This window comes from Actinoplanes awajinensis subsp. mycoplanecinus (assembly GCF_001509495.1).
Classification (GTDB): domain Bacteria; phylum Actinomycetota; class Actinomycetes; order Mycobacteriales; family Micromonosporaceae; genus Actinoplanes; species Actinoplanes palleronii.
Window position 1 is genome coordinate 55,981 of sequence record NZ_LLZH01000122.1, and the last position, 54,826, is coordinate 110,806.

Annotated in this window: 57 protein-coding genes (2 of these 57 running past the window's edge); 28 read left to right on the forward strand and 29 right to left on the reverse strand. The window is 70.8% G+C overall.

Annotated elements, in window-relative coordinates:
* Positions 1-517: the 5' portion of an ABC transporter substrate-binding protein gene (locus ADL15_RS16650; protein ID WP_067691414.1), read on the reverse strand. Its footprint begins 1,160 nt before the window's first position; 517 of the gene's 1,677 nt are visible here — the first part of the coding sequence; the start codon lies at positions 515-517; the stop codon falls past the left edge of the window.
* Between the two features lie 225 nt (positions 518-742).
* On the reverse strand, positions 743-2,176 hold the full coding sequence (locus tag ADL15_RS16655) for an aromatic amino acid lyase (protein WP_067691162.1): 1,434 nt from the start codon (positions 2,174-2,176) through the stop codon (positions 743-745).
* Between the two features lie 124 nt (positions 2,177-2,300).
* Here ADL15_RS16655 and ADL15_RS16660 point away from each other — a divergent pair, with 124 nt between their 5' ends.
* The 5 genes from ADL15_RS16660 to ADL15_RS16680 all read left to right on the forward strand — a co-directional run bounded on the left by ADL15_RS16660 (position 2,301) and on the right by ADL15_RS16680 (position 6,885).
* Positions 2,301-3,347: an ABC transporter ATP-binding protein gene (locus ADL15_RS16660; RefSeq protein WP_067691165.1), complete on the forward strand. Its 1,047-nt coding sequence runs from the start codon at positions 2,301-2,303 to the stop codon at positions 3,345-3,347.
* Positions 3,344-4,000: an ABC transporter permease gene (locus ADL15_RS16665; RefSeq protein WP_067691168.1), complete on the forward strand. Its 657-nt coding sequence runs from the start codon at positions 3,344-3,346 to the stop codon at positions 3,998-4,000. Before ADL15_RS16660 ends, ADL15_RS16665 begins: the two co-directional genes overlap by 4 nt.
* Positions 3,997-4,683 carry an ABC transporter permease gene (locus ADL15_RS16670; RefSeq protein ID WP_067691170.1) on the forward strand — a complete coding sequence of 229 codons (687 nt, stop codon included), beginning with the start codon at positions 3,997-3,999 and terminating at the stop codon, positions 4,681-4,683. Before ADL15_RS16665 ends, ADL15_RS16670 begins: the two co-directional genes overlap by 4 nt.
* A 19-nt stretch (positions 4,684-4,702) precedes the next feature.
* Entirely contained in the window at positions 4,703-5,629 is a 927-nt protein-coding gene (locus ADL15_RS16675) for an ABC transporter substrate-binding protein (protein WP_067691172.1), read from the forward strand.
* A gap of 335 nt (positions 5,630-5,964) precedes the next feature.
* Positions 5,965-6,885 (forward strand): CPBP family intramembrane glutamic endopeptidase, encoded by a 921-nt coding sequence (locus ADL15_RS16680; RefSeq protein WP_067691175.1) that lies wholly within the window; start codon positions 5,965-5,967, stop codon positions 6,883-6,885.
* Here the strand turns inward: ADL15_RS16680 and ADL15_RS16685 are convergent.
* Positions 6,851-7,207: a hypothetical protein gene (locus ADL15_RS16685; protein WP_157441403.1), complete on the reverse strand. Its 357-nt coding sequence runs from the start codon at positions 7,205-7,207 to the stop codon at positions 6,851-6,853. The two genes, ADL15_RS16680 and ADL15_RS16685, sit on opposite strands and share 35 nt — an antisense overlap.
* 118 nt (positions 7,208-7,325) lie before the next feature.
* On the opposite strand from ADL15_RS16685, the gene ADL15_RS16690 reads away from it, so the two are divergent.
* Complete coding sequence (locus ADL15_RS16690) at positions 7,326-7,757, forward strand: DUF6196 family protein (RefSeq protein ID WP_067691181.1); 432 nt, start codon at positions 7,326-7,328, stop codon at positions 7,755-7,757.
* On the opposite strand, the gene ADL15_RS16695 is transcribed toward ADL15_RS16690, so the two are convergent.
* From ADL15_RS16695 to ADL15_RS16705, 3 genes are read right to left on the reverse strand one after another with little or no spacing between them, the layout of a single operon-like run.
* A complete protein-coding gene (locus ADL15_RS16695; RefSeq protein ID WP_067691184.1) occupies positions 7,754-8,218 on the reverse strand; it encodes a MepB family protein in 465 nt (154 codons plus the stop codon). The genes ADL15_RS16690 and ADL15_RS16695 overlap by 4 nt on opposite strands.
* A 32-nt stretch (positions 8,219-8,250) precedes the next feature.
* On the reverse strand, positions 8,251-8,676 hold the full coding sequence (locus ADL15_RS16700) for a GNAT family N-acetyltransferase (RefSeq protein ID WP_067691189.1): 426 nt from the start codon (positions 8,674-8,676) through the stop codon (positions 8,251-8,253).
* A 24-nt stretch (positions 8,677-8,700) separates the two neighbouring features.
* On the reverse strand, positions 8,701-9,102 hold the full coding sequence (locus ADL15_RS16705) for a hypothetical protein (RefSeq protein ID WP_067691192.1): 402 nt from the start codon (positions 9,100-9,102) through the stop codon (positions 8,701-8,703).
* A 558-nt stretch (positions 9,103-9,660) separates the two neighbouring features.
* Between ADL15_RS16705 and ADL15_RS16710 the strand changes: the two genes are divergently transcribed.
* On the forward strand, positions 9,661-10,659 hold the full coding sequence (locus ADL15_RS16710) for a lipoprotein (RefSeq protein ID WP_157441404.1): 999 nt from the start codon (positions 9,661-9,663) through the stop codon (positions 10,657-10,659).
* Positions 10,660-10,674: 15 nt separating this feature from the next.
* Here ADL15_RS16710 and ADL15_RS16715 read toward each other — a convergent pair whose 3' ends face one another.
* The 9 genes from ADL15_RS16715 to ADL15_RS16755 form a co-directional block, all read right to left on the reverse strand.
* A complete protein-coding gene (locus ADL15_RS16715; protein ID WP_067691194.1) occupies positions 10,675-11,379 on the reverse strand; it encodes an ABC transporter ATP-binding protein in 705 nt (234 codons plus the stop codon).
* On the reverse strand, positions 11,372-12,106 hold the full coding sequence (locus tag ADL15_RS16720) for an ABC transporter ATP-binding protein (protein WP_067691197.1): 735 nt from the start codon (positions 12,104-12,106) through the stop codon (positions 11,372-11,374). The genes ADL15_RS16715 and ADL15_RS16720 overlap by 8 nt, the downstream gene beginning before the upstream one ends.
* Positions 12,103-13,065, reverse strand: coding sequence for a branched-chain amino acid ABC transporter permease (locus ADL15_RS16725; RefSeq protein ID WP_067691201.1), 963 nt, complete (start codon positions 13,063-13,065; stop codon positions 12,103-12,105). Before ADL15_RS16725 ends, ADL15_RS16720 begins: the two co-directional genes overlap by 4 nt.
* Complete coding sequence (locus ADL15_RS16730) at positions 13,062-13,937, reverse strand: branched-chain amino acid ABC transporter permease (protein WP_067691204.1); 876 nt, start codon at positions 13,935-13,937, stop codon at positions 13,062-13,064. The genes ADL15_RS16725 and ADL15_RS16730 overlap by 4 nt, the downstream gene beginning before the upstream one ends.
* A 7-nt stretch (positions 13,938-13,944) precedes the next feature.
* On the reverse strand, positions 13,945-15,213 hold the full coding sequence (locus tag ADL15_RS16735) for an amino acid ABC transporter substrate-binding protein (protein ID WP_067691209.1): 1,269 nt from the start codon (positions 15,211-15,213) through the stop codon (positions 13,945-13,947).
* Positions 15,214-15,378: 165 nt separating this feature from the next.
* Complete coding sequence (locus tag ADL15_RS16740) at positions 15,379-16,599, reverse strand: hypothetical protein (protein ID WP_067691212.1); 1,221 nt, start codon at positions 16,597-16,599, stop codon at positions 15,379-15,381.
* A gap of 77 nt (positions 16,600-16,676) precedes the next feature.
* Positions 16,677-19,172 (reverse strand): BTAD domain-containing putative transcriptional regulator, encoded by a 2,496-nt coding sequence (locus tag ADL15_RS16745; protein WP_067691218.1) that lies wholly within the window; start codon positions 19,170-19,172, stop codon positions 16,677-16,679.
* A gap of 60 nt (positions 19,173-19,232) precedes the next feature.
* Complete coding sequence (locus tag ADL15_RS56445; protein ID WP_067691221.1) at positions 19,233-20,141, reverse strand: calcium-binding protein; 909 nt, start codon at positions 20,139-20,141, stop codon at positions 19,233-19,235.
* 86 nt (positions 20,142-20,227) lie between these two features.
* Positions 20,228-20,746, reverse strand: a complete 519-nt coding sequence (locus tag ADL15_RS16755; protein WP_067691227.1) for a hypothetical protein — start codon at positions 20,744-20,746, stop codon at positions 20,228-20,230.
* A 960-nt stretch (positions 20,747-21,706) separates the two neighbouring features.
* Here ADL15_RS16755 and ADL15_RS52965 point away from each other — a divergent pair.
* The gene (locus tag ADL15_RS52965) at positions 21,707-21,877 is read left to right on the forward strand and encodes a hypothetical protein (RefSeq protein ID WP_157441405.1); all 171 of its coding nucleotides are present in this window, start codon (positions 21,707-21,709) and stop codon (positions 21,875-21,877) included.
* Positions 21,878-21,881: 4 nt separating this feature from the next.
* On the opposite strand, the gene ADL15_RS16760 is transcribed toward ADL15_RS52965, so the two are convergent.
* Positions 21,882-22,757, reverse strand: a complete 876-nt coding sequence (locus ADL15_RS16760) for an alpha/beta fold hydrolase (RefSeq protein WP_067691229.1) — start codon at positions 22,755-22,757, stop codon at positions 21,882-21,884.
* Positions 22,758-22,969: 212 nt separating this feature from the next.
* On the opposite strand from ADL15_RS16760, the gene ADL15_RS52970 reads away from it, so the two are divergent.
* The 5 genes from ADL15_RS52970 to ADL15_RS16780 all read left to right on the forward strand — a co-directional run bounded on the left by ADL15_RS52970 (position 22,970) and on the right by ADL15_RS16780 (position 26,910).
* Positions 22,970-23,260, forward strand: coding sequence for a hypothetical protein (locus tag ADL15_RS52970; RefSeq protein ID WP_157441406.1), 291 nt, complete (start codon positions 22,970-22,972; stop codon positions 23,258-23,260).
* Between the two features lie 234 nt (positions 23,261-23,494).
* Positions 23,495-25,270, forward strand: coding sequence for a hypothetical protein (locus ADL15_RS16765; protein ID WP_157441407.1), 1,776 nt, complete (start codon positions 23,495-23,497; stop codon positions 25,268-25,270).
* A 23-nt stretch (positions 25,271-25,293) separates the two neighbouring features.
* On the forward strand, positions 25,294-25,788 hold the full coding sequence (locus ADL15_RS16770) for a hypothetical protein (protein WP_232344163.1): 495 nt from the start codon (positions 25,294-25,296) through the stop codon (positions 25,786-25,788).
* Positions 25,789-25,796: 8 nt separating this feature from the next.
* Positions 25,797-26,201: a hypothetical protein gene (locus ADL15_RS16775; RefSeq protein ID WP_157441409.1), complete on the forward strand. Its 405-nt coding sequence runs from the start codon at positions 25,797-25,799 to the stop codon at positions 26,199-26,201.
* Positions 26,202-26,307: 106 nt separating this feature from the next.
* Positions 26,308-26,910 (forward strand): hypothetical protein, encoded by a 603-nt coding sequence (locus ADL15_RS16780; RefSeq protein ID WP_067691240.1) that lies wholly within the window; start codon positions 26,308-26,310, stop codon positions 26,908-26,910.
* Here ADL15_RS16780 and ADL15_RS16785 read toward each other — a convergent pair.
* Positions 26,898-28,151 (reverse strand): glycosyltransferase family 39 protein, encoded by a 1,254-nt coding sequence (locus ADL15_RS16785; RefSeq protein ID WP_232344164.1) that lies wholly within the window; start codon positions 28,149-28,151, stop codon positions 26,898-26,900. The genes ADL15_RS16780 and ADL15_RS16785 overlap by 13 nt on opposite strands.
* A gap of 464 nt (positions 28,152-28,615) precedes the next feature.
* Here ADL15_RS16785 and ADL15_RS16790 point away from each other — a divergent pair, with 464 nt between their 5' ends.
* The 3 genes from ADL15_RS16790 to ADL15_RS56450 all read left to right on the forward strand — a co-directional run bounded on the left by ADL15_RS16790 (position 28,616) and on the right by ADL15_RS56450 (position 30,478).
* A complete protein-coding gene (locus ADL15_RS16790) occupies positions 28,616-29,395 on the forward strand; it encodes an endonuclease/exonuclease/phosphatase family protein (RefSeq protein WP_198170818.1) in 780 nt (259 codons plus the stop codon).
* Positions 29,392-30,213: a hypothetical protein gene (locus ADL15_RS16795; protein WP_067691250.1), complete on the forward strand. Its 822-nt coding sequence runs from the start codon at positions 29,392-29,394 to the stop codon at positions 30,211-30,213. The genes ADL15_RS16790 and ADL15_RS16795 overlap by 4 nt, the downstream gene beginning before the upstream one ends.
* 139 nt (positions 30,214-30,352) lie before the next feature.
* Positions 30,353-30,478, forward strand: coding sequence for a hypothetical protein (locus tag ADL15_RS56450; protein WP_269748349.1), 126 nt, complete (start codon positions 30,353-30,355; stop codon positions 30,476-30,478).
* A 74-nt stretch (positions 30,479-30,552) separates the two neighbouring features.
* Here the strand turns inward: ADL15_RS56450 and ADL15_RS16800 are convergent, their stop codons facing one another.
* Entirely contained in the window at positions 30,553-32,484 is a 1,932-nt protein-coding gene (locus tag ADL15_RS16800; RefSeq protein ID WP_157441411.1) for a diguanylate cyclase domain-containing protein, read from the reverse strand.
* Positions 32,485-32,542: 58 nt separating this feature from the next.
* A complete protein-coding gene (eno, locus tag ADL15_RS16805) occupies positions 32,543-33,811 on the reverse strand; it encodes a phosphopyruvate hydratase (RefSeq protein WP_067691262.1) in 1,269 nt (422 codons plus the stop codon).
* Positions 33,812-34,000: 189 nt separating this feature from the next.
* Between eno and ADL15_RS16810 the strand changes: the two genes are divergently transcribed.
* On the forward strand, positions 34,001-35,389 hold the full coding sequence (locus ADL15_RS16810; protein WP_067691268.1) for an alpha,alpha-trehalose-phosphate synthase (UDP-forming): 1,389 nt from the start codon (positions 34,001-34,003) through the stop codon (positions 35,387-35,389).
* Here ADL15_RS16810 and ADL15_RS16815 read toward each other — a convergent pair.
* Together ADL15_RS16815 and ADL15_RS16820 are read right to left on the reverse strand one after the other, a co-directional pair.
* Complete coding sequence (locus ADL15_RS16815; RefSeq protein WP_157441412.1) at positions 35,386-35,562, reverse strand: hypothetical protein; 177 nt, start codon at positions 35,560-35,562, stop codon at positions 35,386-35,388. The two genes, ADL15_RS16810 and ADL15_RS16815, sit on opposite strands and share 4 nt — an antisense overlap.
* Positions 35,563-35,622: 60 nt before the next feature.
* Positions 35,623-38,373 carry a TIM-barrel domain-containing protein gene (locus tag ADL15_RS16820; RefSeq protein WP_232344166.1) on the reverse strand — a complete coding sequence of 917 codons (2,751 nt, stop codon included), beginning with the start codon at positions 38,371-38,373 and terminating at the stop codon, positions 35,623-35,625.
* 221 nt (positions 38,374-38,594) lie between these two features.
* Here ADL15_RS16820 and ADL15_RS16825 point away from each other — a divergent pair, with 221 nt between their 5' ends.
* From ADL15_RS16825 to ADL15_RS16845, 5 genes are all read left to right on the forward strand, one after another.
* A complete protein-coding gene (locus ADL15_RS16825) occupies positions 38,595-39,638 on the forward strand; it encodes a glycoside hydrolase family 43 protein (RefSeq protein WP_067691290.1) in 1,044 nt (347 codons plus the stop codon).
* Between the two features lie 144 nt (positions 39,639-39,782).
* Positions 39,783-40,931 carry an RCC1 domain-containing protein gene (locus ADL15_RS16830; RefSeq protein WP_067691300.1) on the forward strand — a complete coding sequence of 383 codons (1,149 nt, stop codon included), beginning with the start codon at positions 39,783-39,785 and terminating at the stop codon, positions 40,929-40,931.
* 142 nt (positions 40,932-41,073) lie between these two features.
* Positions 41,074-41,538 (forward strand): hypothetical protein, encoded by a 465-nt coding sequence (locus tag ADL15_RS16835; RefSeq protein WP_067691302.1) that lies wholly within the window; start codon positions 41,074-41,076, stop codon positions 41,536-41,538.
* Positions 41,539-41,585: 47 nt separating this feature from the next.
* Positions 41,586-43,436 carry a M48 family metalloprotease gene (locus ADL15_RS52975; protein ID WP_067691307.1) on the forward strand — a complete coding sequence of 617 codons (1,851 nt, stop codon included), beginning with the start codon at positions 41,586-41,588 and terminating at the stop codon, positions 43,434-43,436.
* Between the two features lie 2 nt (positions 43,437-43,438).
* A complete protein-coding gene (locus ADL15_RS16845) occupies positions 43,439-44,047 on the forward strand; it encodes a sensor domain-containing protein (RefSeq protein ID WP_067691311.1) in 609 nt (202 codons plus the stop codon).
* 116 nt (positions 44,048-44,163) lie between these two features.
* On the opposite strand, the gene ADL15_RS16850 is transcribed toward ADL15_RS16845, so the two are convergent.
* From ADL15_RS16850 to ADL15_RS16860, 3 genes are read right to left on the reverse strand one after another with little or no spacing between them, the layout of a single operon-like run.
* Positions 44,164-45,912 (reverse strand): thiamine pyrophosphate-dependent enzyme, encoded by a 1,749-nt coding sequence (locus tag ADL15_RS16850; RefSeq protein ID WP_067691313.1) that lies wholly within the window; start codon positions 45,910-45,912, stop codon positions 44,164-44,166.
* Between the two features lie 31 nt (positions 45,913-45,943).
* Entirely contained in the window at positions 45,944-46,867 is a 924-nt protein-coding gene (locus ADL15_RS16855; RefSeq protein ID WP_198170820.1) for an HpcH/HpaI aldolase family protein, read from the reverse strand.
* Positions 46,864-47,832, reverse strand: a complete 969-nt coding sequence (locus ADL15_RS16860) for a 2-hydroxy-3-oxopropionate reductase (RefSeq protein ID WP_083971343.1) — start codon at positions 47,830-47,832, stop codon at positions 46,864-46,866. The genes ADL15_RS16855 and ADL15_RS16860 overlap by 4 nt, the downstream gene beginning before the upstream one ends.
* Before the next feature lie 56 nt (positions 47,833-47,888).
* Here ADL15_RS16860 and ADL15_RS16865 point away from each other — a divergent pair, with 56 nt between their 5' ends.
* On the forward strand, positions 47,889-48,716 hold the full coding sequence (locus ADL15_RS16865; RefSeq protein ID WP_067691319.1) for an NAD-dependent epimerase/dehydratase family protein: 828 nt from the start codon (positions 47,889-47,891) through the stop codon (positions 48,714-48,716).
* A gap of 17 nt (positions 48,717-48,733) precedes the next feature.
* Here ADL15_RS16865 and ADL15_RS16870 read toward each other — a convergent pair whose 3' ends face one another.
* Together ADL15_RS16870 and ADL15_RS16875 are read right to left on the reverse strand one after the other, a co-directional pair.
* Positions 48,734-48,931, reverse strand: a complete 198-nt coding sequence (locus ADL15_RS16870; RefSeq protein ID WP_067691322.1) for a DUF397 domain-containing protein — start codon at positions 48,929-48,931, stop codon at positions 48,734-48,736.
* A 16-nt stretch (positions 48,932-48,947) separates the two neighbouring features.
* Positions 48,948-49,823, reverse strand: coding sequence for a helix-turn-helix domain-containing protein (locus tag ADL15_RS16875; RefSeq protein ID WP_232344169.1), 876 nt, complete (start codon positions 49,821-49,823; stop codon positions 48,948-48,950).
* A gap of 370 nt (positions 49,824-50,193) precedes the next feature.
* Here ADL15_RS16875 and ADL15_RS16880 point away from each other — a divergent pair, with 370 nt between their 5' ends.
* The 3 genes from ADL15_RS16880 to ADL15_RS16890 are packed head-to-tail and all read left to right on the forward strand — an operon-like array spanning position 50,194 to position 51,021.
* Positions 50,194-50,430 (forward strand): hypothetical protein, encoded by a 237-nt coding sequence (locus ADL15_RS16880; protein WP_067691330.1) that lies wholly within the window; start codon positions 50,194-50,196, stop codon positions 50,428-50,430.
* A 58-nt stretch (positions 50,431-50,488) separates the two neighbouring features.
* Positions 50,489-50,722 (forward strand): hypothetical protein, encoded by a 234-nt coding sequence (locus ADL15_RS16885; RefSeq protein ID WP_067691333.1) that lies wholly within the window; start codon positions 50,489-50,491, stop codon positions 50,720-50,722.
* Positions 50,719-51,021, forward strand: a complete 303-nt coding sequence (locus ADL15_RS16890; protein ID WP_067691336.1) for a type II toxin-antitoxin system PemK/MazF family toxin — start codon at positions 50,719-50,721, stop codon at positions 51,019-51,021. The genes ADL15_RS16885 and ADL15_RS16890 overlap by 4 nt, the downstream gene beginning before the upstream one ends.
* Before the next feature lie 374 nt (positions 51,022-51,395).
* Here ADL15_RS16890 and ADL15_RS16895 read toward each other — a convergent pair whose 3' ends face one another.
* A complete protein-coding gene (locus ADL15_RS16895; protein ID WP_067691345.1) occupies positions 51,396-52,001 on the reverse strand; it encodes a TetR/AcrR family transcriptional regulator in 606 nt (201 codons plus the stop codon).
* A gap of 127 nt (positions 52,002-52,128) precedes the next feature.
* Between ADL15_RS16895 and ADL15_RS16900 the strand changes: the two genes are divergently transcribed.
* Positions 52,129-53,127 (forward strand): alpha/beta hydrolase, encoded by a 999-nt coding sequence (locus ADL15_RS16900; protein WP_067691349.1) that lies wholly within the window; start codon positions 52,129-52,131, stop codon positions 53,125-53,127.
* An 87-nt stretch (positions 53,128-53,214) separates the two neighbouring features.
* A complete protein-coding gene (locus ADL15_RS52980) occupies positions 53,215-53,970 on the forward strand; it encodes a hypothetical protein (RefSeq protein WP_157441414.1) in 756 nt (251 codons plus the stop codon).
* 48 nt (positions 53,971-54,018) lie between these two features.
* Here the strand turns inward: ADL15_RS52980 and ADL15_RS16905 are convergent, their stop codons facing one another.
* Entirely contained in the window at positions 54,019-54,531 is a 513-nt protein-coding gene (locus ADL15_RS16905; protein ID WP_067691353.1) for a hypothetical protein, read from the reverse strand.
* Positions 54,532-54,669: 138 nt separating this feature from the next.
* Positions 54,670-54,826, reverse strand: partial view of an IclR family transcriptional regulator gene (locus ADL15_RS16910; RefSeq protein WP_232344170.1) — the 3' end only. Its footprint extends 593 nt past the window's final position; only the last 157 of its 750 coding nucleotides appear in the window; the start codon falls outside the window, past its right edge; it ends in the stop codon at positions 54,670-54,672.

Consider the following 54,826-nt stretch of genomic DNA (forward strand, 5'->3'; position numbering starts at 1 on the left):
CGTCGGGCGCCTTGCAGTTGTCGTAGACGGCGTCCGGGCTGCCGGCGAACCCGCCGAAGACGTCGGCGTAGTAGATCATCTGGGACTGGGCGGCCTCGCCCTTCATGGCGGACCAGCGGTCGAAGTTCGCGCAGACGGCCGCGGCGTCGAACGCGGTGCCGTCGTGGAACGTGACACCCTGGCGCAGCTTGAACGTCCAGATCTTGCCGGTCGGGTCGTTGGACCAGCTCTCGGCGAGGCCACCGACCAACTCGGCGGTGCCGGGCTTGTGGGTGATGAGCGTGTCGTACATCTGCCGGATCGGCCGGAACGACTCACCGTCATCGTTGAAGATCGGGTCGAAGTTCTTCGGGTCGCCGGCGCCCGCGAGGATGAAGGTGCCGCCGCCGGCGCCCTTGTCGGCGCCGTTGTCCCGGTCGCTCTCCGCGCAGCCGGCCGCGCCGATCGTCATGACCGCCAGAACGCCGGCGGCGATGAGGGCCCGGAGCCGGTCCGGCTGCCTTCCTGGTGCGCGCATCGTGTTCACTCCGTCCTATTAGTACGGACAAACGCGATGACCGCTGGTCACCGCTGGCGCGACCCTAACCATTCACGATGATCAACGTCTTGAGTTGGTATCGGATTGTGTCCTTTCAATTTTTCGGGGCAGGCAGTCTCCCGTGGCAGACGATCTTTACGGGGCGGTCCGCTCTTTCGCGGCGGTCCGCTCCTTGGCGGGGGTCCGCTCTGTCGCGGAGCTCCGTCAGAGAAGCGCGGCGATGGCGGGCAGCACCGCGACCGCGTTCTCCAGGTCGGTGCCGAGCGGGCGGTCGTCGAACCCCGGCACCAGGTTCTTGGCGGCCATGTCGAACGCGTCCCGGGCGATGCCGTCCGGCAGGCGGCCCGGCGCCATCCGCAGCGCCCGGACCGCCGCGACCAGCTCGGCGGCGAGCAGGGTCGGCGCGAGCTCGGTCATCCGGCGCAGGGAGCGCGCGCCCTGGGTGGCGAAGCTGGCGTGCTCCTCCAGGCCGAGCGAGATGGTCAGGGTGCCGGCCGCGATCGGCTGCATGCCGACGCGGATCTCGGTGAGGACGTCCTGGACCACGTACTCGCCGATCATCAGGCCGGAACTGCCGGCCGGGCCGTCGGCGAGGAACGCCCGCAGACCGGTCATGTCGGGACGCATCAGCAGGCCGACCCGGGCCGAGGAGAGCGACAGCACAGGAAGGAACGCGCTGCGCACGGCGTCGAGACCGGCGGCTAGGGTCGCGGTGTGGAACTGTCCGTGATGCAGGACGCCGTCGTCGGTGACCAGCGGGTTCTCCACCGCGGCGTTGAGTTCGGCGGTGAGCACGTCGTGCAGGGACCGGGCCGCGTGGATCGCCGGAGCGGTGACCTGCGGCACCACCCGCAGGCCGAACGGGTCCTGGATGCGTAGCGGCGGCGCGCACCCGGCCACCAGCGTGTTGAGCAGGGTGGCCACCTCGACCTGGCCGGGGTGGGCGCGAGCCTGGTGGACGGCCGGGTGGTAGGCCTCGGGATTGCCGCGCAGGGCCAGGAACGAGAGCGCGGCCACCACCACGGAGGCCCGGATCAGCTCCTCCACCTGGGCCAGGGCGAGGATCGCGGTCGCGACGGTGAGCGCGCTCGAGCTGATCATCGGCAGCGCGTCGGTGCCGTCGATCGGGATGACCGGGCCGTTGCCGGAGCGCCACGGGCGTTCGCCGGCCAGGGTCAGGCCCAGCTCGGCGAGGGCGGACAGGTCGGCGGTGCCGATCGCGCCCCACGGGTGCAGGCTCGGGACGGCGCCGTCGCGCAGCGCGGTGGCCAGGGCCTCGGCGACGCGCCGGGACACCCCGGAGCCGCCGGCCAGGATCTGATTGAGGCGTACGGCCATGGCGGCCCGCGCGGTGACGTCGTCCTCCTCGGGCCCGACCGCCGCGCAGTGGCTGCGCAGCATCCGCAGCCCGTGCTCGGCGGCGTCGTCGGACTTCTCGTGCCGGTTCGCGCCGACACCGGTGTTGGCGCCGTAGACCGCGCCGCGCTCCCGGGCGGCGTGCAGGCGGGCGTGCCGGGCCTCGACCAGCTGCAGCGCGGCCGGGCCGACCTCGGCCACGGCCCGCCCGGAGGCGATCGCGAGCAGACCGGAGATGGTCAAGGTCCGCCCGTCGAGGGGAACGCCGGTGGCCGCCTGCATGTACCCTCCTGCGGGCGTATTAAGGAGACGTAACGGCTCTTACCAGGCCGTTGACTTGTTATTCACTACACCACAAGTATGAATACCAGTATTCACGAGAACGTCTGCCACCGCCAGGAGCGCCATGATCACATTTGAGGACGTCGTCAAGGTCTACCCCGGTGGGAGCACCGCGGTGGACCACCTCTCGATGGAGTTGCCCACCGGGAAGATGACGGTTCTCGTCGGTCCGTCCGGCTGTGGCAAGACCACCTCGCTCCGCATGATCAACCGGATGGTCATCCCGACGTCGGGCCGCATCCTGATCGACGGCAAGGACGTCTCGGGCCAGGACGAGGCGGTGCTGCGCCGCGGCATCGGCTACGTCATCCAGCACGCCGGGCTCTTTCCGCACCGGACCGTGCTGGACAACGTGGCCACGGTGCCGCTGCTGCTCGGCAAGACCCGCCGCGAGGCCCGGTCGGCGGCGATGGAGCTGCTGGAGCGGGTCGGGCTGACCGCCGAGTTCGCCAAGCGTTACCCGGCGCAGCTCTCCGGCGGGCAGCAGCAGCGGGTGGGTGTGGCCCGGGCGCTCGCGGCCGACCCGCCGGTGATGCTGATGGACGAGCCGTTCAGCGCGGTCGACCCGGTGGTCCGCGAGGGCCTGCACCGCGAGTTCCTCCGGCTGCAGCAGGACCTGGGCAAGACGATCGCGATGGTCACCCACGACATCGACGAGGCGATCAAGCTCGGTGACATGGTCGCGGTCTTCCGGCAGGGCGGGCACCTGGCCCAGTTCGGCACACCGCAGGAGCTGCTGGAGCAGCCGGTCGACGACTTCGTGGCCGAGTTCGTGGGCCGCGACCGTGGTCTGCGCAGCCTCTCCTTCGACACCGCGGCCGACCTGCCGGTCCAGCCGGTGGGTTCGTTCGACGGGGCGGAGCTGGTGCTCGACGACGCCGGCCGTCCGCTGGGCTGGCGGCGCGACGGCGGCACGATCGAGCCGACCGCCGGGGTGTTCACCACCGGCGACTCGCTGCGGATGGTCACCGACCTGGCGATCACCTCACCGGTCGGTGCCGCGGTGCGCGTCGGGGCGGACGGCAAGGCGGAGGGTCTGGTCCGCCACCACGACCTGGTCGACTTCCTGGCCGCCCGGCGAGACCGGCGGGCGGCGGAGCGCAGCGCATGATCCAATACCTGACCAACAACCACGAGGTCGTGCTCGCCGCGCTGCAGCAGCACATCTACCTCGCGCTGCTGCCGATCCTGATCGGCCTGGTGGTGGCCCTGCCGATCGGCTACCTCGGGGTGCGCTTCCCCTGGTTCTACCACCCGCTGGTGAACGTCTGCGGCGTGCTCTACTCGATCCCGTCGCTGGCCCTGTTCGTCTTCCTGCCGGTCCTGCTCGGCACCAAGATCCTGGCGCCGGTCAACATCGTGGTGGCGCTGACGATCTACACGGTGGCGCTGCTGGCCCGGACGGTCGCCGACGGCCTGCGCTCGGTCGACCCGGTGATCACCCAGTCGGCCACCGCGATGGGCTACCGCCGCCTGCGCCGGCTGTTCGACGTCGAGCTGCCGGTCGCGCTGCCGGTGATCCTGGCCGGTCTGCGGGTCGCCACCGTCTCCAACATCAGCCTGGTCAGTGTCGGTGCCCTGATCGGCGTCGGCGGGCTCGGGCAGCTGTTCACCCGCGGCTTCCAGCTGTTCTACCTGGAACCGATCATCATCGGCATCATCCTGTCGGTGCTGCTCGCCGGCCTGGCCGACCTGATCATCGTGCTCGTCCAGCGGGCACTCACCCCGTGGACCCGGCACCAGCACGGTGGAGGCGCCGCGTGAACCTCTCCTACCTCTTCGACGCCGCGCACTGGGACCTCAGCGCCACCGGCGGCATCCCGCAGCTGATCCTCGCCCACCTCGGGTACGTCGCCCTGGCCCTGCTGATCGGCACGATCATCGCGCTGCCGGTCGGGCTGTTCATCGGGCACACCGGGCGCGGCTCGTTCATCGCGATCAACTCGGGCAACGCCGGCCGGTCGCTGCCCACCCTGGGCCTGCTGATGCTGATGGTCACCCTGCTCGGGCTCGGGCTCACCCCGGTGCTGATCGCGCTGACCGTGCTGGTCATCCCGCCGATCCTGACCTCGGCGTACGCCGGGATGCGCACCCTCGACCGCGGTGTGATCGACGCCGCGAGGGGGATGGGAATGCGCCCCTGGCAGGTGCTGTTCAAGGTCGAAGTGCCGATGGCCCTGCCCGTGCTGATGAGCGGGTTCCGCAGCGCGGCCCTGCAGGTGGTCGCGACCGCGACCGTGGCGGCCGCGGTGGGCCTCAGCGGCCTGGGCCGCCTGCTGATCGACGGCCTGGCCGTCAACGACTATTCCCGTGTCCTGGCCGGCGCCATCGTCGTCGCCGTCCTCGCCGTCCTGCTCGACCTGTTCCTCGCGCTCGTACAGCGCTGGATCGTCTCACCCGGCCTGACCGGACGGGACCAGACCCGTTCGCGCCGCGCCACCACCTGAAACCATCGGAAGGTCGAACATGTCCCGCATACGTACCATCGGCGCCGCGATCGCCGGCATCAGCCTCGCCCTCTCCGTCGCCGCGTGCGGCGCTGACAGCGACCCGCTCGCCGAGGACACCACCAAGCCCACGGCCGGCACCGTCACGGTCGGCTCGGCCAACTTCGCCGAGAGCGAGCTGCTCGCCGAGATCTACTCGCAGACCCTGGAAGCCAAGGGCGTCACGGTCAAGCGCCAGTTCAACATCGGCGCCCGTGAGCTGTACCTGAAGGCGCTGCAGGACGGCTCGATCGACCTGCTGCCGGAGTACAACGGCGCGCTGCTGGCGTCGCTCTCCACCGGCGGGGTGCCCGAGGGCGTCAGCAGCCCGACCGACGTGCTCGCCGCGCTGAAGAAGGTCCTGCCCGCCGGCACCGAGGTGCTGGAGCAGTCGGCCGCCGAGGACAAGGACACCCTGACCGTCACCTCGGCGACGGCCACCAAGTACAAGCTGGCCAGCATCGAGGACCTCAAGGCCGTCGCGCCGACGCTGAAGGTCGGCGCCGGTCCCGAGTTCCAGGAGCGCCACCAGGGCCTCAAGGGCCTCGAGTCGGTCTACGGCGTGAAGTTCAAGGAGTTCAAGGCGCTCGACGCCGGTGGCCCGCTCACCATGAAGGCCCTGGTCGACGGCGACATCGACGTCGGCAACATCTTCTCCACCGACTCCGGCATCGCGACCAACAAGCTGGTCGTCCTGCAGGACCCGAAGAACCTCTACACCTCGCAGAACGTCATCCCGCTGATCCGCACCGCGGCGAACAACACCACGGTGTCGGGCGCGCTGAACGCCCTCTCGGCCAAGCTGACCACCGAGAACCTGACCACCTACCTGGCCAAGGTCCAGGTGGACAAGCAGGACAGCGCCACGGTCGCGAAGGCCTTCCTCACCGAGGCCGGCCTGCTCTGATCACCAACTGATCGCGTTCCACCCCGCCGGCCGGCGGTGGCTGCTCAGCCACCGCCGGCCGGTTCTGCTTTTCCAGGCCGGGGCAGGACCCTCAAGAGCAGGGCCGCGAGCCGGTCCGGGTCCGCGTTCCCGTCGAGGTCGCCGTTGGCGCTGTGCAAGGACGATTGGGGTACGAAGTGAAGCCCGCAGCGCTGTCATCGTCTCGGCGGCGCGCCCCGCGACGGCCGGGTCGTGCCGGGCCACCAGAGCTACGCCGAGCTGACCGCGAACCTCGCCGCCGCCCGCGTCCCCCGTCAGGGGCAGCGCCCGGCTGTGGCGGTCGGCATGATTGGCCGATGGGGGCCACCAGAGAGAGCGCCGACGTCCGGGTGTTTCTAGGCATCGCGTTCGGACTGCCGTGGATACTGTGGGTGGTCGAGCAGGTGACCGGGGTGCGGATCCTCTACTTCGCGGCGATGCTGTCGGTCGCGGTCGCGACCTGGATGGCGGCCCGCTATGTGTGGCGTCCGGAAAGGATTGCCGAGGCGACATCGCTGGTTCCGGTCCGTCCGAGCCGGCGGACCATCGGGTACTGCCTGCTCGCCTTCGTCCTGTTCCTGGTGATGTCGGCGCTGGCCGTCGGCCTCAACGCGGTGACCGGCATCTACCCGGTCGACCTGGGCGGGTTCTCCGCGTTGCGCGACGCCTACGGCCCGGAGACCGCCGGCCAGACCGGTGTCCCGTGGGATCTGATCGGGCAGGCGCTCGTCGCCAACCTGGTCCAGTTCGTGATCATCCTGCCGCTGGCGTTCTGCGAGGAGTGGGGCTGGCGCGGCTATCTGCTGAACCGGCTGCGTGACCGGATGGGCACCTGGCCGGCGCTGGTCCTGATCGGCGTGATCTGCGGGGTCTGGCATCTACCGTTCTTCGCCGGACCGGGATTCTCGCTGAGCGGGGACGCGCTGCTGTCACTGCTGCCGTTCACGGTCTTCTGCGTGTTCTTCGGCATGGTGCTCGGGTGGTTACGCCTGGCCGCCGGGTCGATCTGGCCGGCTGTGGTGGGACATGCGGTCAACAACACCGTCGTTTTCGGGTTCGTGCAGGTGGTGGTCGCGGACAAGGCGGCCGAACCGCGGATCGACGGCTGGCTCACCGGGCTCAGCGGCTGGCAGGGTTGGCTGATCATGCTGGTTCCGGTCGTGGTCCTCGCCGTCCGCTCCCGGACCTCGCGGCAGTCGCCGCCTAACCCTTCGGCAGGGATGACACCGGCGCGATGACGGCGTAGGCGGCGAGTATGTCGGACCGGTCGCCTCGCAGGTAGACGGCGATCGTCTCCGCCGGCAGCGGGCCGATGTCGTTGACCGTCACCCCGCCGTCGCAGGGAACACCGGCGGTGACCAGGGCCTCACTGGAGGCGTCGAGTTCGCCGCTGGCCACCTCGACGGACAGCGTCGTGCCCGGTGCCGTCGAGGTGCAAGCAGCGTGCATCCAGTATTCCTGTCCCGCGGCGGACGGCTGCCGCGGCGCGGGGTGGTCCGTGCATCCGGCGACACCTGCCAGCAAGGCGAGAAGCGCGGTCGCCATCCGCGATCGTGACATCCCTGCATCATGTCAAGCGGCGGCCGGCCGGGCACCGGAACAGTGCACGGTGCCGGCACTGCGAATCCCGCCCACCGCCCGCTCCCGGGTCAAGCGTCGGGTCGGGCATGGTCGGGGGATGGTCAGTATCAGTCAGGAGTCGGTCGGGGAGACTGATCGGCGGTTGCGCCGGGTCGTCGCGGCGGCGGACCTGGTCACGTTCGACGGCGAGTGGTCGTTCTTCGAGGCGCCGCTGGATCGGCCGCCGGTGCTGACGGCCGAGCTGCTGGCCGTGGTCCGCGACGACGACCGGTGGTCCTGGCTGGCGCCGTCCGGGGCGAGCGAGGGCGAGCGGTTCGCCGTCTTCTCGTTCCACTTCCCGCCCGGGGTGGACAACAGCGGGTTCGTCGGGTGGCTGGCCACCGAGTTCAAGCGCCGGCTGGGCACCGGCGTGTTCGTCATCTGCGGCCAGAACAGCGACCGCGGCGGCATCTACGACTACTGGGGCTGCCCGGCCCAGCTGCGCGCCGAAGCCGCCGAGGTCCTCGCGGACCTGCGGACCGGCGGCTAAACGCGGTACAGCCTCCGGGCCCGGGTGAGGTCCAGCCGGGAGCCGTCGCCGACGGGCAAGTAGTGATCCAGCTGCCAGGTCTGGGTGCTGGTGGCCTGGCGGTTCGCCGGGGTGGACCAAGGGGGATAGACACGGAAGCCGCGTTTGCCGCCCACGCCGTCGCGCGAGACGATGCCTCGCGCGACCAGGGTCGCGGCCGGGAAGACGAAGTGGCCGAAGTGCTCCGCGTCCCGGCTGCTGATCACCACCAGGTCGACGGCGTCGGCGGTGTCCAGCGGGCGGATCGGGCCGCTCGCCGACCGGGCCCACAGCGTGACGAACTGGCCGGCCTTCGTGGGTGTCGTCTTGGCCGCGCGGAAGCGGACGGGCCGGTCGTTCAGCAGGAACGAGTGCGCGCAGTACTCCGCGCTCTCCGGTTCCGGTGCCGGGTGGGTGCAGGCGACGCCGATCTGGTCGTACACCAGGGATTGTGATTTTTGGAAATCGGATGTTGTCACTGGGGAGCGGCCGGTTCCCACAGCAGGATCTGGCGGTGGTGGCGGAAACCGGTGCGCAGGTAGAAGTCGACGGCGCGGCGGCCGGAGTGGACGGTGACGTGCAGCAGGTGGCGGGCCTGCGCCTCGGCCAGGATCGCGGCCATCAGCGCGGCGCCGACGCCCTGTTTGCGGTGCTCCTCGCGGACCATCACCGACTGGATGTCGCCGTATTGCCGGTCCAGCGCGCCGTTGCCGGGCACCCGGTCCGCGACGAGCAGCCAGGCGGCGCCGATCACCCGGCCGTCGATCTCGGCGACGAACGGCAGGTGGGTCTGCGCGTGAGCGGTGACCCAGGTGGTGAACGCGGCGAGCTCGCCGGGTGCGATGTCCCGCAGCTCCGCGAGCGCCGCCGCGTCCGCCGCACCTGCCCTCCGCACGATCACCTGGCGGAGTCTAGTCAGGCACCGTCAGCTGAGGCCGATGTGGGACCTGGTGGAATCATCCGCGATGACGTATTGCGAAAGGCACGTTCCGTCGCCGGAAGCGACCTCCCAGACGTGCCCCCGGTAGGTGGTGTAGTTGGCGGTGCCGTTCGCCGGGATGAGGCGGCCCGATTCCCGGCCCCCGCTCGTGTTGTGCCAATACAGGATGGCCGGTTTGCGGCTGCGGTTGGCGACGCTCAGCAGGATCTCGGTCTGGTCGATCTGCTGCGAGGACAGGGCTCCACACAGTTTCCGGTGTACGCCGACCAGAAGGTAGGGGACCGGATCGCGAGGCGGTTCGATGGTGGCCGAGGCCGGGCATGCACCGAACGCCGTGCCGGCGATCACGCCTACGGCCGCGGTCGCCGCTCGTGCCAGCATGTTCATGAACTCGTCCCTCTCGTCACGCCGAAAACCCGAGTCCATCACCCCCTCCCCGGCGCCGGCCCGGTGTTCGCGGACAGCGGACCGCGGGGGCGTGGCGCGCGCGGCGCTGGACGCGGCGGCGGAGCAGGCGTTTTGTGGCCTGCCGCTGACTGCCGCCTACCGGGACCGCCCGGCCCGGGCCTAGGGTCGCGGCCCGGCGGGTGGGGCCGAGACGGCGGCCTGCCGGATGAAGAGTTCCGGATCGGGAGGGGCGCCGCCGGGGGTTTTCCGTGACCACCCACGGGCGTCGCCCCGGAGGGCTTCGCGGTATGGACGCGCCAGCGGCCAGCGAAGCCCGCAGGGGTCCCGGCGGGCTTCGCGGTATGGACGCGCCAGCGGCCAGCGAAGCCCGCAGGGGTCCCGGCGGGAGCGGCGGTCTGTACCCCGGCGGACGCACGACATCACGATCTTGAATGTGATCTTTGGCGGAGATCCGCAGAACGGTCGTGCGCGAGGGTGGGGATCGGCACGTCGATATCGGGCTGCGCGAATGTGGGGGATCACGTACGGTCGTCGATCATGATCAAGTCTCCTCAACGCACTCTTCGGGTGTTTGCGCTCGGCGCCACCCTTCTCTTTGCCGGTGCCTGCGAAACGTCGGAGGACGCCGCCGGTGCCGCCGGTACGCCCAGCGGCGCTGCGGCCAGTGCCGCGGCCGACAACACCGCGGAGATCTGCAAGTCCGGTGGCGAAGCGGCCCGGACCGTCGTGGTCGACCTGTTCAAGCAGCTGGCCGACGTGATGAAGAGCGGCAGCGACGCCGCGGACGTCGACCTGAACAAGATCTACGCGACCACGTTCAGCTCGCTGCGGGACACCCTGACCGTCGAGAGCGGCAAGGCGACCGACCCGAAGCTCGCCGCGGTGCTGACCGAGATCGCCACCGAGGCCAACAAGATCGCGACGGCCGGTGAGCCGGAGACGGTCGGGACGGACGGGCTCGAGGCGTCCCTGGACAAGCTCGAGACGTTCTGCCCGAGCAGCACGCCGGCGGCCTCCGCCGCACCCGGTGCGTCCGGCGCTCCCGCCGCGGCCGGTGTCGTCGGCGCCAAGGGCAGCCCCTGCGTGCTTCCGGTGAGCTTCGCCATCCCGGCGAAGTGGACGATGAAGGCCATCGACCTGGAGGACGACAGCCCGCTGGCCGAGCTGGGCCGCAAGGGCTCGCTCAAGATGGCCTGCGAGGTCGACTCCCGGCCGGCCGGGCCGATCGGGTTCCTGCGGGTGTGGGCCGGGCCGAAGTCCGTTCAGGACCCCCGCGCGGCGCTGAAGGCGTTCCAGACCGGCGAGACGACCCGCAAGGTCACCTACGCGCCGGTCGAGTTCGACGGGAAGCCCGGGGTGGAGTTGAAGTACCAGACGTACTCCAAGCTCCTGGAGGAGTGGAGCGACCGGCAGGCGTTCGCGGTGCCGACCCCGAAGGGCGCGGTGGTCGTGGAGCTCGGCGGCCTGGAGCGCGACGACCCGGCCGTGCTGGCCGGATACGCCCAGGCCAAGAGCTCGGTGAAGGTCAACGCCTGATCCGCTGAGGACCCGTCACATGCCGAGGTAGGCGGCGCGGACGGCCGGATCGGACAGCAACTGGTCGCTGGTGCCGCTCAGTGACACCCGGCCGGTCTCGATGACGTAGCCGCGATCCGCCACCCGCAGCGCCCGGGCCAGGTTCTGCTCGACGAGCAGGATGGTGAGCCCGTCCGCGTGCAGGCGGCGGATCGCGGCGAACATCTGGCCGACCACGAGCGGGGCCAGGCCCAGGCTCGGTTCGTCCATCATCAGCAGCCGGGGGCGGCTCATCAGGGCCCGGCCGATCGCGACCATCTGCTGCTCGCCGCCGGACATGCTGCCGGCGAGCTGACCGGCCCGGTGCTTCAGCGTGGGGAACAGCTCGTGGACGTGGGCGAACGACTCGCCGCGGCGGGCCCGGGCGGCCCGGTCGTAGGCGCCCAGTTCGAGGTTCTCCCGGACGGTCAGCTGGGGCCAGAGCTCGCGGCCCTCCGGGACCAGGGCGATGCCCAGGCCGGGCCGGCGGTGCGCCGGGACCTTGCGCAGCGACTCGCCCTCGAAGAGCAGGTCGCCGCGGGCGACCGGGCGGATCCCGGCGACGGCCCGCAGGATCGTGGTCTTGCCGGCGCCGTTCGCGCCGACCAGGGTGACCAGCTCACCCGCGCCGACGGTGCAGCTGACCTGGTAGAGGGCCTGGGCGTCGCCGTAGAAGACGTCGATGTCGCGGATCTCAAGCATCGGCGTCCCCGGTGCCGAGGTACGCCTCGATGACCAGCGGATCGTTCGCCACCTCGGCGGGCAGCCCCTCGGCGATCTTGCGGCCGTGGTCGAGCACGACGACCCGGTCGGAGAGGCTCATCAGGGCGTGCATCACGTGCTCGATCATGATGATCGCGGTGCCGCGGTCGCGGATCTGCCGGATCAGCGCGACGAACCGGCCGGCCTCGACCGGGTTGAGCCCGGCGACGACCTCGTCGAGCAGCAGCACGCGCGGCCCGGTCGCCAGCGCCCGGGCGACCTCGAGGCGCTTGCGGCCGGCCAGGGTCAGCTCCCCGGGCAGCCGGTCCGCGCGGTCGGCCAGCCCGATGAATTCCAGGATCTCCAGGGCCGCCGCCCGCGGGTCGCGCCGGGTGCCGCCGGGCCGGCCGTAGTGGTGCCCGACCAGGACGTTCTCCAGCACGGTGAGCCGGGCGAACGGCCGGACGATCTGGTGGGTGCGGCAGACGCCGAGGTGCACCGAGCGGTGGGCGCGTTTGCCGCTGACCGGTTTTCCGTCGAGCAGCACCCGGCCGCCGGTGGGCCGGATCGACCCGGCCGCGACCGAGAACAGGGTGGTCTTGCCGGCGCCGTTCGGGCCGATCAGGCCGAGGATCTCGCCCTCGTCGAGGTGGAAGTCGACCTCGTCGACGGCGCGCAGCCCGCCGAAGTGCCGGCTGACGGACTCGCCGACCAGCAGCGCAGTCACGGCACACCCCGCGCCGCGGGCGCCGGCCGGCGCAGCAGCAGCCGGTGGATCCGCTGGACCAGGCCGGTCAGCCCGAGCGGTTCGAACAGGATGATCAGGATCAGCAGGGCGCCGTACAGGCCCAGGTAGAGCTCGGAGTACGTGGCCAGCAGGAACTCCTGGATGATCACGAAGACGACGGCGCCCCAGATCGGGCCCAGCACGGTGCCGATGCCGCCGATCACGGCCATCAGGATCAGCCCGATCGACCGGTCGAAGCTGAACATGTCCTGCGGGTCGATGAACGCCTGGTACGAGGCGTAGAAGCCGCCGCAGATCCCGACCATCGTGCCGGACAGGAACAACACGAGGTCCTGGTACACCGTCGGGTTCACGCCGACGTCGCCGGCCGCGTCGACGTCCTCCTTGATCGCGGCCAGCCCCAGCCCGAGCCGTGACCGCCGCAGCCCGTACGAGATCAGCACCGCGGCGCCGAGCAGGTACAGGCCGTACCAGTAAAGCTGGTATTTGGTGGGGTTGCCGGCCAGCGGCAGGGACAGTCCGGACGACCCGCCGGTGAAATCGGACCAGTACGTGGCGACCAGCCGGGTGGCCTCGCCGACGCCGATGGTCGCGATGGAGAAGTACGGCCCGCGCAGCCGCAGCGTCGGATGGCCCCAGAGCAGCCCGAAGACCCCGGCGACCAGCCCGCCGGCCAGCCAGGCGCCGACGAACGGCAGCCCGGACGACAGCATCAGCCGCGCGGCCACGAAACCGCCGACTCCGAACATGGCCGCGTGCCCGAAACTGATCTGGCCGACATAGCCGCCGAGCCAGTTCCAGGCCAGCGCCGCCGCCATGAACATGAAGGTCAGCCCGACCACGTCGTGGGTGTAGTCGCCGAGCGGCAGCACCAGCGGCGCGATCCACAGCAGCACCATGACAGCCGCGAAGACCACCAGGGACCGCCAGCGGCTCACCGGAGCACCCGCTGGCCGAACAGCCCGCCCGGCCGCAGCACCAGCACCACGACCAGCAGCACGAAGCCGACCGCGGTGGTCAGGTACGGCGGCACCGCGTAGACCGCGAACACCTCGGCGAACGCGAGCACCAGCGCGCCCAGCGCAATGCCCAGGATGCTGCCCAGCCCACCCAGCACGATGATCACGAAGCTCTTCAGCAGCTCACCCGCGCCGAACGACGGGTTGATCGCGAACAGCGTCGACGCGAGGACGCCGGCCAGCCCGGCGAGCGCGGTGCCGAGTCCGAAAGTGAGCAGGTAGACCCGTTCCACGTTGATGCCGGCCAGGGTGCAGCTGTCCGGGTTCTGCGCCACCGCGCGGATCGCCTTGCCCAGGTAGGTGCGGGTGAGCAGCAGGTGCAGCGCGATCAGGGCGATCACCGCCACGCCGAACACGGCGAACCGGGTGGCCGAGAAGCTCCCGCCCAGGATCCGCACCGACGAGGTCGCGTAAGCGGTGTGGATGACCTGCTCGTTGCCGGTGAACAGCAGGTACACCACGTTGCGGATGACCAGCCAGACGCCGAACAGCAGCAGCAGCGACTGCACCGCGCCGGCCGGTCCGCGCGGCAGGAACCGGACCAGGCCCCGGTAGATGCCCATCCCGAGGACGAAGAACAGCATCAGTACGACCGGAATGGCGGCGAACGGGTCGACGGCGAAGCGGTCGAACAGCTGCCACGTCACGTACGCCGAGGCCATGATGATGCCGCCGTGCGCCAGGTTGACGATGCGCAGCACCCCGTAGATCAGTCCGAGACCGTACGCCATGGCCGCGTAGAACCCGGCGAGCAGCACCGCCGAGACGGCGAGGACGGCCACCTCTCCCATGCGCGGATCAGCCCTTGCAGGCCGGGTTCGGCGCGACGCCGGTGCCGGTCGCCACGTCCGCCGGGTAGATGATCGGCGACGAGCCGTCCGGCAGGTTCTGCTGCACCACGAACGGGTAGTCGGCCTGACCGCCCTTGTCCGCGGGATAGCTGAGCGTGCCGCCGGGCAGGATCGAGTCCATGCTCAGCGCGGAGAGCTTCGCGCGGACCTGCTCCTTGTCGACCGTGCCGGCCTGGGCGATCGCGGTGAACAGCGACCGGGCCGCCTCGTAGCCCAGCGCCTGGTACCACTCCGGGTCGGTGCCGTACTTGGCGGTGAACGTGTCGACGAACTCCTTGTTGAGCCCGGCGTTGCCCAGCTGCTTGTTCCACCACACCGCGGACAGGATGTAGTTCACCCCGTCGGCGCCGAGCGCGCTGCGGGCGTCCGACTCGGTGCCCCGGGCGCCGTAGGTGAGCACCTTGGAGCACATGTCCGAGCTGAGGTACTGCCGTTGCATGGTGATGAAGTCGGGCAGGTGCGCGTCGACCATCAGCAGGTCGGCGTGGGCGGCGCGGACCCGGCTGAGGATCGCCGAGAAGTCCTTGCCGTCCAGCGCGAACGACTCGTCCGTGACGACCTGGTAGCCGCCGCTGTGCGCGGCGGTGAAGTCCTGCACGCCCTTGCGGAAGTCCTTGCCGTGCGAGGTGTTCTCCCAGACGATCGCGACCCGGGCCGGTTTGGGCAGCTTGCCGGCCGCCTGCTGCTGATCGATCCAGGACATCTCGGTGCTCGCCAGGTTCGCCACCGGTGCCAGGGTGCCGAACACCCAGGTGAAGCCCTTGGCGTAGATCGAGGTCGCGGCGCCACCGCCGTTCACGTACGGGATCTTGTTCTGCTCGGCGACGGTGCTCTGCGCCTCGACGACGGCCGTCGAGTACGTACCCAAGAAGAAGTTGACTTTGTCCTGCGTGATCAGGCGTTGCGCGAGGTTGACCGCCTTGGCCTGGTCGGTCGTGTCGTCCAGCAGGTTCAGCCGGACCGGGACCTTCTTGCCGCCCAGGTCGATGCCGCCGTCGGCGTTCTCCAGCTCGACGGCGAGCTCGTAGCCCTGCTTGAACCGGCCGCCGGTCTTCGACTCGGTGCCGGTCAGCGGCAGCGTCGAGCCGATCACGATGGTGTCGGGGATCGTGGTGGTGCCGGAGTCGTTCTTGTCGTCGCGGTCCGGTACGCAGCCGGCCAGGACCAGCAGGGCCACGCCGAACAGGACGGTCGAGGGTCGCGGGGATCGGGTCACGGCAGATCCTTTCCGGACGCGACGGCGTCCGAGGACGCGGCGACGTCGCGGTGACCCCGTCGGCCAGACTAGCCTTTCAATCCATGACTATCGATGTCAAGGTGCCGGTCCGACCCCGGAGCGCCGGACACCGGGCGGTGTCCGGCGCCGTGCCGGTGGTGCCGGTCAGGGATGGTGCACCGCGAACGTGTGGTAGCCGCCGCCGTCGGGCAGGGTGAAGCCGTCCGCCCAGACCTCGGTCGCCGAGCCGGGCACCGCGCTGACGCCGCGCAGCACCGGTGGCCCGTCAGTGCCCACCGGGGTGGTCTCGGCCGTCCACGCCGTGCCGTTGAAGTGCAGGACCGCCGCGCTGCCGGCCGGTCCGGCGGCCCAGACACTGCCCGCCCCGCTCGCCGTGACGGCGGCCAGCGAACCGTTCCCGGTGTCCGGCAGGGTGGCGAGCGACCACGCGTTGCCGTTGAAGTGCATCGCGATCGGCTTGTCGGGCTGGAACGAGCCACTGACGGTGTCGACGGTGTTGCCGACCGCCCAGACGTCGGACGCCGAGATCGCCGTGACGCCGTTGAGGGTCTGCCGGACCCCGTTGAGCGGGCTCGGCGTGGCCGGGTTCGGGCTCGGTACGACCGTCCACGCCGTACCGTTGAAGTGCAGGGTGAACGTGTAGCTGTTGCTCGCCGTGCCTTTGGCGGACTGGAAGAAGCCGACCGCCCAGATGTCGGTCGCGGACCGGGCCGAGACCGCGGACAGGGTGCTGCCGGTGAACGTGGTGCCGGCCGGCGCCACCGGGTCCGGCGCCGGGACGATCGTCCAGGCCGATCCGGTCCAGTGCTCGATCAGCGCGCGATTGGCCTCACTGCGGCCGACCGCCCAGGCGTCACCGCCGCCCAGGTTCTCGACCCCGAACAGGATCGATTTCGCGCCACCGGTCGTCGCCGGGGTCGGCACGACGGTCCAGCCGTTGCCGTCCCAGTGCGCCGCCAGCGGGTCGGTGTGGGCGAAACCGGTCCGGTTGGTCGAGCCGACCGCCCAGACGTCGTTCGCGCCGGCCGCCGAGACGGCGTTCAGCTTCTCGTCGAATCGCACCACGTTCGGTGTGGGCGTCCGGGACCAGGCCGTGCCGTTCCAGTGTTCGGCGAGCATGACCTGGCCGTCGTCGTCGTTCGGGCCGAGGAAGTTGCCGACCGCCCAGGCGTCGGTACCGGTCCGCGCGTCCACGGCGTTGAGCACGTTGGAGAACGCCGCCTTCAGCGGGGACGGGTCCACCGTCGGCGTGATCACCCAGGCGGGTGCGGCCGAGGCGGTACCGGCGAGGAGCACGGCGACGCCGGCGGCGGGCAGTAGCACCGCCGCCCGGCGGGCCAGCGAATTGACGGTATGCATCTGCATGGATCTCCCTTCAGTGCTGGAGCTCCATCAGCCTGGCCGCAGGCTCTGGCGCGGCGCTGAAGCCGGCCTGGAACCGTTCAACCCGGCACTGCGGCGAGCAGGCGCTGCCGGGCCAGATCCGCCGCCGGGGTGGCGCCGAGGGCGGTGAACACGCCCAGCGCCTCGCGCAGCGACGCCTCGTCGCCGACGTCGAGCAGCGCCAGCGCGGCGTCGTACTCGCACCCCAGGTCGGCCAGCAGCCGGGCCGCCTTGGCCGGGTCACCGCCCGCCAGCAGGCTGTACGGTTCGGTGAGCGGCCCCCGCGGCGGGCGCGCCGACCCGGTGCGTCGCAGCCACGCCGCGACCTCGCCGAGCAGCCAGGGGTCGCCACCGGTGACGGCGTCGTCGGCCGACTCGGCGGCGCGGGCGGCCTCCGCCCACCTGCCCTCGAGCCAGTACGCCTCGGCCCGGGCCAGCAGGGCGAGAACGAGGTGCTGCGGCTCGTTCGTCGCGGACGCCAGCGTGGCCGACTCGCCGAGCATCCGCCAGCGGTCCGGCTCACCCCGCCGGGCCGCGATCACACCCATGCGGATCAGGCCGTAGAGCCGGTGGGCCGGGGACGGGCCGGCGCCGGCGAGCAGCGCGCGGGTGGCGATGACCGTGTCGATCCACCGGCCCCGGCGCACCATGACGGTGGCCTGCTCGCCGCGCAGCCCGATGGCGTCCGCGGTGAGCCCGGCGAACCGCGACGCGCGTTCCAGCTGGGCCGCGGCTTCCCGATGACTGCCCAGGGCGTGGGCGTGCCGGGCGGCCGCCGGGGCGTACGCGAGCACCGCCGCCGCGTCGCCGGCCGCCTCGGCGTGGAACGCCAGCCGCGCGTCGTCGTCACACCCGCCGTCGCGCAGGGCGGCGAGGATGCGCCCGTGCACGGCCGCCGCGTGATGCGGCGGCACCGAGGCGGCCACCGCCTGCCGGGCGATCTCGTGCCGGAACCGGAGCCAGCCCCCGTCGGTGCGCAGCAGCCCGGAGACCAGCAGGTCGTCGGTGAGCCGGGACGAGGCTCCGGCGACCGCCGCGAGCAGGCGCGGGTCCACCCGTGTCCCGATCAGCGCCGCGACGTCCAGCACCTCGCGGGCGGCCGGTTCGAGGCGGCCGGCCCGGGCCAGCACCGCGTCGAGCACGCAGGCCGGGAGCGAGGTGCTGCCCGCGCGCAGCACCTCGGTCACGTAGAACGGGTTGCCGCCGGTCAGCCGGTGCAGTTCGGCCGGGTCGACGCCACTGCCCGCGGCCATGGTCCGCACGGCGGCCGGCGACAGCGGATCCAGCGTGACCCGCCGGGTCGTCCGGTGCGAGGCGAGATCACCGAGCGCGACCCGGAGCCGGTCGCCGCTCCCGATCCCGTCGTCGCGGTACGTGACGACCAGCAGCACCGCGGCGTCGCGCAGTCGCCGGGCCAGGTAGCGGAGCAGGTCCAGGGTGGCCTCGTCGGCCCAGTGCACGTCCTCCACCACCACGACGTCCAGCCCGGGTGAGGCGGTGAGCTGTTTCAACAGGGAGCGGAACAGGTGGTCACGGTCGGCGCCGGCGTCGAGCAGCTCGCCGCCGAGCTGGCCGGCCAGGTCGTGCAGCGGGCCGAGCGGGCGTGGCGTGAACAGCCCGTCGCAGGCGCTCCACAGCCAGCGCGCGTCGGGCAGCTCGTGGCGCAGCCGTTCGACCAGGGCGGCTTTGCCCACGCCGGCCTCGCCCGCGATCAGCGCGACCCGGCCCTCGCCGTGCCGGGCCTCGGCGGCCAGCGCGGTCAGCGTCGCCAGCGGCGCCTCGCGTTCCAGCAGCGGACCGGCCGGTTCCGCCGTCTCCACCGGCAGGTCCAGGGACGGATCCTGACGCAGGATCGCCGTTTCGAGCTCGCGCAGCGCCGGCGAGGGGTCGACGGCCAGCTCGTCCAGCAGCGCCTGGCGGATCCGGCGGTACGCGGCCAGCGCGTCGGCCTGCCGGCCGCTGCGGTAGAGCGCCAGGATCAGCAGGGCGCAGGCCTCCTCGTCGAGCGGGTGCGCGGCCACCAGCTCCTCCAGCGGCGGCACCGCCGCGGCGCTGCGGTCCTGCGCCAGCTGCGTCTCGGCCAGCATCCGCAGCGCCTGGCGGCGCAGGTGGTCCAGCCGGGTGGCCTGCCCCTGCAGCCAGGGACCGGGGGCCACGTCGGCCAGCGGCCGTCCACGCCAGAGCGACAGGGCCTCGTGCAGCAGCCCCGCCCGCGTCTCGCCCGGCGCCTGCCCGGCCTCGCCGATCAGACGCTCGACGTCGGCCACGTCGGTGCCCACCCGGGCCGGGTCCAGCAGGTATCCCGGTGACTGGGGCACGATCGTGTGCCGGCCGCCGAGCAGCCGGCGCAGATGGGAGATGTGGCTCTGCAGCGTGTTGAGCGGCGTGGCCGGCGGGGTGTCGCCCCACAGCGCGTCGGCGAGCCGGTCGGTGCTGACGATCTCGCCGCGGTGCAGCGCGAGCATCGCCAGCACCGCCTTGCGGCGCGAGCCACTGACCGGGCGGGTCTGCCCGCCCACCACGATGTCCACCGGTCCGAGAACCCGCACCCGCACGGCCCCACTGTAGGTGGGACCGTGCGACCGAACAGTCGGATCTTGTACGGCACTATCCGGTCACGGCGTCAGCACGGCGGTGCGCTCGCAACCCACGAACGTGTCCGGCGTGCCCGGCACCAGCCGGGTGTCGGAGGTGCACTGGTCGGCGCCGGCGCCACCGTCGAGGGTGCCGCCGCCGTCCGCGGTGAGCTGGTCGTCGCCGCCGAGACCCTGGACCTGGTCGTGGGCACCGGAGCCGTCGATGACGTTCGCGCCGGCGTTGCCGATCAGCACGTCGTCGGCGTGGGTGCCGGTCAGGTTCTCCACGTCCGCGGCGATGGTGTCCCGGGCACCGGCCGCGCCGTCCTCGGAGCTGCCGTCGTCGCCGGTCGCGCCGTCCAGGTCGGCCCGGATCCCGAGCCGGTTGCCCACCTCGTCGTAGGTGGCGGTGTCGGACCCGGCGCCGCCCTGCAGTGTGTCGCCGCCGAACCCGCCGTTGAGCGTGTCAGCGCCCGAGCCGCCGGTCAGCCGGTCGTTGCCGTCGCCGCCGCGCAGCAGCGACGCGATGGCCGTGGCGTTGGTGATCGTGTCGTCGCCGTCCAGGCCGCGCACCGAGATGCTGAAGACGGTCCCGGCCGCTTGGCAGCGGGCCTGGTGCGCGGTCACCAGCGTGCAGCCGGCACCGGCGGTGAGAGTGGACATCGGATTGTCGACGGTCAGGAACCCGCCGCTGACGCTGACGGTCACCTGGTCCTTGATGCCGGGCAGCGTGTCGTACTTGAGGACTCCGGCGGACCGCACCACACCGGGCTGGCAGTCGCCGTAGCAGCCCGGCACCGCCGCGGTCGCGGGTTGTGCCGCGGTCGCCGGCGGTGCCGCGGTCGCGGGCTGGGCCAGCGCGAGTGGGCCGGCGCCGGCCATCGCGAGGCCGGCGACCGCCGCGAACAGCCGGCCCGGTACCCGCAGATGTCGATCGTGACTGAACATGTGTTCCCCCCAGGGACGCTCTCGGAAACGTTCCCGGAACGCTCGCAGCCGGCGCTGAAGGGGCGCTGACCCGCGGTTGAAACGCCCTACCCCGGGCGGCTGGTGAGGTAGCCGAGCACGAGCGCTGTCCACCACGCCAGCTGGGAGAGCACCGTGACGGCCGCGGACCGGGCCAGCAGGGCACGCGGTGGCTCGGGGTGGCGGCTCAACTCGTGCAGCAGGCGGCCCGCGTACACGCCGTTCAGGCCGACGACCAGCACGGCCACGGACTTCAGATCGGCGGGCAGGCCGAGGAAGAGCCCGGAGACCAGCAGCCCGGCGAACCCCGCCCAGATCGGGACGTGCGCGCCCTGCGCGGTGCGCAGCACGTCGGCGAACGTCCGCCGCCCGGCCAGCCAGAGCAGCCCGAACCAGTCGACGAGCAGCACCGCGCCGAAACCGGCGACCATCGCACCGAGGTGCACGAACAGCGCGACGTCGTGCACCGCCCCGGCGGTCCGGGCACGCGGAGCGGCGGCCAGCACCACCAGCCAGCACGCCACGACGACGGCGCCCTGCAGCGCGGGGGAGGCGGGACGGCGGTGCCGGCCGGTTACAACGGTCACGCATGGGAGACGGCCACTCCGCGTCCGGACAACACAAACTGACCGACGTTCGGCGCGCGGTGGTCCCCGGCTGACGACCGACATTGTGCGGTACGTATACGGAGCGCCCGTCCGCAGGCTACGAGCCGAGTCCCGTGGTGGTCTCACGCGACACCGCCCCGGCTCCGGACCGCAGCGCGCCTCCCGCCCCGCGGCGGCTGGCTCCCAGGGGTGTGTCGAACCCCGGGAGGCACCCCTGAAAGCCAGCGGTGACCCGGATGCGTGCCGCGGCCGGCTTTCGCCTCGCCCCAGCTTTCGCCTCGTCCGGCTCGCGCCTCGTCCGGCTCGCGCCTCGTCCGGCTCGCGCCTCGTCCGGCTCGCGCCTCGTCCGGCTCGCGCCTCGTCCGGCTCGCGCCTCGCCCCGGCTTCGCCTTTCCGGCTCGCGCCTCGCCCCGGCTTCGCCTTTCCGGCTCGCGCCTCGCCCCGGCTTCGCCTTTCCGGCTCGCGCCGCGCCCCGGCTTCCGCCTTCGAGCGCTCGGCAGGGGCGGTGGGGGTGCGCAAAGGCTCATCGCGTGCGCGAACCGCCCGCCGGTGGGCGGCAAGCGCACGCACAACCGGATCGCGTACCGCTACCGCCCGCAAACCCGACCGACCGCGTGCCGCTACCGCCCCGCCAGTCCGGAGCGCGTGCTCCCACCGCCCCTCCGGCCCGGATCGCGTGCCGCTACCGCCCCATCAGCCCAGAGCACGTGCTCCCACCGCCCCTCCGATGCAGAGCGAGTACCCCCGCCGCCCTGTCCATCGCCGGACGAACACGCCACCCCTCGGTGGCCGGCTACGGCACTCACGCCGAGGGCCCTCGCGCAGGTTTCCGGCTGGTGGTCACGGCTGCCTCCGCGCTCTCGAGAAAGCCGCCAGCACCAGCCGCCGCTAAGAGGTGCACTGTGGCCCGGGGCGGCGGCGACATAGACTGCTGTCACCATGCCCACACGGAGTGCAATTCGGCGAGTCCTGATCGCCGCCGGTCTGGCGACCGCCGCGGTGCTGTCGCTGGCCGGGTGCCCGTCGTCCGGCAGCTCGGAACCGGTCTGCAAACAGTCCGTCGTCGCCAGCCCGGGCGATCCCGACAACTGCCCCGACACCGGCCGTTAGCGGCTCACCGCCGGATCAGGTCGGCGATCTCCTCGGGCAGGCCGGGGGAGTAGTAGGTGTGCCCCATACCGGGCACGACGTGCAGCCGGGCGCCCGGGATGGCGGCCGCCAGCGCCTGCCCGTGACCGAGCGGGAAGACCGGATCCTGGTCGCCGTGCACGACCGTGGTCGGTGCGGTGATCGAGGAGAGCGGGGCGAGCCGGTCCGGCGCGAACACCGGGGCGGCCCGGTGGTGCTGGGCGGCCGCGGCCGGGTCCATGGCCCGGGATCGCGCCAGCTCGAGCATCGCGCGGGCGGCCGGCTCGTCGAACGGGCGTACCGGGCCGTTGAACACGCGGAACAGGGCCACGTCCGACTCCACGCCCGGCGGCAGGCGGCGGGTCAGGTGGGCGAGGAACGCGGGCGCCGCCGGGGGCAGATCGTCCGGGTCGGGTGACTGGCCGGCGCTCACCCGGGCCAACGCCGGGCGGGGGTCGTGGCCCATCGGCGAGGTGCTGATCAGGGTCAGGGAACGGACCCGGGCCGGCGCGTGCACGGCCAGCCACTGCGCGAGCATCCCGCCCATCGACGCGCCGGCCAGGTGGGCGGAGTCCAGCCCGAGACCGTCGAGCACGGCGAGGCAGTCGGTGGCGAGGTCGGCCATCGCGTACGGATGAAGGTCGAAATCGACGGTGCTGGAGCGTCCGGTGTCCCGGTGATCGAAGCGGATCGCCTGGACCCCGTGGCCGACGAGCCGGGCGACGAGCGGGTCGGGCCAGGAGATGCCTTGCGCGGCGGCGCCCGCGATCAGCAGGACGGCGGGGCGGGTGGGATCACCGGCGCGCTCGGTCCACAGCGTCAGCGGGCCGGAGGGCACGAACCGCTCGGTCGTCGTGAGCATGAGGCGCACGGTATCGCGAGCAGTGACGGCCCGGCCCGCGATTATCACGGCCGAACGGTCGGCGTCACCATGGCCGAGAGCGGAATTCACAATCGTCCTGCTCGCCATCTGCTATCTGGCAGATTGCCAGTATGCACCATGCCATGGCGCCAGGGGGCAATCACTCATCGATAGTCCCTGGCGTGGTCTTCGTGATCAAGGCAGAATGAGGTATGGAGAGTCAGCGGGCCGCAATTAACCGCCGCGGGCGGGTGAAGCCTGAATTCCGCCGACACTACGCCGAGAATGCCAACGAGCATCGTGTCGCTGCAGATCTGTATGCGACTCTCGCGCAGATTCTGTTCCTGTGCTGCATTGCCATCGGGGCAACTGTCCTTCTGCGCGGTGAGGGCGTCGGTGCAATTTTGATGGTTGCGTCGGCCTGTGGGATGGTGTTCATCGAGGTCTGCCGCCGGAGAATATCGCAGGCCAAATCCAAAGAAGAATATCAGACGTGGGGATGATTCCTGATATGGGCAGACTTGCCCCTGAGTGACGGTCTGTGCAGATCTTTCGGTGGATCTTTATTTGATATGACCATGCCGGGGGTATCGGTTCCGGGCGAGGTTGCCGCAGCGTGCGATGTCGGGGGAGTCGCGGCGGTGAACATTTGTTTCACTGTCTCCTTGGCGACTGGCCTGAGTGGATATTGAAGCTCCTCTTGTCAGGCCTCGATGGTGCCTGCGAGCATCGCGAGTATGAAGGCGCTGCTGCCGATCGAGGAGCGTCCCAGGGTGGACTCGCTTCCGTCCGATCAAGTCAGATTACTGCTGCACACCATGCGTTTGCACCGTTCGTTGCTGGAAGCTGCGCACCAGGACGCCAAACGCCTGGCCACCGATGGTGTCCACCCGTGTTACCTCATCGATTATCAGCTGTTGCACCGATTCATTTATGACCAGGGTCGGACGCCCGAGTCGCTGGTCGAGTTCTGGTACCTGCTCGAGCAGCAGGACATCACGCTGATCGTCGGGCACGGAACGTTCATCGAGGTCCTGCACCGGGTGCAGCGGAGCACGAAGATACATTTGCCACGCGTCGCCGGCATCGAATCATATGAGCATTTCGTGAACCGGCTCGGGGTGTTGTCGTCGTTCTACGACTTCCACGAGCTGCTGGACACGCTGATACGCAAGGATCGGCATCATGCCCGCGCCATAAAACGCTTGGCCGACGTGCTGCAGCGCAAGAATATCGAATACATCTGGGACCTCGGGGCCAGCGCGGGCGAGACGCTGCTGGATCAGAACACGTATGTGAACGCACTCGATGTTCTGAGCTCCATCCGGCCGTCCCGGAAATCCGTTTATCCGAACGCGGCTGATGCCATGAACATCGCCGACGTGGCCGGCCTGCGGAGCATGAGCGAGAGAGGGGCTTATCCGGGATACTGCTTCATGCTGACCGATACCCGTCCGCTGCTCGACGAAAGGAACTGGGCCAGAGATCCGCACATGGACCGGACGGGGTATGCCTCGGCGGTGTCCCGGACGCCGGTCGCGGCCATCTACAGTCACCTGGTCCTGCCCTCGGACGGCGCGGCGGCCGGCCAGGTCGCGGACAATACGGTGCGGCTCATGTACGACGCGGCCAAAATCGAGAAGGAACTGCGCAGCTCGGCGGGGTACCGCGGGCCGATCTCGATGGGCAACGACCGCTGGGAGGACATCGCCGCCGAGGGCCGGGTCACGCCGGAACTCATCCAGCAGCTCGGCCTGTTGTCGCGGTTCGTCGGTGACCCGGTCATCGCCGAGACACAGCGGATGTACGACAACAGCCGGCGGGCGATGGCGATCTGGTCGGCGCAGTACGGCGACCGGCAGGCGGTGGAGTCCCCGCTGCGGCTGTTCGACGTGATCCTCAGCTTGTCGCGCGTGCTCGGACAGCAGGACCGCCCCCTCAGCGACCTGGCCTCGTTCTGGCAATCCGTGATCGAGCGCAGTGCCGATCACGCCGGGGACTGGTGGACTCTGACCTACCAGCGCAGGGGCGAAGGACCCGACGGCGTCCCGTACCTCGAGGTGGAGCGGCACCGGGACTTCGCGATCGTGCGCTGGCCCAGCTCGGCCAGTCTGGAGAACGTGCTCGCCGCCTTCGCGGCCATCTTCGCCAGGCACGGCATCAAGCATGTCGTCCTGTTGCTGGGTATGGAGTGCGACGTGATCAAGTTCGACGCGGAACTGCCGGTGACGCCGGAGGAGTTCCAGGCCGGGATCCGGGAGGCTGAGGACGGGTTCGCCCGGGACGGGCTCGGGAAACCGTTGTGGCTCCGGATGAACGCCGAGCCCTTCGATCTCTACGCGGACCTGTTTCCTTCCCAGCCCGGTCTGGATCCGGTTCTCGGTATCTGCGGGACCGGGCTGGATTTCCTGCACATCCGGGAGCTCTACCAGGCGACGGCGCAGCGTTTCCTGTTCGACTCGTGGTTCGATGCGGTGCTCGCCGACGCGGCCCGTGACGAGTGGAGGCCATGATGGGCTTGTTCCGTCCGGAATCAATGACCAGCGCCGTGCTGCGCGAGTCCAAGAGGGGCGGCGAGTGGGCAGGTCACCAGTCCGCGGCGCCCAACATCACGATCGGGCATTTCTACTGCCCGCACGCCAAGAACGGTAAGCGAAGTTCCAGGAAGAACGCGAACAGTCTCGGTCGACTCGATCATTACCTCTTCTATCAGAACTTTTCCGTTAAGTCGGTCATCTATACGTTGTCGGCTGCCGACATCGCGATCGCGAACAACCAGGGAAAGTACGATTTTCGCTTCGCCCAGCCGTACGAGTTCCACGTCCGGTGCGGCCGGGACATCGGGCGCATGGAGGAGGGGGAGGACGGTCCGGTCGGTTGGCTCTCCGCGGGACAGGGTCGTATCCACACCCGCCTGGAGTTGAAGCGGAAGGGCAACAACAATCTGGCGCTCAGGCGCGTCGAGTTGGAAAGTGACGGCGATTGGGATCCGATGAAATGCCCGTGTTGCTCGGGATTCTTCCATATCTAGCTTCGGCCTTGGGATACTGGACGGTCTACCAGGGAATTTTTCGTGACCCGAGCGACCACCCGCCGATCCATTGGCAGTGGCGGCTCGTCAGCCCGTTGTTCGTGGCCTCGCTGACGCCCCTGGTGTTGTCCGGCACCCCTGTGGGCGGGCAGAACGTGGTCCTGCTGGCGTTCAGCGCGGGCGGTGGTTTCCTGCTCGTCTTCACGTTGATGACGGTGCTCACGCTCGGGGAAGTCAACGAGAAGGACCCGCACACGAAGGGACGATTCTTCTTCTCGCTGCGACGCCCGGTAGTGCTCAGCGGCTGGACCATGGATGGATTGACGTGGGCGAAAGCGCTGTTCGTCGCCGGCCTGATCGTCATCTTCGGCTTCGCCGGCCTGAGCCTCTGGATTGCCGGTCAGCGCGTATAGCCCGAGCCGTGACGGCCGGTCGGCCCTCCCCTGACCCCGGTACGCTCACCGCTGGCGCGGCGATGCCTTCCGCAGCCTCGCCCCGAGATCTCCTGGAGTCACCGCGATGAAACAGGCCGACCTGGTGGCCCGGCGGCAGGCCGAGCTGCGGGCGCGGGTCGAGCCGCATCTGGACGCCGGGGAGACGCTGCGGGCGGCGCTGTGGGTGGCCCGCGACGCCGGGCTGCCGATGATCGTCAAGATCGCGCCGCAGGGGTTGCCGGGTATGGGCGGTTCGGTGCTGTCCGCGAATCCGCAGAGCGGGCTGGACGGGCCGGAGGGCAGCACTGCCGCCGACCTGGATCGGCGGTTGCCGCAACACCCGGCGGTTGCGGTTCTCGCGCTGACGGATGCCCGGTTGCTGCTGCTGACCGTCTCCGACGCTTTGCCGCCGGAGCGCGAGCCGGCCGCGGATGCCCGCCCGGCCGGGTTTCTCGATCACCTCGGGCGGATCGGCCGCCGCCTGTTCGACCAGGGCGAACCCGTCGCCTTGCCGCTGCTGGAGCCGGTCTGGCGCTGCCACCGGGCGGCCCTGCACGCGGTCGGCGTCAGCGGCCCGGAAGGCCGGCTCGCCCTGCGCTTCACCGACGGGTCGAGCCTCGCGGTGGCCGCGCCCGCCCTGCTGGCCCTGCCGTTCGCGGAGGCGGCCCGCCCCGATCAGATCGCCTGACCGGAAATGAACGGCAGCCAGCCTCCGTACCAGCCCGACAACAGCGCCAGCAGCCCCAGCACGATGCCCAGATCCCGGTTCGACAACCGGGCCATCAGCACGGCCGGCACCAGCAGCACCGGGAACGCCGGCAGCAGGTGCCGCCCCATCATCGACATGTGCGTCCGCGACCCGATCGCCATGATCAGCATCGCCAGCGCGTAGACGGTCAGCTGCCACGGCGCGCGGAACACCAGCAGCCCGAGCAGCAGCACGAACCCGGCCAGGATCAGCAGCGACAGCACCCGGATCGGTTTGTCGGCGTTGTCGCCGTCGACCCCGAGCAGGATGTCCCGGACCATGTTCCAGGTGTTCTCGCCGTAGTCCCAGCGCGCCCCGAACGTGTTGTTGTGGATCTCGACGTACTCGCTGAAGCCGCCGAGGCGGGCCGACGCGAACACGAAGTACGCCACCAGGCCCGCCGGGGCCAGGACCATTGCCGCGTACGGCCGCCAGCCACCCTTGCGGGAGATCGCCGCGACCAGGGCGGCCAGCCCGACGGTGCCGATCAGTGCGACCGCGGTCGGCCGGCTCAGTCCACTCACCCCGGCGATGACTCCGGCGATCAGCCAGCGTTCCTTGAGCACGGCGTACAGCGCCCAGGCGGCCAGCGCCGTGAACAGCGACTCGGTGAACGCGCCGTTCTGCGTCATCGCGGTCGGCACCACCGCCCACGCGGCGGCGAGCATGATGCCGGTCCGGTGACCGTGCAGGTGCCGGCCGATCGCGTACAGACCCCACGCGGCGGCGACCGCCGAGACGAACGAGACGATCAGGCACGCGACGACCGGCGAGATGAACGGCACGAACGTCAGCGGCCGGGCCAGCCACGGGTAGAGCGGGAAGAACGCCAGGCGCAGCGCGTACGGGACACCCTCGGCGTCGACCGCACCGACCGGCCCGCCCAGCCCCTGCCCGGCGATCTTGATGTACCACCGGCCGTCCCAGGACAGCAGCGCGTCCATCATCGAGGTGAAGCCACGCCACTGGTTGCCGATCGAGCCGTCCGGGAAGACGCTCCGGTCCGGGTCCTGCTCGTGCGCGTGGGCGGCCAGCACGTACATGACGTCGAGGCTGAGCGAGCGCAGGAACAGGTACAGCACGATCGCGGGCGACGCGAGGCGGGCCGAGGCGCGCAACCGGGCCAGCCGCCCACCGGCGTCCGGGCGTTCCGTGGTCTCCGGCGCTGGGGTGTCGTCCACCGCGCCGTCCGCGGGGTTCGAGGCGACGTGGGAAATGGCAGGGCCCTCTCTGATTCCGCGCTGGTCAAGGCCGGGGATGCGCCCAGCCACGGAGAGCCCGAGCCGCACGGGGTGGCTTCCCCACGGCACGCTCAACGGCCGTGATCCTAGGTGCCCGGGAGCCCGCACCGCCAGAAGGAGATCCGCGTCGACTGCTGAGGGAGCTCTCAGCAGTGAGGCTACAAGACAGTCGATAGGCGGGATGACGACAAGCGTGGTCAGGTGGACCATGAGCGGTGAGTGGCCGCTATTCCGCAGTGAATCACCCTCGCGTATCTGATCGACCAGCGGAAATGTCACAATAGTGATCTTGCATTGGCGATCATGAGTAGCTGATCTCGGCGGGGATGCCGTGTTCTGGTTAGTATTCTTGCCCACCGCCCGCCAGGCCGGTGACGATCTTGTGGGTGGGTCTCATGAAAATCATGTCCTATAACATCCTCGAGGGCGGGAATCTCTCGAAGGGTGACCGCACCGATCTGCTCATCGACATCATCCGGACGGCCGGGCCGGACATTCTCGGCCTGAACGAGTGCCGGGGGTTCGCGGACGACGACGAGGCCCGTCTTCGCCTGTTCGAGCGCGAGCTCGGGATGACGGGTGTGCTGAACCGGTCGGCCAGCGGCAACCACATCGCCATCCTCTTCCGGCCGGATCTCCCGGTGGTGGAGAGGTCGGGCAAGTCGGTCAGCATGCAGAACGGTTACACCAGGATCACCCTGCAGACGGAGATCGGGTCGGTGGCCGTGGTGGCGACCCACCTTCACCCGTTCGCGTCGGTGTTCCGGGTCGGGGAGATGCAGATCGTCGCCGCCCGGGCGGCCGCCGCCGACGCGGCGATCGTGATGGGTGACATGAACAGCGTGGCACCCGGCGACGCCGAGGGGCTGGAACTCGCCGGCGCACCGCGCACCATGACGACGCGCCTGCGAGGACCGGGCGGTGGCATCGACACCGATGCGATCTCGGTGCTGCTCAACCACGGGTACACCGATCTGGGCGCGAAAGCCGCGACACCCACGTATCCGACGCCGGTGTCCCGGGAGAAAGCAGATCCGATCGTCCGGTTGGACTACATGTTCGCGAGCGCACCGGTCGCTGAACGGTTCCGTGGCCTCGAGGTGATCGGCGGCGAGTCCGGCCTGACCGCCTCCGACCACCTGCCGATCGTCGCCGAGATCGACCTGCCGGTGGCCGGGCGATGAACCCGCTGGCAGACCAGCGGCTTCGCGTCCTGGCCTTCGCCCTGGCCGGCGCGCTCGGCATCTGGGGTGTGCTCACCCTGACCGACGCGACGATGTTCTCGCTGCTGGGCCTCGATCCGGCGGCCACCGGTGACGCCGGGACCATGCTGGGCCGGTTGCGGCTGGTCTTCCACCTCGGCTCCGTGCTGTTCGTGCTTCTCGTGGTCATGGCCTTCTACCGGCTGGTGAACCGGCTGCTCTTCGCCGGCGGATCCACGGCCGGGACCGGTGACACCTCGGTGGCCATCGTGGACGTGGACGACGGGATCAAACTCGCCATCACGGCGGTCTCGGGCGAGCGGCGGCCCCGGACGCTGCGGATCTGGGGATATTCACTGAATTTCAGCTCGAGGCTTTCGCAGTACTTCGAGGATCATCCGCACCCGGCACTGGCTGTGGAGATCTTCGTGCCTGACGAGAGTCTCATCGGGTCACTGTTCAAGGACGCCAAGGGCGCCGAGCGGGCCAGCCAGCTCAAGATGCGCCGCGAGGAGTGGATCGGACTCGCCACCAGTCACCGGGTGCAGAGCGTTCAGGTGTTCGTGCAGCAGACCATCCCGAACGACCTCGGCATGATGGTGGACGATCGTCTCGCGCTGGTCCACACGTACGACTGGAAGGTCGACGGTTCCCAGCTGTCGCACAAGCGTCAGGAGCTCAGCCGTCGGCGGTTCCTGAACGTGAGCGACTCCGGCGAGACCGGGCGGTACGTCCTCGAGCAGTTGACCACCCGATTCCTGTGCCGCTCGTACGACGCGCCGACGCTGTCGACGCCGTGATCTGACCGGCGCCCCGCGGGGCGGAGATGGATGGCGGCAGCGCGATATCGTCGCCGTCTATCCGCCGGGGGCGACCATCTACTTCTGGGACGAGGTCTGGATTCCGGCGGCGGGAGCTGCGCTGGCCGGTGGCCCGCTGGTGGCCGTCGTGCTGTTCCCGAGGGCACGCGCGGGCATGGGGAACCGGCTGGGCCTGCTGCCGGCGATCATCGCGGTGCCGGTGACCGGAATCCGCCGCAAGCGCCGGGTCACGACGCGACCCTGAGCGTCACCCGGCATCCGCAGGGCCGACGACGGGGTGGTGGATGACCGATTTTCACCACCCCGATCGGGTACGGATCAGCGGCTCGCCTTGGCGTCGCGCTTCGTCTCGTACATCGCCGCGTCGGCGGCCTCGTGCAGCTCCTCGGCGGCGTTCGGCGGGCCGGTGGCGACGCCGATGCTGGCGCTGACGGTCAGGTCCTGGCCGGCCACGTGCATCGGCTCGGCGATGGCCGCGCGGACCCGGTCGGCCAGCGCCGCCGTCTCGGCGACCGAGGTGGGGTGCAGGATGACGGCGAACTCGTCGCCGCCGAGCCGGGCGACCGTGGCGGTGTCGCCCGCGCACGCGCTCAGGCGGTGGGCGACGATCATCAGGACCGTGTCGCCGGCCTGGTGGCCGAGGGTGTCGTTGATCGGTTTGAAGTCGTTGAGGTCGATCGCCAGCATCCCGACGAGCCGGTCCGGCCCGGCGTCGCCACCGGGCGGGCTGCCGAGGAACGGGTCGCGGGCGATCCGGTCCAGCCGCTCGGTGAACAGCAGCCGGTTGGCGAGCCCGGTGAGCTGGTCGTGGCTGGCCTGGTGCCGCAGCTGCTGCTCCAGGTCGCGGGCCAGGGTGATGTCGCGGGCGTTGGAGATGATGCCGTCGACGCTGGGGTCGTCCAGCCGGTTGGTGCTGATGATCTCCAGCCAGCGCCAGCCGCCGTCGCTGTGCCGGGCCCGGGCGCGCCACGGCACGCCGCGGTCCGGGTCGGCCGCCGAGCGCAGCACCACGTCGTCGAGCTGGGTGGCGTCGTCGGGGTGCAGGATGTCGGCCAGCCGGGTGCCGGTCACGGTCTCCGCGGGCAGGCCGAGCACGCGGTGCAGTGCCGGGCTGGCGTACGTGATCGATCCGGCCCGGTCCACCACCAGGGTCACGTCGGAGGCGTGCCGGACCAGCGCGCGGAACCGTTGCTCCTGGCGGCTGACCTCGGTCACCAGCGTGTCGACGTCGGCGAACGTGACCAGTTGCCGGGCGATGACCAGCCCGATCACCACGGTCACGCCGATCACGCCGCCGGCCAGCTGCAGCGGCAGCCCGGCCCGGAAGAGCAAAACGATCATCAGGAACTGGGCCGCGATCGCCGCCACGTACGGAAGCGGGCTGTGCCGGCGTCGCGCCGGACGCGTGCCGCCGCCGGCCGCGGCGTCGGCGCGCAGCCCGATCTCCTGGAACCGGGCGCACGCGGCGAGCAGCACGCACGGCACCAGCCGGCTGACCATGAACAGGTGCAGGGTCCAGGACTCCTCGACCGGCGGCGCCACGATGGTGCAGACCCCGACCAGGCAGGCACCGAGGCCGCCGGTGATCGCGGCGCCGCGGTTGAACGGTGGATTGTCCGCCAGGGTCAGCTTCACCACGCCGAACGCTGCGACCAGCATCGCGGCGGAGCTGGCCGTGTAGAGCAGCAGCCCGGCGCCGCCGCGGCTGTCGAGGTCGGGCATCAGCAGCGTCCAGATGAACACCGCGGCCGCGATGATCGTGGCGCCGGCGTCGAGCCAGAACCGCAGCTTCTCCCGGCGCAGCCCGGGGATCGGGTGGGTGAGCATGGTCCAGATCGGGCCGGCGATCCCGGCCGCGATCAGGGCCAGCTGCAGGTTGCCGGAGTTGAGCAGCGCCGGCGTGATGTGCCGCAGGTTCTGCGCGGCCTGCACGACGTCGCTGAGGGTCAGCAGCGCGCCGGCCAGGGTCATCGACCGCCAGAACCGCCGGGTGTCCGCCGGGATGTCCGGCAACCGGACGACCCGGTACGAACCGGCCAGCAGGACCACGTCCAGGGCGATCTGGATCGGCCAGAACGCCAGCAGCCGGCCCCAGCTGCCACCGACCGGCGTGAGGTAGCCGACCAGGACCAGCCCGGTGAGCACGAGCAACCCGGCCAGCACGGGGTCACGCGTGAGCGAGCGCGGCACCGAGCGCGTCAGCGAGCGCGGCACCGAGCGCGGCACCCAGCGGGCTCGGGTCCCTGGCAAAACGCTCCCTACGTCGAGGCGGGGTCGGGCTACCCGTCCATCGGCAAGGACAGCGCGTTCATGAGGAGGTCCCGGCGTATCGGGCGGACGCGCCCAGCTCCTCCTCGATCCGGATCAGCTGGTTGTACTTGGCGGTCCGGTCGCTGCGCGACAGCGAACCGGTCTTGATCTGCCCGCAGCCGGTGGCGACGGCCAGGTCGGCGATCGTGGTGTCCTCGGTCTCGCCGGAGCGGTGCGACAGCACCACCCGGTACCCGGCCCGCCGGGCGGTGTCGACGGTGCGCAGCGTCTCGGTGAGCGTGCCGATCTGGTTGACCTTGACGAGGATCGCGTTGGCGTAGCCGCCGTCGATGCCGGCCTGCAGGCGGTCGGCGTCGGTGCAGAACACGTCGTCGCCGACCAGTTGGAGCCGGTCGCCGGCCTGGGCGGTCAGCGCGCGCCAGCCGGTGAAGTCGTCCTCGGCCATCGGGTCCTCGATCGAGCTGATCGGGTACCGGCCGGCCAGCTCCAGCAGGTAGGCGATGTGCTCGTCGACGCTGCGGGTGCGGCCCTCCCCGGCGTAGACGTAGGCGCCGTCGCGGAAGAACTCGGAGCTGGCCGGGTCGAGGCAGACGGTGATGTCCGTACCGGGGCGGTAGCCGGACTCCTCGATGGCGCGCACCACGAACCGCAGGGCCTCGTCGGCGTCACCGAAGGTCGGCGCGAACCCGCCCTCGTCGCCGACGTTGGTGCTGTGCCCGGCCGCGGCCAGCTGCCGGCGCAGCGTGTGAAACACCTCCGACCCCATGCGTACGGCCTCGAAGAAGCTCCCGGCGCCGACCGGGGCGATCATGAATTCCTGGAAGTCGAGCGGGTTGTCGGCGTGCGCCCCGCCGTTGACGATGTTCATCATCGGCACCGGCAGCAGCCGGGCGCCGACCCCGCCGACGTAGCGGTAGAGCGGCAGCCGGTGCGCGCTCGCCGCGGCCTTCACCACGGCCAGGGACACCCCGAGGATCGCGTTGGCGCCCAGCCGCCCCTTGTCCAAGGTGTCGTCGAGTTCCACCATCGTCGTGTCGACCAGCGCCTGGTCCTCGGCGTCCAGCCCGGTCACCGCGGCGGCGATCTCGCCGTTGACCGCGGCGACCGCCCGGCTCACGCCCTTGCCGTGGAAGCGCCGCGGGTCGCCGTCGCGCAGCTCGACCGCCTCGTTCGCCCCGGTCGACGCCCCGGACGGCACCGCCGCCCGGCCGATCGACCCGTCGGTCAGCTCCACGTCCACCTCGACGGTGGGGTTGCCCCGGCTGTCGAGGATCTGCCGTCCGGTCACCCGGCTGATAGCCGTCATCGTCTGCTCCCTGATCCGCGCTGATGTGCCGGACCAGACTGGCCGCTCGCCGGGCGTGCTGTCACCGCGATGAGCGTCGCGTTGACCCGCACCCCGGGGTACGGGTTTAGGGTCGGCGCACGCGTGACCGCGACGGAAGTGTTTCAGCAGGTCCGCGCAGCGGTATCACGATGTCGTGAGGACAGCGAAGTGAGTGAGACGTACGAGTTCGTGGTGGTCGCCAACCGTCTGCCGGTCGACGAGGTGGTCGGCGCCGACGGCGGCCGCAGCTGGGCACGCAGCCCCGGTGGCCTGGTCAGCGCGTTGCAGCCGATCGTCCGCGGTCACGGTGGCGCCTGGGTGGGCTGGACCGGGCAGCCCGGTGACGCGCCGGAGCCGTTCGACACCGACGGCATGCACCTGCACCCGGTGGGGCTCAGCGAGGACGACGTCGACAGGTACTACGAGGGGCAGTCCAACGGCACCATCTGGCCGCTGTTCCACGACGCGGTCGAGCAGCCGACGCACCGCCGGCCGTGGCGCCAGGCGTACGAATCGGTGAATCGACGGTTCGCCGAAGCGGCCGCGCAGCTGACCGCGGTCGATGGCACCGTGTGGGTGCACGACTATCAGCTGATGCTGGTGCCGGCGATGCTCCGGGAGCTGCGCCCCGACCTGCGGATCGGGTTCTTCCTGCACATCCCGTTCCCGCCGGTCGAGCTGTTCATGCAGCTGCCGCGGCGGGCCGAGCTGCTGCGCGGGCTGCTCGGCGCGGACCTGGTCGGGTTCCAGCGCCCGCTCGCCGCCCAGAACTTCCTGCAGCTCACCGGCCGCCTGCTGGGCCTGGACCCGCAGGAGCAGCACGTCGAGTACGACGGGCGCACGGTCACCGCCCGCGCGTTCCCGATCTCGATCGACGTCGCCGAGGTGGAGAAGCTGGCCGCCGACCCGGACGTGCAGGCCGAGGCCCGCCGGATGCGCCACGAGCTCGGCGGTGACCGCCGGCTGCTGCTCGGCGTGGACCGGCTCGACTACACCAAGGGCATCGAGCAGCGGCTCGAGGCGTACGGGGAACTGCTCGCCGACGGCACGGTCTCCAACGACGACGTGGTGCTGGTCCAGGTGGCCACGCCGAGCCGGATGCGGGTCCAGGAATATCAGGAGCTGCGGGCCCGGGTCGAACACCAGGTGGGCCGGATCAACGGCGAGTTCGGCGCGGTCGGTCAGGCGCCGGTGCACTACCTGTTCCAGTCGATGAACCGCGCGGAGCTCGTCGCGCTCTACCTGGCCGCCGACGTCATGGTGATCACCCCGCTGCGCGACGGGATGAACCTGGTCGCCAAGGAGTACGTCGCGGCCCGCTACGACGACCAGGGTGCGCTGGTGCTCAGCGAGTTCGCCGGCGCCGCCGCGGAGCTGACGACCGCGTTCCAGGTGAACCCGCACGACGTGGAGGACATCAAGCGCGCGCTGATGGACGCGCTGAACGCCGACGCGGGTGAGCAGGCCGAGCGGATGCGGCCGATGCGCGAGCAGGTACGTGACCACGACATCGACCGCTGGGCCCAGGACTTCCTCACCGCGCTGGGCAAGAGTTAGTCGTCGTCATCCCCGTCGTCGTCATCGTCATCGTCATCACCGCTGCCGCCGGGACATCCGGCCAGTAGTGGCACGCCGGCGGCCGCACCGGCCAGCAGCAACGCCCGGCTGAAGAAGGCTCGCCGGCCCATCGTGCCCGGCTCGGCCTCGGACTTGTTCGTCACGTCGCTCATCACCGGATTCTCGCAGCCGGACGGTCCCACAGGAACCGTCCGGCCGCGACGGATCCCGTGTTACGGCCGTTTGGCGCCCGAACGGACGAAGACCGGCATGGTGTCCAGCGTGGTGCTGACCTCGGCGGTGGTCCCGCCCGGGTAGCGCTTGCCGGTGAAGTAGTCCGTCCAGGTGGTGCCGGGCGGGAACCACACCGTGGTGGTCGCCGTCGTGCCCGGTGTGGTCACCGGGGCGACCAGCAGGTCCGGGCCGTAGAGGTACTGGCTGCCGGCGGTCGCGTACGCGTCCTGTTCACCCGGGTAGGCCAGGTACATCGCGCGGACCATCGGCGTGCCGGTGCGGGTCGCCTCGGCTGCCGCCGCGTACGAATAGCTCTGCAGTTTCTTGCGCAGATTGAGGAACTTCTTCGCGGAGGCGTTCGCGGCCGGGCCGTACTGCCACGGCAGGCGGTCGCTGTGGTTGGAGTGCAGGCGGTCGATCGGCTGGAACGTGCCCATCTGGACCCACCGGGCGTAGAGGTCGTCGGGCAGTTTGGTGCTGCCCGGTTCGCTGCCCGGCTCCTGGAGCCCGCCGGTGTGCCCGCCGATGTCGTGGCTGACCGCGGCCAGCCCGGTCGCCGCCGACTCACCCGGCGTGTAACCGACCTCGAAGCGCAGCGTCTCCCAGTTCGAGATGGTGTCACCGGTGAAGTGCAGCGTGGTCCGCTTGTCGGCCCACGGCCCGGTCGGCACCGCGCCCGGGTTGCCGTAGCCGCCGGCCTGCAGCGAGCCGTAGGCGCGGGAGAAGGCGAAACCGGTCAGGTCGGCGTACTGCTGGTTGATCCACGCGTCCGGCGTGACCCCGGCCAGGGTGGAGCGGGCCGCGTCGCAGCACCAGTCCAGCCACCAGAAGTCGACGCCCTCGGCGCCCATCTGGTCGTGCAGCCACAGGTAGGCCTTGAGCTGGTCGGCGTCACCGAAGTCGAAGACGTAGCAGTCCGGACCACTGTTGCAGCCGGTCTTCTGCAGTTTGCCCTTGGCGAGCGCCTGCGCGCCGGCGAAGTGCGGGTCGGTGCCGAGGATGCTCGGGTGGATGTTCAGCCCGGTGTGCACACCCTGCTTGCGCAGCGCGGCGGCGAAACTCGTCCAGTCCGGGATCCGGGTCGGGTCGATCTCCCAGCCGTTCCACCGGTCCGGCGCCTTGAAGTCGGTGTCCACCACGAACGAGTCCAGCGGTACACCTTCGCTCTTGAAGCGCGCCACGATCGCCTCGAACTCGGCGGCCGTGCGGTCGTAGTACTCCGAGTACCAGACGCCGTAGGCCCACTTGGGCAGCAGCTTGGTCGGGCCGGTCAGGGTGGACAGTTCGCGCAGCGCGCGGCGGTAGTCCTGGCCGTAGGCGAAGACGTAGCCGTCCTGCCCGGCGGCCGGGCGCGGGGTGACGGTCCGGGTGGCCGGGCGGTAGAGCGCCGAGGCCGAGTCGTCGAGCAGCGACCAGCCGTCCTGGTAGAGCAGCCCGGCGTAGGTGCGCGCGCCGCCGTTCACGCCGTCCAGGCCGCGCCGGTAGCCGCCGAGCGGCGCGTGCGGGGCGAGCAGCGGGGAGTGTGCCGCGGTGACCGCCACGGTGTCCACGTTGACGTGGCAACTCTGGTCGGTGGGGCAGCCCAGGGTCACGGTGTTCGTGCCCTCCTGCAACGACACCACGACCGATTTTGTACGCCAGTAGTCCCATCCGCTGGTCGCCGGCAGGTCGAGCGCGGTGCCCGCCACGGTGATCGTGCGGCGCTGCACCGGCTGGCTGCCGGCCTGCCCGTTGGCGTACCGCACCTGCACCTGGTAGTCGCCGGCCTTCGGGACCCCGGTGACGGTCAGGGCGGCGCCCGCCGTGGTGCTCTCCAGCCCGGCCAGGAAGCCGTCGCCGGCGTAGCCGTTGTGGTCGTCGGCGAGTTTCGCCCCGCCGGTCAGCAGGCCGGTCTCCGCCTCGCAGACCGCGCCGAACGCGCACGGCTGCGGACCGGGCGGGGTGGGTGCCGGGTAGCCGGCGCCGGGGGCGAGCAGGGCCAGGCTGTCGACGTTCACGTTGCCGGAGTCGGTGGCGGTGCGGACCAGGCTGATCTCGTGCCGCCCGGCGGTCAGCTCCACGGGTACCGAGGCGAGGCCCCAGGTGTCCCAGTTCGCGGTCGGCGGCAGGTTCAGGGTGCCGGCCGCGACCCCGTCGACCGTGACGGTCAGGGTGCGGGCGACGTTCTGGCCGTCGCCGCCCTGGCTGTTGGCGTACCGGACGGTCAGCTGCCGGGTGCCGGCGGCCGGGGGAGTGGCCGCGAAGGTGAGCGCGTTGCCGGTGCCCTCGAAGCCGGCCACGAAGCCCTGGCCGGTCCAGTCGCGGTGATCGGTCGCCGAGCTCAGGCCGTTCAGGGACAGGGCTTCGGCCTCGCACAGGGTGCCGGGCGCGCAGTCCGGGGCGCCCAGGCCGGCCCAGGGCGCGGCGGTGACGGTCTGCCGGCCGCTCTTCAGTCGTACCGAAAGGTTGTCCTTGTCGAACGGACCGGAACCGACCCGGTACCGCAGCGTCGCCGCGGCGGTCTCGATGGTCAGCCAGCCGTGCGTGATCCGCTGGGTGAAGCGGGCCGGCGCGAAGCCGCCGCGTCCGATCACGTTGAACGTGTCCCCGTCGGTGAACCTGCCGCCCGGAGCGTATTCGGTGCGGATCAGGGTGGGGGACAGGACCTGGAAGCGGGCGTTGCCGGAGATCACGGCGGGCGGTTTCTTCGCGGTGGCCTGGGCCGGCGAGGTCGCCGCCAGACCGCTGGTGATCAGAGCCAGAGCGGCCACGGCGGCAACTCTGCGTCGGACGAGTGGGCGCACCAGACGCTCCCTTTCGGTAGCGGGCGAAACTTGTTGATCACCACGCTGTCACCCACCGGTAATCCCGTCAATGGATCACGACCGATCGCAGAGAGCGCTCTCGGTCTTGCCCGCCGGTGCCGGGCCGCTCTATTGTCAACAAACTTCAACATTTGCGTACGTCGTTCGACCGACGCCGTGGAGCTGCCATGCGAAAGCTCGTCCTGCTCGTGCTGACCGGCCTGCTCGCCCTGGCGGCGGCGCCTGCTCCGGCCACCGCCGCCCGCACGAACCTGCGCGCCGCCGACCCGAGCGTGCTGCGCGTCGGCGGCACCTACGTCGCGGTGCAGGCGCTGAACGGCGGCATCGCGGTCCGTCAGGCGTCCTCGCCGGACGCTCTGGCCGCCGCGCCCGCCCGTCAGGTGTGGTCGGACACCGGCAACCTCGGCGAGGTCTGGGCGCCGGAGGTGCACTACGACGGCGGCCGCTACTACGTCTACTTCACCGCGGGGCGCGGCGCGGCCCACCGGATGTACGTGATCAGCTCGGCCACCGCCGACGCCGGGTACACCGCAGCGACCCGGATGGCGCTGCCCGACGACCGGTGGGCGATCGACGGCACCATGTTCATTTTCGGAAACCAGCGCTGGTTCGTCTGGTCCGGCTGGGCCGGCACCACGAATGTCGAGCAGAACCTCTACATCGCCCGGATGAGCAGCCCGACCGCGACGACCGGCGCGCGGTACGTGATCTCGCAGCCCCGGGAGAGCTGGGAGCGGGTGGTCGGCAACCCCTACATCAACGAGGGTCCCGAGGCGATCCGCGACCCGGACGGGCGGCTGCACGTCACGTACTCGACGAACGGCAGCTGGAGCGAGCAGTACTGCGTGGCCGACCTGCGGTTGCGGGCCGGCGGCGACCCGACCTACGTCTGGGACTGGTACAAGTCCAACGGCTGCCTGTTCGGCTCGAACCGGGCCACCATGATGGCCGGCTGGGACCCGACGGTGAACGCGAACGGGCCCGGGCACCACAGCTTCGTGCTGCTCAACGGCGACATCGGCACCAGCCCGCCGGCCGGGCCGCGGTTCCCGCTGATGTATCACGCGGTGCCCAAGGGGACGCCGTATTCCTGGGACAACCGGTACTGGTACACCGGCACGTTCTGCTGGTGGGGCGGTACCACCTACTCCCGCGCCAACGTGCCCGGCCCGGCCGCCGACACCGGCTACAGCCTGAAGTTCTTCGAGTAGAGCGACCCCGGCTCTCGGTGCGCCGGCGCCGGGTCCGGTCATCTTCCGGTAGCTATTCGGAAACGTCGATGATATGAATGCCGTGCAGGTGTTGGGAGCGCTCCCAGCCGCTCTCTCCTTCCGGGCCGACACAAGGAGCAAGGCATGAGCCAGGTTTGGCATGTGGTGCGAGCCGTCCTCGCGACGGCGGCGACAGTCATCGGATTCACCCTCGTCGGGACGACCGCCGCGAGCGCCGCGGCCACCTCCGACGTGGCCGCGGGATACGCGCACACCTGCGTGATCCGCACCGACGCCAGCCTGTGGTGCTGGGGCGGCAACTACAGCGGGCAGGTCGGCGACGGCACCACCACCGGCCGCACCGCACCGGTCCGGATCGGCACCGACACCTGGGCCAGCATCGACGCCGGCACCAGCTTCACCTGCGCGGTCCGCACCGACGCCAGCCTGTGGTGCTGGGGCGCCAACAGCCGGGGCCAGCTCGGCGACGGCACCACCACCGGCCGGAAGGTCCCGACCCGGGTCGGCGACGCCACCACCTGGGCCTCGGTCAGCGCCGGCGACAGCCACGCCTGCGCGACCCGCACCGACGGCAGCCTGTGGTGCTGGGGCTTCAACCGGCTCGGGCAGCTGGGCATCGACCCCGGTGTCGTCTACTACGCGACCACCCCGACCCGGGTCGGCACCGGCAGCGACTGGACCGCCGTCACCACCGGGTTCGCGCACACCTGCGGGCTGCGCGGCGCCGGCACCCTGTGGTGCTGGGGCGACAACGGCGACGGGCAGCTCGGTCTGGGCCGGCTGACCCCGTCCATCCCGCCGGCCCAGGTCGGCACCGGCACCACCTGGACCAGCGTGAGCGCCGGCTACGCATTCGCCTGCGCCACCCGCTCCGACGGCACGCTGTGGTGCTGGGGCGACAACGGCTACGGCCAGCTGGGCGCCGGCACCACCTACCAGACCGCGCCGGCCCAGGCTGGAAGCGGTACCACGTGGACGGACGTCGACGCGGGCTTCAACACCGCGTGCGCGAGCCGTACCGACGCCAGCCTGTGGTGCTGGGGCAACAACGGCACCGGCCAGCTCGGCGACGGCACCACCACCGGCCGGAACGTGCCGACCCGGGTCGGTGACGCGACCACCTGGACGGGTGACCACGTGACCGGCTACCACAGCTGCGGGCTGCGCACCGACGCGAGCCTGTGGTGCTGGGGCAACAACGCGAACGGCCAGCTGGGCGACGGCACCACCACGCAGCGCCCGGCCCCGGCGGCGGTGCCGCTGCCGGCCTGACCGCCGGTCACCCGGGGTGCTCCGCCGTGGCGGGGCACCCCTCGTTCGCGGTCCGTTGATCGGCAGGCAGCGCCGTGCGCTCAGCTGATTTCCGCGGCTCCCGGAGGTGCTTGTATCTCGGCATGGCTTTGTGGAGGCCGCGATGAGAGCGCCGGCGCAGCGGACCGGTGAGGACGTCGTCCGGGAGGTCCTGACCGACCTCGCCCCGTGGGAGCTGCCGGAGCTGGCGACGGTGCTGGACGCGTACCGGCGCCGCCCCTGGCCCGCGGTCCCGAAGCCGGGCCGGCGCGGGCATCCGACCGGGGCGGGCGTGCCGATCGACCAGATCGCGTCGTGGAGCATGTTCGTGGTCGGGTTTGCCGGCGGCAAGCTGGCCGAGATGCTGCTCGAGGACGTGTTCCGGTACACCGGCCGTCGCCTGCTGCACTGGCGGCGGCCGCGGCCGCAGCTGTCCGCGCCGGTGCCGGAGAAGCTCACCGACGAGCAGCTCGCCGAGGTGTACACGACAGCGTTGGCGACCGCGCAGCTGCGTGGTTTCCCGGACCGGTCGGCCGAGGAGTTCGCCGCCGCGATCACCCGGCGGCTGCGGCCACCCGCCGACCTATGAGCCCGCCGGTGCCACGGTGCGTCCCCGCGGGGCCTCGTAACCCGTCGGTGCCGAGGTTCGTCACCGTCGGGCTCAGCACGGTGGCCGCCGCGATGTTCGCCGGGCACTGGTTCCTCGGCCTGCGCGCCGGGACCGGCGGGCGCTGCGCGGCCGCCACCGACTTCACCGGCTGTGCGAGCCTGGCCCTCGGCCTCGAAGCCCGGGCCGTGCTGGCCGGGCCGGCGGTGCTGCTCGCCGTGGCCGTACTGATCTACTTCGGTCGTCCGGCGCTGATCCGGCTGCGGCGGCACGGCCCGCTGCCACCGGACGGTGCGATGGGACGCGAGATCCGGGCCCGGGCCGCGGCGGCCGGGCTGAGCCGCCCGCCCCGCCCCGAGGTCCGCGGCGCCGGCGAGATGTTCGTCTACGGGGCCTGGCCGCCCTACCGGCTGGTCGTGCCGCTCGAGTCGACGGTCAGCGCGATCAAGGGCTCGCCGCGGGACTCGGCGTTGCTGGCCCACGAGCTTGGCCACGCCCGCACCGGCGACGCCACCCGGTACGGCGCCACGATGGCCTGCTGGTACGCGTCGCTGCTGGTGGTCGTGGTGCCGGTCGCGGTGGACGCGTGGCGGCTGGCCGGTCCGGGCCAGGTGGTCGCACCGCAGCTCACCTGGCGACTGCTGGCGGTCACCGGGATGCTGGCGCTCGCCGTCCGGTCGGCGAACCGGGCGCGCGAGTTCGAGGCGGACGCCCGGGCGTTGCGCGACGACCCGGCGGCCCGGGCACCGGTCGGCGCGGACCGCACCCCCGCGCTGATCGCGGCGATCGGCAACGGCACGCACGGGCCGCTGCGGATCGCGCCGAGCCCGCGCCGCCGGCTCGCGGTGCTGGCCGAGCCCGCGCTGCTGTCCCGGCCCGCGCTCACCGGCGTGCTGGTCGCCGGGGCCGGGGCCGGGCTGCTCGGCACCGAGCTGGCGCTGCTGGTCGAGCTGGCCTTCCCGGGGGACGCGTGGACCGCGTACCTGGTGGCGGCGCTGCTGACCGCGGTGCCGGCGATCGGCGGGCTCGGGCTGCCGGCCGGGCTGCGGTGGTGGCATGCCGCCGGTCTCGGTGCGGTGTTCGGCGGTGGGTTGCTGATCGGTACGCAGCTGGCGCCCCGCGCGTCGGCCGACTGGTGGGCCGCGTTCCCGACGGCCGGGGGACGGGCCGCGCAGCTGGATCTGACCGCGGCCGCTCCGGCCACTGCCGTGGTGGTCGCCGGGGCGGCGCTGCTGCTCGGGGTGGGTGTGGCGGGCTGGGCGGCAGCGGTGGGAGCCCGGCCGGTGCGGGTGCTGCCGGCCGGGGTGCCGTTGCTGGGTGTGCCGCTGGCGATGGTGCTGCTCGCGGTGCGGCTGGCGGCGAGTTCCGGCTGGTCGCCGGCCGTGCTCGCGGCCACCCTGCTCACACCGGCTCGGGTGGTGCCGCTCGTGGTGGTGCTGACCGTGGCGATGCTCGCGCTGCTCGGGGTGGGTGCTGGCGCCGGGCGGACGGCGCGGGCGGTGCGGGTCGCCGTGCTGTCCGGGCTGTGGTCGGCGTTGGTGCTGGTGGCGGTCGTGCCCTGGTCGTACCGGAAAGGGGTTGAACCGCAACCGGCGGACGGCGCGCGATGGGACGCGATCGCGCCGCCACCCACCGGCAACCCGGTTTATGCCTGCCTCTGGATCCATCGGCTGGGTCCGGCGGGGCTACCGGGCCCGGCCGAACCCGGCGGCCTGCAGTGGGTCGGCGGCTACCTGACCCGGACCGAGGACCCGGTGCTGCGCCAGGCCGGGCAGAGTCTGACCGATCCGGCCTCCTCCGGGCAGGCGCTGCTGCTGATCCTGGCCCGCTGCGACAGCGTGCTCAGCGTCGCCGGCGGCCCGCTGCCGAAAGCGAGCTGACCATGTCGGTGCTGCGGCTGCTGCTGATTCTCCCGCTGGGCGTCGCGGGGTGCACCGGGTCCGCGCCGGACCCGGTCGTGCGCCCGCCCTCCACGGTGTTGCTGACCGTTGCGGATCTGCCCGCCGGCTTCGCCGAGGCGCCCGCCCTGCCGGTCACCGATCTCACCTCGGAGCCGCCCGGCTGCGCACCCGCGATGAACCGCCTGGAGTTGCAACCGATGACCGCACCGGGCGTGCACGAGTCCCGGGTCAACTTCGCCGACGCCGCCGGGTTCGCCCGGATCCAGGAGATCCTTCTTCGGTACGACGATGACGGCGCCGCCGGCCGCTTCGTCGACGAGACCCGCGGGATGCTGGCCTCCTGCCGGTCCTACCTGCTCAGCGACGGCACCGGCCCGCAGCTGCACGTGACCGTCACCCCGGCGGCGACCGGTGCCGGCGCGGCGATCGAGGCGCGGGGCCCGGGCTACTCGGTCCACGAGAACCTGGTCGTCGCGCGCAGCGGCCCCACGGTGATCCTGCTGATGCACAGCGGCCCGGACCCGGTCGACGCCGCACTCACCGCGCGCCTGGTCACCACCGCTCAGCACCGCGCCACCGCGCCGAACTGACCCCGCCCCGCCTCCTCGTGAGGACCCGTGCGGTGGCTGCGCGCCTGCGGGCATCGGCTGGTGCTCAGGGGTGCCTCGAAGCATTTGAGGCACCCCTGAGCACCAGCCCGGAGCCGTCAGGTCGGGATGTTGCGGACGTTGGCCTTGGCCAGCCGCAGCACGTCACCGACCCCGCCGGACAGTACGACCTTGCCCAGGGCCAGGGCGAAGCCGCGCGCCTCGGCGAACGTCACGTGCGACGGCACCTCGAGGGCGTCCTTGGTGGTGACCACGTCGAGCAGCGCCGGCCCGTCGTGCGCCAGCACCTCGGTGATCGCGGCCCGCAGGTCGTCCGGGTCGGTCACCCGGCGGGTCAGGAAACCCATCGGCGCGGCGATCGCGGCGTAGTCGACCTCGTCGTGGTCGGTCTCGAACGGCGGGTCGCCGGCCACCAGCATCTCCAGCCGGACCATGCCGAGGCTGGAGTTGTTGAACACCACCACCTTCACCGGCAGCCGGTGCGTCTTGACGGTGAGCAGCTCGCCGAGCAGCATGGCCAGCCCGCCGTCGCCGGAGAACGTGATCACCTGCCGGTCCGGTGCGGCGATCTGGGCGCCGATCGCCATCGGCAGCGCGTTCGCCATCGAGCCGTGCACGAACGAGCCGAGGATCCGCCGTTGTCCGTTCGGGGTCAGGTACCGGGCGGCCCAGGTGCAGCACATGCCGGTGTCGACGGTGAACACCGCGTCCGGCGCGGCCAGCTCGTCGAGCAGGCCGGCCAGGTACTCCGGGTGGATCGGGGTCTGCTGCTGGGTGGCGGTGCGGTAGGCGTCCACGTTGTGCTCGAGGTTGTGCTCGGTCTTGCGCAGCATGGTGTCCAGGAACGACCGGTCGGTGCGCTCGCGCAGCAGCGGCAGCAGCGCCCGCAGGGTCGTACCGACGTCGGCGGCGAGGCCCTGCACCAGCGGGGTGCGCCGGCCCAGCCGCGCCGGGTCGATGTCGATCTGCACGGTGTGCTGCTGCGGCAGGAACTCGTCGTACGGGAAATCCGTCCCCAGCAGCAGCACCAGGTCGGCCTCGTGCAGCGCCTGGTAGCAGGCGCCGTAGCCGAGCAGCCCGGTCATCCCGACGTCGTACGGATTGTCGTGCTGCAGCACGTCCTTGCCGCGCAGCGTGTGCCCGACCGGCGCCTGCAACGTCCCGGCCAGCGCCAGCACCTCGTCGCGCGCCCCGGCGCAGCCGATCCCCGCGAAGATCGCCACCCGTTCGGCGGCGTTCAACCGCTCGGCCAGCTCGTGGACGGCGGCCGGGTCGGCCACGGTCAGCGGCCGGGTGGTGACCGTGGCGCTCTCCAGGGCCTCACCGGCGCTGTCCGCGGCGAGCACGTCACCCGGCAGCACCAGCACCGACGCGCCGGCCTTGCCGATCGCGTTCTGCACCGCGAGCCGGGTGCAGCGGCTCAGCTGTTCCGGTGTCGACACCGTCTCGCAGTAGTGGCTGGCCTGCTGGAACAGCTCCTGCGGCCGGGTCTCCTGGAAGAAGCCGGAGCCGACCTGCTTGGTGGCGATGTGCGAGGCGAGCGCCAGCACCGGCGCACCGGAGCGGTGCGCGTCCATCACACCCTGGATCAGGTGGGTGTTGCCGGGGCCGCAACTGCCCGCGCACACCGCCAGCTTGCCGGTGAGCTGCGCGTCGGCCGACGCGGCGAACGCGGCCGCCTCCTCGTTGTGCACGTGCACCCAGTCCAGGCCGCCCTTCGCGGCGCCGCCGCTGCGCCGGACCGCGTCGCTGAGGGCGTTGAGGCTGTCCCCGACCAGCCCGTAGATCCGGGTCACCCCGGCCTGGACCAGCATACTGACAAGATCGTCTGCAACTGTGGTTCCCATGCCTCCAGCCTGCCGCCGCTGACCCGGTCCGTCATCTGTTGGTCGACCTATCGCGCCAAAGCGGTCCTGTTTCCCTCCGGCCGCCGCTTCCTGCCGGCTCGCTGCTTTTCTCCGGGCCGCCTCTCGTTTCTGGTCCGCCGCTTGTTTCCGGGCCGCCGCTTGTCGCCGGGCCGCCGCGTAGGTGGCGCACGGTGTCGGCGGCGGCCCGGGCCAGCAGGGACGCGTCCGAACCCACGCCGACGAAGCGGAAGCCCAGCGCGGTGTAGGCCAGTGCCTGCCGCTGGTCACCGGCCAGGATCCCGGCGGCGATCCCGGCGTCCTTCGCGGCCGCGAGGACCTGGTCGAGAGCGGCCAGGAACTCCGGCGCGTCGAACCGGCCCGGGCAGCCCAGGTCGGTGGAGAGGTCGCGGGGGCCGACGAAGAGCACGTCCACACCGGGCACCGTGGCGATCTCGGCGGTCGCGGTCAGCGCGCTGCGGCTCTCGATCTGCACGATGCCGACCACGCCGTCGTTCGCGGTGTCCAGGCGGTCCGGGCGCAGGCCGAAGTCGTACACCCGGTTGTAGGTGGCGACGCCGCGGTCGCCCTCGGGCGGGTAGCGCAGGTGGCGGACGGCCGCGCGGACGTCGCCGACCGAGTCCAGGCGCGGGAACATCACGCCGGCCACCCCGGCGTCGAGCAGCCGGCCGGTGCGGATCCGTTCGGCCGACTCGACCCGGGCCAGCACCGGGATCCGGCGGGCCTCGCCGGCGAGCTGCTGGTGCAGCAGGGCACGTTCGTCACCACCGCCGTGCTCGAGGTCGACCAGCAGCCAGTCGAAGCCGGCCACCGCGCACGCTTCGGTGGCGAGCGCGGAGCCCAGCCCCAGGAACGTACCGAACAGGGTGTCCCCGGCGGCGAGCCGGTCCCGCAGCCCGCTCATCGCCAGTCGTCCCTCTTTCTCGGGGCCGCTCATCGGTTGCGACCGGACAGCTGCTCGACGCCGCGCAGCAGCACCCCGTGGTCGAGGCTGCCGTGGCCCATCTCGCGGACCGCCTCCATCAGCTGGGCGACCAGCTCGCCGAGCGGCAGGGCCACCTTCGCGGTGCGGGCCGCGTCGAGCACGATGCCGAGATCCTTGTGGTGCAGGTCGACCCGGAAGCCGGGGGCGAACCGGCGTTCCCGCATCGCGGCGCCCTTGCGGGCCAGCACGGTGCTGCCGGCCAGCCCGCCGCCGAGCACCTCCAGGCCCAGCGCGGCGTCCACCCCGCTCGCCTCGAGCAGCACGATCGCCTCGGCGACCAGCTCGATGGTGCCGGCCACGACGAGCTGGTTGGCGGCCTTGACCAGCTGACCGGAACCGACCGGTCCGACGTGCACGATCGTGGTGCCCAGCGCTTCGAAGATCGGCCGGGCCCGCTCGAACGCGCCGGCCGCGCCACCCACCATGATCGACAGAGTGGCCTCGATGGCGCCCTGCTCGCCGCCGGATACCGGGGCGTCCAGCGCCTGCAGACTGGCGGCGCCGGCCGCGGCGGCGACCAGCCGCGCGGTCTCCGGGCTCACCGTGCTCATGTCGATGATCAGAGCACCGGGCGCGGCGTGCCGGATCACCCCGTCCGGGCCGTGCATCACCGCGGTCACGTCGGGGGAGTCGGGCAGCATGGTGATCACCGCGTCCGCGCCCCGGACCGCCTCGGTGATCGTCGCCGCGCGCCGCCCACCCGCCGCGACCAGGCGATCGGTGCCGTCCCGCCGGCGGGTGTGCCCGGCCACGTCGAAGCCGGCTTTCACCAGGTTGTCCGCCATCGGTGCGCCCATGACGCCGAGACCGATGAAGCCGATCTTCCGCATGCTCACCTCGTCCACATATGTAGATGCATGTTGTGTAGCTGGATGCCGCTCAACATAGGAAGAAGCGACGGGCGGGTCAAGTGCCATTTATGTACGAAGATGAATGCTAGGCTCGGCGCCCACTCAGATGGAGGAGGGCTCCGATGCGCATCCTGGTCACCGGCGGGGCGGGCAAGGTCGCCACATCACTGCGGTCGCGCCTGGTCGCCGACGGGCGGGTCCTGCGGCTGTTCGACCTGGTCCGGCCGCCCGAGATCGAGGGCGCCGACGCTCTGGCCGAGGAGGTCGTGCTCGGCTCGCTCACCGACCCGGACGCGGTCGCCGCCGCCTGCCAGGGGGTGGACGCCATCGTGCACCTGGGCGGGCAGAGCAAGGAGGCCGACGCGGACGAGGTGCTGCGCGCCAACGCCCTGGGCACCCACCACCTGCTGGAAGCCGCCCGCCGCCAGGGCATCACGAGGTTCGTGCTGGCCTCGTCGTCACACGCGGCCGGGTTCCACCCGCGCGACGTCGCCACCTATCCGGCCGGGTTGCCCGCCGACCTGCCGCCGCGCCCGGACACCCTCTACGGCTGGAGCAAGGCCGCCGTCGAGTCCCTGGCGAGCCTCTACGCCGACCGGTTCGGGCTGGACCTGATCTGCGTACGCATAGGTCTGTGGTTTCCCACCCCGCCGCAGAACCGCGGCCTGGCCACCTGGCTCTCCCCGGACGACGGCGCCCGCATGGTCGAGGCGTGCCTGTCCGCGCCCAGCCCCGGCTTCCGGATCATCTGGGGCGTCAGCCGCAACACGCGGCGCTGGTGGTCGCTGGCCGAGGGTGAGGCGCTCGGCTACTTCCCGAAGGACGACGCCGAGGTGTTCGCGGCCGAGCGCCTCGCCGAGTTCGGCGAACCGGACTTCGATGTGGACCCGGACCTGAACCGCGTCGGCGCCTGGTGGTGCGACTGGCCGCTGGGCCAGCGCATGGGCTGACCAGGGCGCTTATCGGGTCAGAGGTCGAACTCGCCGGCCTTGGTGCCCTCGAGGAAGGCGTCCCACTCGGCGGGGGTGAACAGGAGGGCGGGGCCGGAGGGGTCCTTCGAGTCCCGCACGGCGACGACGCCGGGCAGGTTGCCGGCCACCTCCACGCAGTTGCCGGACGAACCCGAACGGGTGCTCTTGCGCCATGCTGCGCGAGACAGGTCCATCGCCCGACTCCTCCTTCTACGTAACCAAATCGGCAAAGATCTTGCTGATAGTAGCCCGGGTTTCTTTGGGTCCCAGCGACAGCGCCTGCAGTTGCTCGTATGCCGCAGAATACGCGGACACTTCACCCGGTCGCTCCAGATATAGGGCGCCGGTGAGCGTGTCGACGTAAACCATCCGATCTTCCACCGCGTCCGGGTATGGCTCGGGCAGCGGCGGGAAGTCCAGGATGACAAAACTGCCGTCGAAGCCGACCCCGGCGGCGTACGGCAGCATGAGGATCTGCACGTTGGTCTGCTCGGACGCCTCCAGCAGCCGGTCGAGCTGCTGCTTCATCACCGCGGGGCCGCCCACCAGCCGGCGCACCGCGCCCTCGTCGACGACCACGCGCAGGTGCGGCGGGTCGTCCGAGTTCAGGATGGCCTGCCGTTCCAGCCGCAGGGCGACCTGGCGCTCCACCTCGTCGTCGCGCATCGGGACCGGGGCACCTTGGAACGCGGCCCGCGCGTACTCCTCGGTCTGCAGCAGCCCGGGGACCATCTGGCACTCGTAGGTGCGGATCACCGAGGCCTCGGACTCCATCCCGACGTAGGTGGAGAACCAGTCCGGCAGCACGTCGCTGTAGCGCTGCCACCAGCCGCGCTGCTTCGCCTGCCGGGCGACGGCGATGACCGCCTCGGCCTGGTCGCCGGTGACCCCGTACACCCCGAGCAGTGCCCGGACGTCGTTCGGGTGCGGCCGGACCTCGGCGCTCTCGATCCGCGACAGCCAGCTCGCGTCATGGTCCACACTGCGCGCCGCGTCCGCGGCGGACAGCCCCGCGCCCGCCCGGAGCTGCTTGAGCGTGAGGGCGAGGCGTCGCCTCCTGACGGTGGGACTCTGGCGTTGGGTCACACGCTGCATCCTCCCGGTCCGCTCCTCGTGCGGGCAACATGACAGTCATTCGCAAATTGCAAATGTGCCGACCTGTAATCCGCATATTGCGGATTTCATGGGTCCGTGCAACGGTGGGCTGATCGGCTCGTGTCCCCCATCCCCGGCGAGGAGAAGCGATGCGTGAGCACCACCCGGTGCGGGTGTGGTTCAGGCCCTGGAGCATGCGATGTAGCTGCGGTTGCCGCTGGTTCCCGTGCCCCGACGCGGCGACCGCGGAGTCCCCGCCGGTCACGCAGTCGCTGGGCATGCCCACGCCGGACGGGAACGGTCCGGCCCCCTCCTGCGTGCCTCTCCGGGTGAACCGGCACCCCGTGACCGAGGCGGAGCGATGGCGCAGCCGACGGCGGTGATCACGCAGGTCCACACGCCCGGCCGCCCGTCCTGGGACTGCGTCGCGTGTGAGCAGGTATGGCCGTGCGACCCGGCCCGCGAGGCGATGAAGGCCGAGATGGCCGCGACGCCGCTGGCCATCCTCATGTGGAGCATGCTCGACGAGGCCGTCCGCGACCTCCCGCCGACCCCGGCGACCGAGCTCTTCGAACGCTTCGTCAAATGGACCGGCTAGCCCGCTCCAGGCGCGACGGCGTGGCCGCTCACCGCTGACGGGCTGTATCTTCGGCGGTATGAGGGCTGAGACATCTCTGACGCTGGATGCGGCCAGTATGCCGCTGGCCAAGGCCTGCGCGGACGCGGAGAATCTGGACGTCGGGCAGTGGCTGGACAGGGCTATCCGCAACGAGGCCGCTCGCGGCGACGTTCAGGTCATCGCGGCCTGGGAAGCGTCGCTTTCCTCCGATGACCAGGCGATCCTCGCCGTGCTGGACGCTGACGACCGCGGGACGGACCTCTCGGTGTGATTCGCGGCGAGGTCTACGAGTACACGATCGGCAACCTGCGGGCCCGGATCGTGGTCGTCTCTGCGAATCCGTACAACCCGCAACGAGCCACGTTCGCGGTGATCCTCGGTGCCGACGTGCCGACCCCGAAGTCCCCGTCGTTGGTGCCCCTGGCCGCGGGCGACCCCACACGCGGAACGATCGACATGACGCGCTTGCGACCTCTCACCCGAGAAAATCTCGGCGCCAGAATAGGCCGGTTGACCCGCACCACCTTGGTAGCGGTCGACGACGCACTACGGACGTATTTGGGCCTGTAGGGGAGCCCTCTGCTTGTGGCAGTCTCGGCGCGAGTTCCCACCCTATAGACGCTGGATCAACCACCTCGTTGACACGGGTCGCGGTGGCGGGTCGGTTACTAGGTCTGCTCTCATGACTACTCCTTCAGGCCGGAGTGGTCACTGGTTCGATCCCAGTATCGTCCACGAGTAGTTTGAGCTGCGAAAAGGGTCCACCGCGACGATCCAATGCGGTGGACGTCGTAGTCGCGGCTGGGCGCTGGCGCCGAGTATTTCCGTACCTGAGTGCATCACTGAGAAGTCCAGCCGGGCGCAGGCGGCCCTGTGGTTCACGCCGTGGGCAACGGGCGCGCGCATGGATGTCGGCCCCCGCCACCTGAGCCCGTTCTCGCCGTTCAGCGATTGGCGTTGCGCAATGCGCGGAAGAGCTGTTCCAGGCGCTGACGATGGTGCAGGGCTATCTCGGTGGAGGCTTCGCCGGCGATGAGGCGGCGCGCGTTGTCGGTCAGCACCGTGGTGTAGCCGGATACGAAGAAGGCGGCGAGCAGGGTGCCGTCGCCGTCGAAGCCCGGATCGCGTTCGAGTTCGTCGGTCAGCAGGTGCTGTAGGTCAGCGGCCAGTTCTCGTGCTCGTGCGATGAGGGGCGTGGAGCCGGCCACGGTGCGGAAGAACGGGGTGGATTCGGCGGCGATGCCCGACAGTCCGTGGTGGTCCCCGGCCAGCCGCAGCATCAAGGCCTCCAGCGAGTCCAGCACATCGGTTCCCGCGGGACGATCGCGGACCGCTGAGCGCAGCATCTGCATGGCGTCCTCGGCCCGGTCGAGCAAGAGGTCTTCCTTGCGCGGGAAGTGCTTGAACACGGTGACGGCGGAGACTCCTGCCGCGCGTGCGACGTCGGCCACGGTGACGGCGTCGAACCCCTGGTCAAGGAACAGCTGGGTGGCGATCTGCGAAATTCGCGCCCGTGTCTGCGGTCCCCCGCGGGCATCGGTGCGTGGCATGTGACCCCTTCCGTGGCTGTCGTCAGCATAGTAGTTGTGTAACTAAGCTTAGTGAACTAACTTAGTGGCATGTCCACTGCTGAGGCACGCCTCCCGATACGGCTCGACTCGAGCAAGGAGATCCGCCATGCCTGATGTCCTGCCGCGCCCACCGTTCGACCCCGAACTCGGGGTGTTCCTCACCGCCATGCACGAACGCGGCCCTTTCACCCTGACCACCGACATGCTGCCGCGCATGCGGGCGCTGGACCTGACCGAGCAGGCCCTCGACGACCGGCTGAAGGTCCGCGGTTGGCAACGCCGCACCCTGACCGTCCCCGGCTACCAGGGTGCCCCCATCAACCTGGCGGTCATCAGCCGTATCGGGCGCACCGGCCCGGCAACATGCTTCTACTCCATGCACGGCGGCGGCATGATGTTCGGCCACTACCTCGGCAACCTCGACTCCTACGACGACTGGCTGCTTGTCCACGACGATGTCGTCCTGGTCAGCGTCGACTACCGACTCGCCCCTGAGCACCCCGACCCCTATCCGGTCGAGGACTGCTACGCAGGTCTGCTGTGGATCGCCACCCACGGCGACGAACTGGGCATCGACCCCGCGCGTATCGTGCTGGTCGGGCAGAGCGCCGGCGGCGGACTCGCCGCGGGCACCGCGCTACTGGCCCGTGACCGGCAAGGACCACCACTGTTCGGCCAGATCCTGATCTCCCCGATGCTCGACGACAGTGACTCGACCGTCTCGACCCGTCAGATCGACGGCGTCGGCATTGCCGATCGCGCCATGACCCGCTTCGGCTGGACCGCCTACCTCGGCGGCCGGCGCGGCGGCGACGACGTGTCCATCTACGCCGCCCCGGCCCGTGCCACCGACCTGACCGGCATGCCACCGACCTACATCGACTGCGCCAGCGCCGAAGTGTTCCGCGACGAAACCGTGGCCTACGCCAGCGGACTCTGGCACGCCGGAATCAACACCGAACTACACGTCTGGCCCGGCGGATTCCACGGCTTCACCAGCATGATGCCGCAAGCGGCACTGTCCCGGGCCGCTACCGCCGCATTGGCGACCTGGACCGCCCGGCTGCTCGCTGGACGACCTGCCGCCGACGCGCGAGTCGGGTAGCGGCCGGCATCTGGAATCCTGAGGGTAGGTATGAAGACCTGATGAGGCCGGCTCGACAACACCTGGCTCCATGAGAGGCTCCGCCTGATGAAACTCTGTTCCATTGAGTTCGCGGTGGATAACGGCATGTTGACTATTGGTGCGGCCGAGGCGGCGGATGGAGAACAGCCGACGCTGGAGGATTTGCCGGCTGTCACGGACACCCAGTTGTTCATGCGGTGTCGGCAGCAAATAGCTCCCGTGCGCGTCGGGTTCTGGCGAGGTGAGGCGCCGCCGAGTTCGTACGAGATACTTTCGGTCAAGATAACGCTGCCGGATGGTTTGCTGACTGTAGGTGAGACCTTCCTTCGCCCCTATCTGTCGTGGCCTGTCTGTGCGCCGGGTCGATCTGTTGATGTCCGCATCGGAGTCGACGACGAAGATGACGCCGCAAGTGTGACCGTCTTGATCGATGCGGTAGGTGTCCGGCTCCCCTCATCTCGGGACCGTGCGCACCTGGTCCGAGCCCTGGCCGAATATGACCAGCTGGAAAAACTCGACGTCGTCACCGCGGAGCACAGCTTTCCTCTCGAGCGGTTCAGCTCGGCATTTCATATCATCCGGCACGGTGTCGCGTCGGGTGCGGCCGGTGGTCGGGTCCGATATGGAGTTCAGACAATTGTTGAATGGATGCGTTGGCTGAAGGCTGATATTTCGAGAGAAAACCTGGAAGGCGTTGATGGTTTGATCATGAGCCGGGTCGGCTTGAATGTATCGCCCGATCAGGCTGCGCGTGAGATACTCGCGGAGTTTGCTCGAAGGCTCGGGGTGTCGCTGGACGAACTGCTGGTTGCCCGCAGATGAGAGCTTTCTTGACCGCGTTTTGGAACGTTTACGCGGAGTAGTCAGTCGTCAGGCCCCTGCCCATCCCTGTTCGGCGAGGTGATGCTCGATGTCGGCGGCGATGGCCCGTGACCTGGCCGCTCCCTCGGCGTCGGACAAGCGCTCGTCGACCTCTGCCCAGTGGCGCAGGGCGAAGACAACCAGGCTCCATTGAGCGTCCGTGAGGGTCATCGTCGCCACCTGTCCAGGTGCCGGCCACGTCTCGAAGCCCGCGGCGTCGCGCGGCCACCCCGGAATCTGGTCCCAGCCCGCCTGGCGAACGCTGAGGCCCAACTGGGCCACCCTGGGCAAGGCGATGGAATCTGGCTCCGCGTCGGTATCCGCGGCCGGCCCCTCGTCCCAGTCGTCTTCATCGTCGGGCCCGTCGCCGTCCTCGGCCTCGTCGTCGGTGTCACCCTCCTCGTCGAAGACGGCACCATCGATGGCCGACTGGACGTGGTTGTCCATGGTCCCGTCGATGAACAGCCAGTCGCTGATCAGTATCTGGACCGAGTGCTCCATGCGCTCCGCCATAGCGTTCATGCACGCATCATGGACGACAGGTACGACCGCTGACTATTGGGCGGATCGGATCTACCACGAGGACGTCTACGAGAACGGCCGGCTGTTCCAGATACCGCGCCCGGCGCCTGCCGCGGACTCGGGGTGCTGGCCGGGGCGTTAGCGGATGCCCTCGTGGCGCAGGGTTCGGGCCAGGGCCGTCACGTGCCGGGTCATGGCGTCGGCTACCTCCTGGACGTGGTCCGGGGTCGCGCGGTCGGCGGGCATCGAACACGACACCGCGTCGCTGGCCGGGATGCGGTAGCCGACCGCTACC

What these genes read in the sequence shown, in the direction of transcription:
- ADL15_RS16655 (WP_067691162.1), bottom strand. Translation starts at nt 2,176, where the DNA reads ATGCAGGCGGCCACCGGCGTTCCCCTCGACGGGCGGACCTTGACCATC.
- ADL15_RS16660 (WP_067691165.1), top strand. Translation starts at nt 2,301, where the DNA reads ATGATCACATTTGAGGACGTCGTCAAGGTCTACCCCGGTGGGAGCACC.
- ADL15_RS16665 (WP_067691168.1), top strand. Translation starts at nt 3,344, where the DNA reads ATGATCCAATACCTGACCAACAACCACGAGGTCGTGCTCGCCGCGCTG.
- ADL15_RS16675 (WP_067691172.1), top strand. Translation starts at nt 4,703, where the DNA reads ATGTCCCGCATACGTACCATCGGCGCCGCGATCGCCGGCATCAGCCTC.
- ADL15_RS16680 (WP_067691175.1), top strand. Translation starts at nt 5,965, where the DNA reads ATGGGGGCCACCAGAGAGAGCGCCGACGTCCGGGTGTTTCTAGGCATC.
- ADL15_RS16685 (WP_157441403.1), bottom strand. Translation starts at nt 7,207, where the DNA reads ATGTCACGATCGCGGATGGCGACCGCGCTTCTCGCCTTGCTGGCAGGT.
- ADL15_RS16690 (WP_067691181.1), top strand. Translation starts at nt 7,326, where the DNA reads ATGGTCAGTATCAGTCAGGAGTCGGTCGGGGAGACTGATCGGCGGTTG.
- ADL15_RS16705 (WP_067691192.1), bottom strand. Translation starts at nt 9,102, where the DNA reads ATGAACATGCTGGCACGAGCGGCGACCGCGGCCGTAGGCGTGATCGCC.
- ADL15_RS16710 (WP_157441404.1), top strand. Translation starts at nt 9,661, where the DNA reads ATGATCAAGTCTCCTCAACGCACTCTTCGGGTGTTTGCGCTCGGCGCC.
- ADL15_RS16715 (WP_067691194.1), bottom strand. Translation starts at nt 11,379, where the DNA reads ATGCTTGAGATCCGCGACATCGACGTCTTCTACGGCGACGCCCAGGCC.
- ADL15_RS16730 (WP_067691204.1), bottom strand. Translation starts at nt 13,937, where the DNA reads ATGGGAGAGGTGGCCGTCCTCGCCGTCTCGGCGGTGCTGCTCGCCGGG.
- ADL15_RS16740 (WP_067691212.1), bottom strand. Translation starts at nt 16,599, where the DNA reads ATGCAGATGCATACCGTCAATTCGCTGGCCCGCCGGGCGGCGGTGCTA.
- ADL15_RS56445 (WP_067691221.1), bottom strand. Translation starts at nt 20,141, where the DNA reads ATGTTCAGTCACGATCGACATCTGCGGGTACCGGGCCGGCTGTTCGCG.
- ADL15_RS52965 (WP_157441405.1), top strand. Translation starts at nt 21,707, where the DNA reads ATGCCCACACGGAGTGCAATTCGGCGAGTCCTGATCGCCGCCGGTCTG.
- ADL15_RS16760 (WP_067691229.1), bottom strand. Translation starts at nt 22,757, where the DNA reads ATGCTCACGACGACCGAGCGGTTCGTGCCCTCCGGCCCGCTGACGCTG.
- ADL15_RS52970 (WP_157441406.1), top strand. Translation starts at nt 22,970, where the DNA reads ATGGAGAGTCAGCGGGCCGCAATTAACCGCCGCGGGCGGGTGAAGCCT.
- ADL15_RS16765 (WP_157441407.1), top strand. Translation starts at nt 23,495, where the DNA reads ATGAAGGCGCTGCTGCCGATCGAGGAGCGTCCCAGGGTGGACTCGCTT.
- ADL15_RS16770 (WP_232344163.1), top strand. Translation starts at nt 25,294, where the DNA reads ATGACCAGCGCCGTGCTGCGCGAGTCCAAGAGGGGCGGCGAGTGGGCA.
- ADL15_RS16780 (WP_067691240.1), top strand. Translation starts at nt 26,308, where the DNA reads ATGAAACAGGCCGACCTGGTGGCCCGGCGGCAGGCCGAGCTGCGGGCG.
- ADL15_RS16790 (WP_198170818.1), top strand. Translation starts at nt 28,616, where the DNA reads ATGTCCTATAACATCCTCGAGGGCGGGAATCTCTCGAAGGGTGACCGC.
- ADL15_RS16795 (WP_067691250.1), top strand. Translation starts at nt 29,392, where the DNA reads ATGAACCCGCTGGCAGACCAGCGGCTTCGCGTCCTGGCCTTCGCCCTG.
- eno (WP_067691262.1), bottom strand. Translation starts at nt 33,811, where the DNA reads ATGACGGCTATCAGCCGGGTGACCGGACGGCAGATCCTCGACAGCCGG.
- ADL15_RS16815 (WP_157441412.1), bottom strand. Translation starts at nt 35,562, where the DNA reads ATGAGCGACGTGACGAACAAGTCCGAGGCCGAGCCGGGCACGATGGGC.
- ADL15_RS16825 (WP_067691290.1), top strand. Translation starts at nt 38,595, where the DNA reads ATGCGAAAGCTCGTCCTGCTCGTGCTGACCGGCCTGCTCGCCCTGGCG.
- ADL15_RS16830 (WP_067691300.1), top strand. Translation starts at nt 39,783, where the DNA reads ATGAGCCAGGTTTGGCATGTGGTGCGAGCCGTCCTCGCGACGGCGGCG.
- ADL15_RS16835 (WP_067691302.1), top strand. Translation starts at nt 41,074, where the DNA reads ATGAGAGCGCCGGCGCAGCGGACCGGTGAGGACGTCGTCCGGGAGGTC.
- ADL15_RS16845 (WP_067691311.1), top strand. Translation starts at nt 43,439, where the DNA reads ATGTCGGTGCTGCGGCTGCTGCTGATTCTCCCGCTGGGCGTCGCGGGG.
- ADL15_RS16850 (WP_067691313.1), bottom strand. Translation starts at nt 45,912, where the DNA reads ATGGGAACCACAGTTGCAGACGATCTTGTCAGTATGCTGGTCCAGGCC.
- ADL15_RS16855 (WP_198170820.1), bottom strand. Translation starts at nt 46,867, where the DNA reads ATGAGCGGCCCCGAGAAAGAGGGACGACTGGCGATGAGCGGGCTGCGG.
- ADL15_RS16860 (WP_083971343.1), bottom strand. Translation starts at nt 47,832, where the DNA reads ATGGCACTTGACCCGCCCGTCGCTTCTTCCTATGTTGAGCGGCATCCA.
- ADL15_RS16865 (WP_067691319.1), top strand. Translation starts at nt 47,889, where the DNA reads ATGCGCATCCTGGTCACCGGCGGGGCGGGCAAGGTCGCCACATCACTG.
- ADL15_RS16870 (WP_067691322.1), bottom strand. Translation starts at nt 48,931, where the DNA reads ATGGACCTGTCTCGCGCAGCATGGCGCAAGAGCACCCGTTCGGGTTCG.
- ADL15_RS16880 (WP_067691330.1), top strand. Translation starts at nt 50,194, where the DNA reads ATGGCGCAGCCGACGGCGGTGATCACGCAGGTCCACACGCCCGGCCGC.
- ADL15_RS16885 (WP_067691333.1), top strand. Translation starts at nt 50,489, where the DNA reads ATGAGGGCTGAGACATCTCTGACGCTGGATGCGGCCAGTATGCCGCTG.
- ADL15_RS16895 (WP_067691345.1), bottom strand. Translation starts at nt 52,001, where the DNA reads ATGCCACGCACCGATGCCCGCGGGGGACCGCAGACACGGGCGCGAATT.
- ADL15_RS16900 (WP_067691349.1), top strand. Translation starts at nt 52,129, where the DNA reads ATGCCTGATGTCCTGCCGCGCCCACCGTTCGACCCCGAACTCGGGGTG.
- ADL15_RS52980 (WP_157441414.1), top strand. Translation starts at nt 53,215, where the DNA reads ATGAAACTCTGTTCCATTGAGTTCGCGGTGGATAACGGCATGTTGACT.
- ADL15_RS16905 (WP_067691353.1), bottom strand. Translation starts at nt 54,531, where the DNA reads ATGAACGCTATGGCGGAGCGCATGGAGCACTCGGTCCAGATACTGATC.